Origin of the sequence: Fervidobacterium islandicum (genome assembly GCF_000767275.3) — a bacterium.
Lineage (GTDB): Bacteria > Thermotogota > Thermotogae > Thermotogales > Fervidobacteriaceae > Fervidobacterium > Fervidobacterium islandicum.
In genome coordinates, this window is the sequence record NZ_CP014334.2 from 773,873 (window position 1) to 831,543 (window position 57,671).

Below are 57,671 nucleotides of genomic sequence, written 5' to 3' on the forward strand. Positions count from 1 at the left end.
GGAGAAGAAAAAAAGAGCTTTGGAAAAAGATGGTGTTTTTCTCGATAGAGACCCGAAGCTCGAGATTGGGGAACTGGTGCTGAAAGGTGAAATTCCAGCACGCATCCATGCACACAGAGCACAGGACATCGTCACAGCTATACGAATTGCCAAAGAGTTTGGTTTTAAACTAGTAATAGAACACGGCACAGAGGCTTACAAAGTAGCTGATTACCTTGTTGAAAATAACGTCCCTGTCGTCGTTGGACCACATGATTTTAGAAGCAAAATAGAACTCAAAGACCTGACTTATGAAAATGTGAGAATTCTCAATGAAAAAGGTGTGCTGACGGCAATTATGGTTGACCATCCAGTAATACACTTGGAGTTCGCAAATGTCCACGCAGCTTTAGCGATGAAGTACGGCGCAAAAAGAGAAGACCTTCTGAAGATGTTGACAATAAACCCAGCAAAGATTCTTGGGATTGATGACAGAGTTGGATCACTGGAACCAGGGAAGGATGCGGATATTGTTATATGGGATAATGACCCATTCCTACCACAAGCAAGAGTTGAAAAAGTCTTCATCGAAGGACAGGAAGTTAAATGGTGGGGTCAACTACCCCCGACTGAAGTCGAGGGCTTGTAAAAGCCCTGGTTGACCAGCCTAAGCACCGGACCCGAAGGACAAGGGGACGAAGGTGCTACGTTGGTAGTAGGCTCAAGACCCACTCCGGGATGCTTCTCCAGTCCCGGACCCTGGAAGTGCTGGTTGCAGACAACCTTTGGGGTGTGGGCGAAACGGACCAGCACACGCGCCGGCTACCAACATTGGCGAGGAGAGTGCTAAAGTGAGTCCGCTTTAGCGCGTCACAAGGCCCGTAAGGGCATTTTCATGGAGTGATAAGTATGGTGTTTGTGTTGGACAAAAACAAAAAGCCTCTGATGCCCTGTTCAGAAAAGCGCGCAAGACAGTTAGTCGTGGCAGGGCAGTGGTTCACAAAATGCATCCGTTCACTATACGTCTAAAAGACAGAACAGTACAGCAAAGCGAGTTACAACCTTTAAGATTAAAACTCGACCAAGGAGCGAAGGTTACTGGTCTTTCAGTTTTGCGAGAAGACGGAGATGTAGCAGAAACAGTTTTTCTTTGCGAGATACACCACAAAACAGACATAAAGCAAAAACTTGATGCCAGATGTGCTGTTCGTCGAAGCAGAAGAAACAGAAAGACTAGATATCGAAAGCCTAGGTTTCTAAATCGCAGACGGCCTGAAGGGTGGCTGCCACCATCGTTCAAAGCAAGAGTAAACCAGCTTATAAATGCGGTAAGGAAACTGACAAAGCTGTTGCCAATAAGTGCAATATCCATCGAAGATGCAAAGTTTGATACTCAAAAGTTGCAAAATCCAGAGATTTCTGGTATCGAATACCAACGAGGCACGCTTTTTGGCTACGAGGTAAGGGAATATCTTTTGGAAAAGTGGGGACGAAAGTGTGCGTACTGTGGTAGAAGTGACGTACCACTGGAAATCGACCACATCGTACCAAGGTCAAGAGGTGGCACAGATAGAGTATCAAATCTAACACTTGCTTGCCGTGAGTGTAACCAAAAGAAGGGCAACAAAACAGCTGCTGAGTTTGGATACCCACATGTTGAAGAGCAGGCAAGGCAAACATACAAGCAACCAGCATTCATGAATTCAATACGCTCATATCTGAGCAAATCATTAAGCGGTTTTGGAATACCAGCTGAATACGAAACAGGAGCGCTAACAAAGGCAAATCGCATTCGTCTGGGGTTTCCCAAAGAGCACTATTTCGATGCATGTTGTGTTGGTGAGAGTACACCGAGTGAGATTCGTATAACACAAAGCTATGTGCAAATATGGCGTGCAGTTGGTCGTGGTACAAGGCAGATGTGTAATACAGATAAGTTTGGTTTCCCACGTGGGCATAGACAAAGACGTAAGAAACACTTTGGTTTTCAAACTGGAGATATAGTTAAAGCTATTGTGCCACGAGGAAAGTACGCTGGCATTTGGGTAGGTGCAGTAGCAGTGAGAGGAAGTGGATTTTTCGACATTAAGGATACGAATGGCAAAAGGATTTGTCAGGGAATAAGTTATAAGTACTGCAAGCTGATTCAAATAGCTGATGGTTGGCAATATAGCAAGAGGAAAGCAAACTATTCCAAGTCTCACACGACAGAAGTCGCGTGCCTCTAAGTCGGAGGTGAATAATTCTGATGATCACGCTCGGCACACCAAAGGTATTTATAACCTACGCAATCCCTGAAAAAGGAATCGAAATACTGAAAGAAAAGTTTGAAGTTGATGTATACTATGGTGAAGATTTTTTGGGAAAAGAAGAACTTCTTAAGCGAGCAAAATCCGCGGACGCTGTAATCACACAACTTAGAGATCCAATAGATGCAGAATTCATAAATAATTTAGAGAGAACAAAAATCATAGCGAACTACGCTGTTGGATATAACAACATTGATGTGGAAGCAGCGACTAAGAAAGGTATCTTTGTAACTCACACACCAGGTGTTTTGACGGAAGCAACTGCCGACATAGCGTTCGCACTTATTTTGGCTGTTGCAAGACGTATAGTAGAGGCAGACAAATTCGTGCGAGAAGGTAATTTCGTAGGATGGAAGCCAAAATTGTTCCTCGGGTACGATTTGTACGGTAAGACGTTAGGTATTATTGGCATGGGTAGAATAGGACAAGCGGTGGCCAGGCGAGCCTTGGGATTTGGAATGAGGATCGTGTACTTCAACAGGCACCGACTACCCGAAGAAATAGAAAGACAGTACAATGCTGAATACGTCGATTTGGATTCACTTATCGAAACCTCAGACTTCATCTCAATCCATACACCGCTGACGAAAGAAACGTATCACCTCATAGATGCTAATCGAATTGCTAAAATGAAGTCAAATGCTATTTTGATTAATACAGCCAGAGGACCCGTTGTTGATGAGAAGGCCCTCTACGAGGCTCTTAAAGAAAGAAAAATTGCAGGAGCTGGTTTTGATGTTTATGAAAACGAACCCCAGCTCACACCTGGTTTAGAAAAATTAGATAACGTAGTACTCTTACCACACATAGGTTCTGCAACTTACGAAACAAGAGATCGAATGTCAGAAATGGTAGCACTCAATGTAATTTACGCCTTAGAAGGTAAGATTCCACCAAACCTTGTTCCAGAACAAAAATCAATATTCCAAGGGTAATAAAAAAGACCTCCAGCAGCAAGCCGGAGGTCTTTCTTTCTATATCAAGCTTTCTTAACAGCTTTAGCCATCTCAATCGCAAGCTTTCTTAAGCGGTTGAAATCCTCCTCTTTTGGCGTGAATTGAACTTCAACAGGTTCACCAACCAGTTCCCATTTGTTCTTTTGGATGTACTCAACTAATCCCTTCACTCCTCCACCACTCCAACCGTATGTTCCAAAAACGCCGAAGACTCTGTTGGGAAGTCCCTTGTGAGATAAATTAATTACCAAGTTCTCCATAGGTGGGAAGATCCAGTTATTGTAAGTGCATGTTCCGAGTATTACACCCTTAAATCTCCAGATTTCATTAATGATGAACGATTCGTGTGTTGTTGATGTGTTCATGACTCTAATGTTCTTAACTCCTTCTTCTGCAAGGACTCTCGCAATATAGTCCGCCATCTTTTCGGTGCTCCCATACATAGTTCCGTAGGCTATAACAACACCCTCTTCATATTCATATTTGCTCCACCTATCATATGCACTTATTATATGATTTGGATCTGTTCTCCATACAGGGCCATGGGTGGAACACACGATTTTGATTTCGAGCCCTGAGAGCTTTTGAAGAGCTTTTTGAACCATCGGACCAAATTTACCGACGATATTTGAATAGTACCGCCTTATTTCGTTTTCAAAGTAATCAACATCCACTTCATCATCAAAAATGCCACCATCAAGTGAGCCAAAACCGCCGAAAGCGTCACCAGAGAACAAGATTTTATCCTTCAACTCGTAAGTCATCATTGTCTCTGGCCAGTGAACCATAGGGGTCATATAAAATTTCAAAGTCCTACTGCCAAGATTAATTTCATCGCCTTCTTTTACTTCGTGGAAATTCGCTTCCAAGTGATACATGGCTTTTATAAATTCAAATGTCTTTTTGTTCCCGACGATCTTCACATTCGGGAAAGCGTGAACTATCGATGATATAGCTCCCGAGTGATCAGGCTCCATATGATTTATTATCAAGTAATCAAGAGGTTTTCCATCGAGGATTTGAGCAATCTTCTCAATATACTCCTTCATCTTGCTAACCTTGACAGTATCAATAAGTGCGGTTTTTTCATCGACCACAAGGTATGAGTTGTATGAAACACCTTTTGTCAAAGGCCAAATGTTTTCAAACAAGTGCGTGTCTCTGTCATTTACGCCAACATAGTAAACACCGTCAACAATCTTTGCCACAATCTCCATCATCAGCACCTCCAAAGGAGACGATTTTACAAATTAACGCTCAATCTGATTATATCAAACCTTTCATGTTATATCAAGTCTAATGTTTAACAAAATAAACCAACGAAACAAATAAAGTTTTAAGTATCGTACTCGTTTTTGAACTTGAATCTAACTTTTGCTAATTCTTTTAACTGATTTTTTCAAAAGTTTTTGACGATTGTTAATTAACAACTAACCTTTTAGCTTCACATATATCCCAACAAGGCAGGTGTACGGCTTTATAATCCTTTCATAGTATAGCATATCTTTATACGCATGTTCATTGCCAATTGTGAGCCAGTCTACCCACGCAGCTTCAAAACCATCCATTTCCCACGTCACTACAGAGTCTATTCTTTCGTTCTCACCAATGAGCCCCTTCCAAGTTTTAGGACTTTTAAACATCTTGGCATCATCGCCAAGCCAATCTGATAGGAGTTCTTCTACTTGTGCTGCGTATTCATCCTTCACTCCTGGAATGCCTATCAGGACCTATCCGCCGTCTTTCAAAAGTGGAAGTATTTTTTCTTGAAAAAACCCAACCTCACCACCAAAATAGTGGTAGGAATCGATGCTAATCATGGCGCTAAATATCCTTTCTTCAAAACGCAGATTATTTGCATCTTCACAAATAGGTGTTACCTTATCATCAATGCTCCATTCTGAAAATCGCTTCCAGTTTTCTTGCTCAGTTATCCAAAGATCAACTGCATAAACTTTCGCACCAGTTTCCTTTGCGATGACAAGACTTGATAGTCCTTTCCCACATCCTAAGTCAAGGACCAAATCATCAGTGCCTACTTTCAAAGGGTATTTATTTAATAACTCCTCGAGAATCACTACACAGTTTGGACCCATCATCGTTTCCGAAGAGATGTAATCTCTATAACGATTTGCTTCCAAGTATAATCACTCCGATTTCTCTAATAACACAACAGTTTCCACGTGATACGTCTGAGGGAACATATCAAAAGGCTGGACGGAGATTATTTTGTACTTTTCCTTCAGAATCGCCAAATCTCTTGCCAGAGTTGTAGGATCACACGAGATATAAGCTATTTTTTCTGGGCTGATCCGTATTATCTCTTCACACACTTCTTTTCCAGCCCCGCTCCGCGGTGGGTCAAGGACTATAATGTTGACTTTGTTATCAAACGATTTTAGATATTCTTCGACATCTGCTTCTTCAAATTTCACATTTCTCAAATTGTTTATATTCGCGTTCGCTTTCCCAGCCTTAACTGCTATATGAGAGCTCTCAACAGCTGTGACGTGTTTTGAGAGCATGGCTAAACGCATACTGAATGTTCCAACACCAGCGTAGAGGTCCAACACCCTTTCGCTACCTTTCAAATCAAGCTGTTTTGTAACGTATTCTATCATTTTAGCAGCAACATGATAGTTGTTTTGAAAAAATGCCGTCGGAGGAATTTGGAATTTTTCATAATCCATCTCTACCTCCAAAACACCTGAGCCGTAAAGCGTTTTGTACGGCCCTCTTAGTACAACGCTATCTGAGGAATTCATAACATGAATTATGGAATTTATCTGAGGAACTCTCTTCAACAGTTCTGCCCTGATAAACTTCGCTTCTTCAAATCTTTCTGTTCTAGTGACGAATATTGCCATAGTTTGGTTGTTAGAGTGAGAGTACCTCATAACCAAATGCTTAAGCATGCCTGAACGCGTTTTCGGATTGTAGATTTTAGCTTTGCTTAATTCAATAATCTCTGGGACGACCTCTAAAGCCCTGTTAAACGAGCTGGGTGATATTGGACATTCGTCAATATCGACAACTCTGTTACTATTTCTCATCTTTAATCCAAGGATAACGCCTTCCTTGTTGCTATACGAGAATGCAAACTCCATTTTATTTCTGTAACCGAATTCCAAATCGCTCGGAATTGTTCGGGCGACATCGGTTTCGATTTTTCCTATACGTTTTAATTGCTCTTTAACAATTTGAGTTTTCAATTCCAGTTGTTTCTCGTATTCCACATCCATTATCTGGCATCCGCCACAAACATTGAAATATTTGCACTTCGGTGCCCTGCGAATGTCTGACTTTTCTAGTAGATTTACCAGTCTTCCAAAAGCCAAATCAGATTTTTCTTGGAGAATTTCGATCTGTGCCAAGTCACCTGGATACGTACCTTCTACGAAGACCAACTTACCGCCCGGCAGTTTCCCGATACCGTACCCACCATATGCGTAGCGCTCTATGTAAACCGTGTAAGCTTGTCCCACATCCCTTGTGTGTTTCGAAAAGTCTTTGTCAATCATGATCCCATTCCTCCTATTAAAATCGAGTCTTTTCATCATACCAACTAATTTTAGCACATCTATTATTTTGTATCAAATTTCTGGACTATTCCGAAGTATATCGAGGCTACAAAAGCCACAGGAATGGCAAGGCCCAATGATAAAATGATGTTATTACCGACCACAGAATTATAACCTGTTGCGATGAAATCTCCTAACGACCATGCGAATCCCATAGCAACCGATGAAGCTAACGCCTTTCTGTTCGGTAGGATCTTCTGAGCTTGGACAACGTTTGCAGACATCAAAAGAAAACCAAAAAAGTCGAAAAGTACAAAGGAAATGAAAATCGAAGCAATGCCTTTACTAGATATCAACCAAAATATAGTTAGGCCCATGCCTATGAAAGCTACCAAGTCCTGCTTTTTTGCACCTATTTTTTCCATTAAAACAACGCCCAGGTAGTTGGCAAAAACGCCTGCTATCATACCGGACGTTATTAGCAAACCTGATAGTGAGATTGAATAGTGACGCACGTTCGTGATGTAAATTGGCGTGTAGGTGTGCACAACTGACATCAGAAAGCTGCGAACAGTTACGACAAGCAATATAGGTAGTAACTTCATTACCTCTTTCAAATCGAACTTCTGACTGTGAACCGTTCGGTTTGGAATGTTGATCCTTAGCAAAAACAAAGCCAGCACGACAGCGGGGAGTGCTACTAGCCAAAGTGATTCTATTGGAAAATGTGAGACGTAAAGTGAGATAAAAACAGGGCCGAGTGCGGCTCCAAGCGTTCCTGCGATTGAGAAAACAGCTACAGTTCTTCCCCCAACCTCGCCGGCCATGGAAGCCCCAAGAGGATGAAAGGCAGAGTTCGCAATCCTGACAACAAAGACTGCAGCAATGAACATCCAAAAGTTTGTCGATAAGCCTATTAGCGAAATCCCTAATGCTTCCATAACATACATCGTGAAAAGCAGACTCTTGGTGTACTTCACCCTATCAAAGAAAAATCCAAAGAAGATTTGGAAAAGACTGGCTGTGGCTGATGACAAAGCCAGGAAAGAAGTTAGCATGCGAACTTCTATCGGAAACTTTTGGATTATAAACGGCCCCAAAGGATTGAAGAACGATACGTAGAAATCTAGAAAAAAGTGTGAAAATACAGATAGAACAGACATCATGTTTAATCCCATAAACCTTTCGCACCCCTTTCCACGGTATTGTGTCGCAACGTTTGTTGTTTAAAAGTTTGCCATGCGAACAATTTAATTTTCGTTATCTATTCTAACACATGTGGTATATTCCCACAACATAAGATGTATGGTAAAATAATGTAAACAGTACCGAGGAGGAGTTCGTATGGATGGTTTTCACAAGTTATTGACTGGTGAGTGGGTCGATTCGATTACAAGACTGCCAAACCATGAATTTGCAAAAAGAATAGTTGACCAACTTAAGCAGAGTGAAGATTTGTTCTACCTCTTACATGTAAAGCTCAAATTTCAGGCAAGCAGCGATGATTTAAGAAATTTTGTGCTTTCCAGAGTTTCTTCAGTTATTAAGCACAGTGTAAGAATACCAAAGGATTTCGTTTGCAAGATGGAGGGTAATGACTTTTGCATAGTACTCCATGGAATTGATGACAAAGAAGCAAAAAAGATCGCAAGCAGGATAAAGGACTCTTTACACTACCTTTTGTTAACGTACGGGTCAGAGAAAATCCAAATAGATTGCGATATAGAGATAAGTACGGTTGGAGGTGCTAAGGATGGAGATAGGAACACGTTATGATCCAACAAATATCGAGATGAAGTGGTACAAAAAATGGCTTGAAAAAGGCTATTTCACGCCCAAAGGCACAGGTCCGAAGTATTCGATTGTTATTCCACCGCCAAATATAACTGGTAGGATTCATATGGGGCATGCCCTTAATATCACAATTCAAGATATCCTAAGCCGTTACAAGCGCATGCAAGGTTTCGATGTACTCTGGCTTCCCGGCGAAGATCACGCAGGAATTGCAACGCAAACAGCCGTTGAAAAGTATCTTGCCACGCAGGGAAGGAGTCGTAGAGATTTTACAAGAGAAGAGTTCTTGGAGATAGTATGGGATTGGGCAAATAAATATAGGGAAGAGATAAAGAAGCAGATAATGTCTATAGGGGCGTCTGTCGACTGGACTCGTGAGCGTTTTACTTTGGATGAAGGCTTGTCTAAAGCGGTTAGAAAAGTTTTTGTGGATTTGTACAAGAAAGGGTTAATTTACAAAGGAAAGTACATCGTCAACTGGTGTCATAGATGTGGAACAGTGCTCTCAGATGAAGAAGTTGAGTACCATGAAGAAGAAGGTGCGCTTTACCACATTAAGTATCCTATCAAAGGTGAAGATGATTACTTGATTATAGCAACTACCAGGCCAGAAACAATGCTTGGCGATACAGCAGTTGCAGTCCATCCATCAGATGAAAGGTATAAAAAATACGTTGGAAAGACAGCTATACTACCTTTGGTTGGTAGAGAACTCCCGATAATTGCCGATAACTACGTTGATCCATCTTTTGGAACAGGAGCGCTTAAAGTAACACCAGCACATGATCCCAACGATTATCTTATAGGGCAGAGACACAATCTGCCATTTGTAGATATCTTCGATGAAAACATCGTAATCAATGAAAATGGCGGAAAATTCAAGGGCTTAACCGCCACTGAGGCAAGAAAAGTTATAGTTGAAGAACTCGAAGCACAGGGGTATTTGGTGAAAATTGAAAAAATCAAACATTCTGTAGGACGCTGCTACAGATGTGACACAGTTGTAGAACCAAGGTTGATGGACCAATGGTTCGTGAGTATGAAACCACTGGCCAAGAGGGCAATAGAAGCCGTTGAAAATGACGAGGTCAGATTCATTCCAGAAAGATGGAAGAAAGTTTATCTCAACTGGATGTACGAAATCAGAGATTGGTGTATTAGTAGACAGCTATGGTGGGGGCATAGAATCCCTGTCTGGCAATGCCAAAACTGTGGGCACTACAACGTGTCGGAAGACGAACCGAAGTTGTGTGAGAAATGTGGTAGCACTAATTTGAGACAGGATGAAGATGTCCTTGACACATGGTTTAGCTCTGCACTCTGGCCGTTTAGTACAATGGGCTGGCCAGAAGAAACGGAAGATTTGAAGAGATACTATCCAACTGATGTCTTGGTAACGGGATTTGATATCATCTTCTTCTGGGTTGCCAGGATGATAATGATGGGCTATGAGTTTATGAACGAAAAACCATTCAGCGAAGTATATATCCATCAACTCGTCAGGGATAAATACGGAAGAAAGATGAGTAAGTCTCTCGGAAACGGAATTGATCCACTTGAAGTTATAGATGAATACGGTGCTGATCCTATGAGATTTACACTCGCTATCCTTGCAGCACAAGGCAGAGACCTGAAACTCGATGTAAGGTTCTTTGATACCTACAAGAAATTTGCCAATAAGATATGGAACGCTTCAAGGTTCGTTTTCATGAACCTTGACGACTTCGAGAAAATCGAAATACGAAAAGAACATCTGAAACTATCAGACAAATGGATTCTGTCAAGACTGCAGAAAATAATAAGAAAAGTTACAGAAGCTTTAGACAATTATGATTTCAACATAGCCGCAGGAGAGATTTACAACTTCTTCTGGGATGAATTATGTGATTGGTACATAGAAGCTGTAAAGAACAGACTTAAGAGTGAAGATAAAAGAATTGTTCAGAACGTTCTTGTTTACGTCCTTGACATGAGCTTAAGGTTATTGCATCCGTTTATGCCGTTCTTAACGGAAGAACTGTGGACAAAGCTTCCTACGGCTGAAGAGTCGATAGTTGTAGCTTCATGGCCAAGGGTATCGGAAGAATACGTAGACGAGGCAGCTGAGAAGAGGTTCGAGGAAATAATGTCTATCATCAGAGGAGTTAGAAACGTTAGAGCAGAAGTGAACGTTCCACAATCAACGAAGGTGGAACTATTCATAAAGGGTACACTTAACGAGGAAGAACAAGATTACATCAAATTCCTTGGTAATGTTTCGAATATCCAGTTCACAGAGTCAAGGCCGAAGCTCTGTGCAACGGCTTACGTGTCTTTAGATATAGAGGCTTACGTTTCCCTAGGTGAACTCATTGATGTAAGTGCAGAGGTACAACGGCTTAGAAAGAAAGTTGAAAAATTGAAAACGGATTTGGAGAAATTTGCCAAAAAACTTGAAGATGAAAACTTCCTCAAAAACGCACCTGAAGACATAGTTGAGGAAACAAAAGAAAAGCAAAAAACATTCTTGGAACAAATAAATAGGATTGAGCAAATAATCTCCGATCTGGAGGCTCAGGGATGAGGTGTGAAGCGTTTCTTGAAGTCTTAAAATACCTTTACTTCACAAGACCTTACAACACTATGAAACTCGGACTTTTCAGGATAGAGAATTTGCTCTCCAGAATGGGTAATCCCCATTCTGGAGTTAAATATTTCCATGTGACAGGCTCTAATGGAAAGGGCAGTGTAACAACTTTCCTGGAATACCTCACGTATTATCACGGACACAGCGTAACAGGTTTCTACTCACCACATCTGTCAACTATCTTGGAGAGATTCCACTACAACACAAGATACATTTCTCAAGATGAATTTGTAGAGGCAGCTTTGGAAGTTAAAAAACACGCTGAAGAAATGGATAAGTTAGGTGAGGAATTCACTCCGAGTTTTTTTGAGTACATGACAGCAATGTACTTCTATATAACGAAGAAAAGTAGAGCAGAGTACGGAAGTGTTGAGGTTGGACTAGGAGGAAGGTTCGATTCAACGAATGTTATAATCCCTGAAGTCTCTGTAATCTGCACTGTTTCTTTAGAACACACAAATGTGCTTGGTAACACTGTAGAACAAATTGCTTTTGAAAAGGCAGGGATTATAAAAGAGCAGAAACCCGTTGTCGTTGGAGCTATGCCTGACTCGGCCTTGGAAGTTATAAAACAGGTGGCAAGAGAGAAAAACTCAATGGTATACGAATATGGTAAGGATTTCTACGTCGAGCCAGTTCAATTTTCATTCAATGCAAATGTATACAACTACTACGGTAGCACAACTATCAAAAATATCAAAGTGAAACTGAACGGAAAACATCAACTGTACAACGTCGGTTTAGCTTTGAAAACTTTTGAACTAGTTGAAAAAATCGATGAAGATGGTGTGAAAAGGGCATTTGAAGAGGCATTTATTCCAGGAAGGTTTGAAATGGTCAACGACATTGTACTGGATGGTTCCCATAACCCACAAGCGGCGGAAAAATTTGCCGAAAACCTGGATCTGTATTTTCCAGAAAAGAGGAAAGCTGCGGTTTTCGGTATCGTGGATGACAAGGACAAAGAAGGCGTTTTAAAAGTGATTGGACCAAAGTTCGATACGTTGATAATAACAAGACCTCCGTCAAAAAGGGCTGAGAAAGTAGCTGAGACATACGAAATTGCTAAAAAATACTGCAAAAACGTTTTGTTTGAACGAGATTATATAAAAGCTGTCGAATTGCTTAAGACAACTGAAGCAGAAGTTAAATTTGTGACAGGTTCATTCTATTTGGTTGGATACGTACGTGATTATCTTTTAAATGGAAAAATAGGCGAAGAATTGATGATAGGAGGTGCGTAAGTGTTGGTACAGAAAGAAAAAGATGAAATTAGCTTGATTAAGGACTTACTTGTGTTACTTGAAAAGAAGGAAGCTATAGATCCTGTTGTTCTCAACATGAGTAAGACAAGACTCTTAACGGACTATTTCGTAATCTGCACAGCAAACAGTAATATACACATGAAAAGCTTGAGGGACGAAGTGGTGGACTTTTTCAATGAAAAAGGTAAAGAAATTATATATTACGACCGGGGAGAGGGCTACGATTGGCTGCTTATAGATGCTGGAGATATCGTGGTACATATATTTACTAAGGGCGCAAGAGAATTTTATGATTTAGAACATCTTTGGATCGATGCAGAAAGGGTTGTTTTCTGATGCTTCTCAAAGGTTCAAAGGCCCTTATCGGTTTTGAGTTGAAGAAATGTGACATTAGAATTGAAGATGGTTTAATTAAAGAAGTATCGGAGAATCTAACTCCATTAGAGAACGAAGAAGTTCTAGACTTTGAGGGGAAGATAGTCACACCTGGTTTTGTAAACACACACACTCATGTTGCTATGTCCCTTTTACGAGGATACGCAGAAGACCTTCCGTTTAATGAGTGGCTGTTTGGAAAGATACTACCTGCTGAAGAAAAATTAACCTTAGATGCGGTTTACTTTGGTTCTTTAGTCTCCATGATGGAAATGGCATCGCACGGAGTAGTTGCCTTCTGTGACATGTACTTTCACGAAGATATGGTAGCAAAGGCCGTTGCTGATTTTGGAATGAAAGCTCTCTTGACGAGGGGACTTGTTGATGTTGACGGAGACGATAATGGTAGGCTTGAAGAGAATTTGAAATTGTTCGAAACTTGGAACGGATATGAAAACAGAATTTACATAGGCCTCGGCCCACATGCACCCTACAGTTGTTCTAGAAGTTATCTGGCAAAGATAGTGGAGATTGCAAAGGCTGAAGACATGCCAGTAACTATGCATTTTTTTGAGAATAACTGGGAGTACGGTAAATACACTCCGAAAGAAATTATGGAAATCGGATTTGATAAAATACACTTTATTCCCGTGCATTGCACCCAATTGAGGCCTCAAGATATACCATTGCTCGATGGAACTTACCCATCAATAAATACCGTGAGCAATATGAAGCTTGGAAATGGAATACCACCGGTTACAGAAATGCTAAAGAGGAACATTAAGATCTCAATAGGCACAGACGGTCCTGCAAGCAACAACTCACAAAATTTGTTGTTTGACTTACGTGTTTCTGTACTTGCTCAGAAAAGCTCTTCACCTGAGAATTTCAAAGTCGAAGATGCATTTTTAGCTGTTACAAAAAACGGATACGAAGCTCTTAGAATGAAAGGCGGGGCAATCGAAGTTGGCAGCCCTGCAGATTTTGCGATTTTCGAGGAATCGAACGTGCAATTGCAACCGCTCGATAACTTTTTGAAAAATCTTGTACATGCTTATACAGATAGGGTTTACGCAACGATGGTGAATGGTAGGTTTGTCTACATCGATGGGAAATACCCAAATATAGACGCACGGGAGGTGCTTAAGAAATTTTCGACTTTCTCAATGATGGTTACCGGTATAGAAAACTGAGTGTTGAGCTAAAAAAGAAATATGGCGAAAAAGTTCAAAGATTGCCACTTAATGCAGGATTTACGTGTCCAAATAGGGAAAACGGTAAACCAGGTTGTTTCTTTTGTGATGAAACAGGCAGTGGTTTCAGCACTTTTGCAGGATTGAGTATCAGAGAACAGTTAGAAAAAATGAAAGAAAAATACAGAAAAAAGGGGATTAAGAAATTTATCGCATACTTTCAAAATTATACAAACACGTACGCTCCTGTAGATATTCTGAGGACAACATACGTGGAATCTATCGACGAAGACATTGTCCAACTTGATATTGCTACCAGGCCGGATTGTATAAATGAAAAGATATTAGAAATGGTTGATGAAATTAGAAAAGAATACAAGATCGAAATTTCGTTTGATATTGGACTACAAACTGCAAATTACCATACTTTGGTGAAAATAAACAGAGGACATACGTTAGCTGAGTATATTTACGCTGTGAATCTTCTAAAAAAGTATGATTTTGAGGTCGTATCGCATGTAATTTTGAACCTACCTGGAGATAATATGTTGGATGTTGTAGAAGGTGCTAAGATACTTTCAGCGCTCAAGGTTGATGGTGTAAAGCTTCATTCACTGTATGTTGTCGAAGGTTCTGTATTCGGAGAGATGTTTAAGGCCGGACGGTTGGAGGTAGGCACACTTGAGAGCTATGTAGAAAGAGCTGTGACCTTCCTTGAGAATCTCTCTCCGCGGATAGTTGTTCATAGGTTAGTTGCAGATCCTCCGTTAACTGGTACTCTATTCGGAAATTGGGGAAAAACGAAGACAGAGATTGTTAATCTGATAGAACGTAGACTGGTCGAAAAAGATACGTATCAGGGCAAAAAGGCTAAAATCATTTGAAAAAATAAACAACAAAATAAAAAAGGGCCGTCCATAGAGGACGACCCGTTTTTGTTTTTAGTTATTGATTATTGTTCTTTCCAAACTGAGTAGAAGTCCATACCAGGTCTCATTGGGTTGTCGTACCAACCTTTGACCCATTTCCTTTGGACGCGGACACCTACAGGTTGATAGACTGGTATGCTAATGCAGTTATCGATGGCAAACTTCTGGATCTGAATGTAGAGTTTAGCTCTAACAGCTGGATCTGTTTCAGCTGCTGCTTGTTCGATAAGTTCATCAAGGCTCTTTCCACCGAGTTCTTTTCTTGGTGTGCTAACAAATTCCTGGAATTTCTTTCCTTGTCTTCCGGAGTAATCACCCTTGCTGTGGTAGTATGTGAATATGAAGTTATCTGGGTCTGGGAAGTCAGCAAGCCATCCAAGTATGAATATTGGCAGTTCACCGCGTTTTGTTGCGTCAAGGAACGTTGGCCATTGGAGTGGTTGAACGTCGATCTTAACTTTTCCAGGTGCTGCCATTTCCATGTACATCTTAATCATTTCCGCAACCCTTTGTCTTGCCATGTTACCTTGGTTGTATGCAACGCTGAATTTGATACCCTTCTGCCACGCTTGTCCGTTCCATGCCTTCTTCAGGTTGTTCTGAACTTCTTGCAGGTTGAACTTGTAGAGTGGGAGAGTTGGATCAAACCCAAGTAGCCCTTCTGGTAAAGCTGTTGGTATTCTCTTACCAAATCCTTTAAGAACATCCCTTATGAGAGCATCGTAGTTGATTGCTGCTGCAACAGCTTTTCTTGCATAAACATCGCTGAAGAAGTCAGGTGGTATACCGTTACCATCGAGTTTACCACTGCCGATGTACTTGCTGCTCGGGCTAACTGACCAACCGAATGCAACAACTGTGACAGAGAGTGTTGGAATGTTTTCGATAATTTCAATGTCCTTGTTTCCTCTGAGTTGGTCAAGGTATTCAAGAACAACGGCTATCGAGTCTGCATCGCCTTTTTCAAGCATTGCCTTTCTTGTGGACCATTCATCAATACCCCAAATTATGACTTTCTTAATTTTTGCTGGTGTTCTCCAGTAGCTTTCATTTGCAACAAGTGTTACTTTCTGTTGTTTTCTATCCCATTCTACGAACTTGTAAGGTCCTGTACCCATGGCGTACGCGTAAAGCGGTGATTTCTCTTTTTCCATGTCCTTCCATTTCCACCACGTATCTGCTTTACCATCCCACAGTCCGAGTTTGATACACGTTTCTTTGTCAAGTATTGCTGCCCAGTGAGCACTCTGCGCTATTATGTTGAGAAATGCACCGTATGGTCTTTTGAGTTTAATCACTACGTTATCCCCTTGAACCTCTATCGCTGGATCAACAACTTGCTTGTAGAAATCAATAACCTTTTGCTTGTATTCTGCTTTTGGTTCGCCACTTTTGTCGAATATTTCGTCTACTGACTTACCAACGAACTCTTCAAGTGCTTCATCTCTTGAGTGGACTCCAAATATTGCGTACCACAGCATCCACATTGGACCGCCTTCTGGGTCGTAAAGCAGACCACGTTCGAATGAGTATTCGACATCTTCTGGTGTAAGTGGGTTACCGTTGTGGAATTTGACACCTTTTCTTATCGGGAATACGTATGTCTTGCCACCGTCTTTGATAAGACCGTTCTTAACGGTTGGGACTTCTGTTGCAAGCCTTGGTTCAAACTCGCTGACGCTTCTACCTTTGTAAGCGATAAGGTTTTCGTACACGTTGAAGAGAACTTCACCACTCGCTGTGTCGTACGCCAGGTGCGGATCAAGTGTGTCCGGCTCACCTATAGTCGCTTCCACATAGACAGTTGGATCAAACGCAGCAAGTGCTAAGACCGCAAAAATAAGACCAGCTAAAACTACCAACCACTTTTTCACAAAAATCCCCCCTTCAAAAGGATGTGATGAGAGAATATTAACCCTGAACAGTGGGTTCATGTATATTATACCACACATTTCAGGGAAGTTGCAATTGTTACTTTGTAGTTTTGGGTGATTTAAGCTTAAGACAGTTGAATTTTCACCATTTTCTCGTCAAAACATATTATCTCTTTCAATCCAGAGAACCTCAACAATGGTTCTCCGGATTGATTTTTGTGAAACATTCCTTTTCTCAGAGTGGTTGACTTATAAAATTATATAAGGTATAATATATTAGGTAGTACAAACTTTTACAAAGGAGTGAAATTTATGTTAGAAAAAGGGCAGTTTGCACCAGATTTTGAATTGTTTGATACAAGCTTGCAGAAGGTAAAGCTTTCTGAAATTGAAGGTAAAGTAGTATTAGTATTCTATCCAGGGGCGTTTACCAGCGTATGTGAGAAAGAACTTTGCACATTTCGAGACATGTTGGCGAAATTCAATAACTTAGACGCTACCGTTCTTGGAATTAGTGTTGATAGTCCTTTTGCTAACAAAGCCTTTGCAGAGAAGAACAGACTTAACTTCAGGTTGTTGTCTGATTTCGGAGGCGTTGTTGCAAAGCAATATGGTGGTGTGCATGAGAACTTCGCTGGTATACCAAATTACGTAGTAGCTAAGAGAGCGGTATTTGTTGTTGAAAATGGAAAGGTTGTCTATTCATGGCTTACTGAGGATCCAAGAATCGAACCACCTTATGAAGAAATAGAAGAGGTGCTCTAAAGAGATCCAAGGTTTCTTCTTACAGCAATTAAAAAACTCAAAGGGAGGTGGCAAAGATGAGTGAGAAGGTATACAAAGCTTTGAATGAACAAGTGGGTAAGGAGGTTTTCTCAGCTTATTTGTACTTATCAATGGCAACGTATTTTGATTCAATTGATTTGCCTGGTTTTGCAAAATGGATGAAAGTTCAAGCAAAAGAAGAATTGGGGCATGCGATGAAAATCTATGATTTTCTTTACGAGAGAGGTTCCAGAGTTGAGTTACCGGCTTTAGAAAAGCCCAAAGCTACTTGGAAAAGCCCGCTTGAAGCTTTTGAGGCAGCATACGAACATGAGAAATTCATAACAAAGAGCATTAATACGATATTAGAACTTGCAAGGAAGGAGAACGACTACGCAACGGAACAATTCCTTTCTTGGTTTGTAAAAGAACAGGTTGAAGAAGAAGCGCAGACTGATATAATCGTGAGAAAGCTCAAGAAACTTCAGGATAGTCCAACAGGTTTGTATATGCTTGATAGGGAGCTCGGAAGTAGGGAGTAAGATAAAAGTTCCTGCAAACAATAGAAAAAAAGCCAGGCATCAAGCCTGGCTTTCTGTTTTGGTTTTTCCAAGTCTTTATCTTCGTTGCTTGAAGAATTTTGCTATGTATCCTTGTTTGAACAAATTAGGTCTATGCTCTAACCTTGTCATAAGTTCTTTTGCAGGTAGCAGGTAGGTTTTTCCACCAATCGTTATACTTTCATTAACCTCAAAAGTTCTTGTGAAACCTGTAATTTTGACGTCGTCGCCCTCTTTTAAGCTCTTCCAGAACGGCACAACAGAGGCTGGCAACTTGTACTCTTTGCTGTTTTCATCAACAATCAATATTTCTACAGAGGTTCTGCTCACCAAAATCTTTTTGATCTTAGCCTTAACCTCTGTTAGCTGAACATTTTCTGGAACGATGTTTCTAAAAACCAACTTGTACCCTTTTGCTTCAAGGCTAACAGGAACAAAGGCTGTGATTTTTCACCCTTTTAATACTACTTTCTCTTCAGGTTTTAATAGTGTTCCGAGGTTTCCAGTAAATGGAATTTTAACTTCCGTTGCTTCGTCTGATACTACGGTGTAACCAAATCCGGCAGGTCTGTAAACAACTTCTTTTATAGTTCCTGTAATCTCAAAAGGTGTCTTTTCAAGAATGAAGTTTTCTAGCATTCCCAAGGCCTTGGGTTGTGTGGCAGCGAAAATCATAAGCGCACCAGCGAGTATAACAAGCAAAGATAAGACCCTTCTCATAGACACACCTCCCTTTTACAAAGAGTGTGGTAACTGATTTTGAACCCCGTTCCGCCGTATATTGTATTTGTCAAACCTTAAAAAATCCTTAGAATTTTTTGAATAGGTAAGATGATAAGGCAGGATATACTTAGGCATGTTCGAATTTTCAGGACCCTTTAAACTTCTGCGAGTATAAGTGCGCTAACCTCACAGGTTCAGGGAGTTTGAAACCGTTTAGGAGTGATTTTACTATATGTAGGGAACTATCCAAGTCTGTTTTGTATCCAGGGGATATTATTATCGGTTTTGTGTTCTTCTTTGACAAATAGCAATAACCTAAGACTTCTTCGTCTTGGCCCTTTAGCAATGTAGCTTGACCTACGGTAGATGGTTTTTGACACTTTCCATACAGCACGCTTTTTGCTATACCTATGGTAGGCAAATCCAACAGAATACCCACGTGGCTCGCTATTCCGAGTTTTCGTGGATGCGCAATCCCTTGACCATCAAATAACGCGACATCTGGTCTATTTTTCAGCTTTTCAAAGCATTTAATTATGACCGGTGCTTCCCGAAATGCAAGAAAGCCTGGAATATATGGGAAGGTGACCTTCATGCGTTCGGAAACTACTTCAACAATTTCAAGTTCTTTGTTTATCAGCACAACAATCCCCAACGCTTGGTCATCAATATAGCTAACATCAACACCCGCAATTAAAGATATCTGAGAAAAATCAAGTGGACAGAGGGCGAGTCTCTTTGCCAACTCTTTTTGTATCTGTTCCGCTTCTTCTAATGTTTTCGGTTCCATATAGTCCGAAAGAGTTTTAACATCCACCATGCTAACATCAAAATCCACCTTACATAATTCTCAGAAGTATCAACGAATAGACATTCGATATGACTAAGCTAATGAAAACAGTTATTGCTCCATACTTTACAAAATTACCAAATGTTATCTCCTTTCCTTTGTACTTTTTCAAAAGTGTTAGTCCAACAACATTTGCAGAGGCACCTACTGGGGTCAGATTGCCGCCCAAACAAGCTCCTAAAGATAAAGCGTACCATAATGGAGTTATGTTTGAGAACTGTGGATTTATAGCCGGCAACCCTTTTATAACCGGAATCATTGTCGCGGCAAACGGTATGTTATCGACAAAGCCAGAAATGATGCCAGATGCCCACACAATGACGGAAGATAGTGTTACCATTGATCCGGATGATACTTTAACAAGAAAGTTTGCCATATCATTCATCAAGCCCACTTTCTCCATTGCACCAGTTATTATAAAAAGACCAAGGAAAAAGAATATTACTTCCCATTCCACTTTTTCTAAGAAAGGTGTTATTTCATGTGATTCAAATATCAATAAACCGAAAAATCCAGCGATAAGACCAATGATTGAACTTTCAAGTTTCAGTTGCTTTTGAAACAGGAACAATGAAATAATGAAAAACATAAATATAGCAGCCATTATAAATCGTCTCCTACTTTTTACAACCTTTGATTCATCAAACCTGCTCAAAAATTCCTTTGAAAATTTCTTCGCGAATTCTTTTCTAAAAGCGAGTATTAGTGCTACGTCCGTTAAGAAGAGTATAATTAAGTTTATCGGAACCATGTACTTTGCAAATTCGGCGAAAGGGATCCTTGCGGCGGATGTAATCAATATGTTTGGTGGGTCCCCTATCGGAGTCATAGTGCCACCAATATTGGAAGCAAAGACCTCGCCAAGAACAAACGGGACGGCATCTATACTCAGAATATCACTTATTGCAAACGTGACGGGAATGAATATCAGAACAGTTGTAACGTTATCAATAAAAGCGGAAACAAAACCAACAACGAAAGTCATTGCAAAAAATAGCTTTGGTACGCTCGTCCCAGCAATCTTGACGGTTTTGATGGCTATGTATTCAAATATTCCAGAGGTCTCCATTACGCGTACAAAAATCATCATGCCAATAAGAAAAAGAAGGGTATTAATATCTATGGATTCTTTCAACCCTTCGTAAGGATCAGGAAAGATCCTGATAGCCAGTAATGTTAAACCACCGACCATTGCTGCAATGGTCTTGTTGATCTTTCCTGTGACAACAAAATAAAGAACGAAAGCAAACATCATAGCCACAACAATCTTCACTTTGTTCACCTTCCCAAAACTTCAAATCAAAAACCGGTTATAGAATATACTATCAAAAACACACTTGAAATTATACCGCTAAGTAAAACCGGCTTCAACATACTTTTGGTAAAATCAATAAAAGATAATGTTTCATCCTTTAATTTCTTTAGAAGATTGTTACCAACGATGTTACACATCGATGCTACAGGTGTTAAATTCCCACCAATCCCAACACCCAAAGCAAGTGCCCAGTACAAAGTGGTTGGTGCACCTAGGAGAATAAGTTTCTTTATTATCGCAAGGTATATCATCGTCACCGGTAACGCACTTAAAAAGCCTGTCAAGAAGAGTGAGCTCCAGAAAATAATCAACGCTAATATGAAAGGAACGTTAATCCTTGAAAGTACACCTACAGCAGTGGCAAATAAATTTACGTGTTCCAAAGAAAAGTTTAAAAAGTATAATCCTGTGATTAGACTTAAAGTGTCCCAGTCAACTTCTCCCACAACTGATTGAAAATTCTTCTTTTCAACAAAGAGTAACACCATTGCTCCAAGCATTGTGATAATCCCTAGTTCTAATCGTATTTTTTCATGTAACATCATCAGTACAATTATTCCAGTAAAAACAAGCAGATAATATAACCAGTTATCACTTGTAGATTTATCTCTAATAGTTTGTACATTAAACTCCGTCTCGGGCTCTTGAACCCTTAAAGCCCTCTTTGCAAATAGTAGTTGTATAAACAATGTTAAAATACCAACGGGCATGAGGTGAATTATAAACGAAACGAAACTTTGACGAGAGGCGCTGTAAATGATGATATTCGGAGGGTCACCTATAGCCGTGGTCACACCGCCAAGGTTTGAGAAAAAAAGTGCATTGATCAAAATAGGTTTTGAGTCAACTTGCAAAGCATCGGCGGTGTAAAAGAGTATCGGAATAAATATCAATATTGTTGTGACGTTATCTAAAAAACTTGAGAGCAAAAATATAGCGATATTGATGAGTATAACTGCAAATAAAACCTTCCCCCTGCTTAAGATTAGTATTATCCTCGAAATCTCGACAAAGACACCTTTTTCTTTTAAAATAGCAACGACTGTCATCATGCCTATGAGTATAAAGAGTGTGTTAAAATCAACTATTTTAGATATGTGTGCGAGATCAAAACCTCCAACTAGTAACACAGAAACGAGCCCCAGCATTAACGTTGAAACTGAGGAAACGTTGGGCTCGAAAATTATGTAAGCATAAGCTATAGCATACAGAACAAGAATTAATGATATCAATTATTCTCACCCTGCCTGAGTTTAATAAGTTTTTCGACTAACACTTTTGTTTCTTCGTCGGTAATCTTTTCCAGAGTATCGAATTCTGAAAAGTCTTTCTGTATTTCTTCGTATAGATCAGCTGTTAACTGAATTTCTTCATTCCAACTATCTCTAAGTGTTTTCAACTTACTCACGAGCTCAGCTTCAATACTTTCCAATTCAAACTGAGTAGTTTGTTCCTCTTCAGGCTTTTGCTCAACCATTCTTCCCAGGTCTTCAATCAATTCTTTAGTCTCGCCAAGTATCTCCTCAACAATTTTTTCTCTTTCAGCCCAATCCTTTTCTGCTCCACCAGATGGTTTAAGTTCCAATTCTTCAAAACTTTTAGCTTCCTCCGGCTCTTGACTGGCATGCTGTGTAGAAATCTGTTCAAATATGTCTTTGAAGACGTCTATCTCACTTTTCAACAACTCTTCAAAATCAACAATTCTCGCATCTTCCGGTATGAGCTGAAATTCTTCAGAAACCTCAGGCTTAGGTTGCTCCACAGTTTCGTAACTTTTAGAACCACCTGTGTCAACAACAGGAGAAATCTCGGATGGTTTTGCAGGAAGTTCAACAACCATCCTTCTAGCTTTGTAAATCCTAAGTTCTGCTATTAGCAGGACCGAAAATGTGGTAACAAAGATAATAAGCACTGGGACCCAGTTAATTTTTGATTTTTGTTGAACTTGAGAGACTACTTGAGTAGCTTCTTCAACTGTAGTAGGTCTGTAAGTAGCAATCCATTTTTTCCATTCGTCTTGAGCTTTACGTTGAGCTATAGAATCAAGCAAAGCTCTGACAAAATCGTTGTTATAACCGGCAAGATAACTTCTCGCCTTATCGTAATCACCCATCATATAAGCTGATATTCCCATTTTAAACTTTATCTGTGAATCGTATCCTTCAATTTTAGGATCTGTCGAGAGTGCTAGCTCGTAGTTTCTCAAAGCGGTGGAATAATCACCAGATTTGTAAGAAAGCTCAGCTGCGGAATAATATTCTATTGCCCTCTGTGAAACAGCCAACAGCAGGGTTGCAGTGGCCAAAAGTATTGCAAAAATTAACGTGAATAATGGCAAAATGTACCACTCATTAAGATGCGACTTTTCAAAAGTCATTAACGCACCTCTCAAAAAGTTCAATTTAAACTAAACACTTTTTTGAGCATCAATTAACGCAAGAAATTCAGCATTTGTTTTCGTGTCCTTAAGCTTATTTAAGATCAGTTTCAGACCTTCTTCTTCACTCATGGAATCGAGCATTCGTCGCAGCAACCAAATTTTCTTAAGGTTGTTCTGAGTAATTAACAGTTCCTCTCTTCTTGTTCCAGAGAGCGTGATATTTATCGCTGGGAATATTCTTTTGTTTGCAAGCTGTCTTGAGAGAACCAATTCCATGTTACCTGTACCTTTGAATTCTTCAAATATGACCTCATCCATCTTAGAACCTGTTTCTACGAGAGCCGTTGCGATTATGGTTAAGCTTCCACCTTCACGAGTATTTCGTGCAGCTCCAAAAAACTGCTTTGGTTTATGTAACGCAGCAGGGTCAACACCACCAGTCAACAATTTCCCACTCGGTGGCACCGTTATGTTATACACACGCGCAAGTCTCGTCAAACTATCTAAAAGCACAACAACGTGATTACCATACTCGACAAGACGCTTACACATCTCAAGTGTTAATTCGGCTATTTTAATCTGTTTTTCGGAGGGCATATCAAATGGAGCTGCAATAACTTTTGCATCAACGGATTCTTTGATGTCGGTAACTTCTTCAGGTCTTTCATCGATAAGCAACACTATTCTTATTGTGTCCGGATGATTTTCGGCTATGCCGTTGGCTATCTCTTTTAGTATAGTCGTCTTACCTGCCTTCGGAGGAGCAACTATCATACCACGCTGGCCTTTTCCAATAGGCGCAAATAGGTCTATAAGTCTTGTTGAGAATATATCGGGCTTAGTTTCAAGAACATATCGTTCTCTTGGATAATCAGGTGTCAAGTTTTCAAAATTAACCCTCTCATTTGCAAACTCAGGGGGTTTGTAGTTTATTGCTTCGATTTTAATCATCGCATTGAATCGTTCACCCTCTTTTGGAGGGCGAATGACTCCAGAAACAATGTCACCTGTGTTTAGATTAAATTTCCTGATTTGAGATTGCGAGACGTATATATCCTTTGGACCGGAGAGCATCGTTTCCAAACTTCTCAAGAAACCATAGCCGTCAGGAGCGATTTCAAGCACACCTTCACCAAAAAAATAACCTTCAGCCTTTGCTTTGGCCTCGAGGATTTCGAATATTAAGTCTTGTTTCCTCATGCTAGTATACCTTGGGATATCATATTTTCTTGCCAATTCGTATAGTTCTTTCATTGTCATTTCTTCAAGTTGTTTCATACTAATTCCTTCGCTCAATTAACGGCCACCTCCGGATTAAGAATTACCAGAAATATCTACTATAAAAAAATGTCCTTACTTCGTTCTGTAAAGTCTGTCACCTGCATCACCAAGCCCAGGAAGAATGTAACCGTGGTTATTCAATTCCCTGTCGAGTGAAGCTGTATAAATATCTACATCAGGGTGCGCTTCTTCCAGTGCTTTGACTCCTTCAGGCGAGGCTATTAATGATATGAAAGTGATTCTCTTACCACCAAGTTCTTTCACTTTTCCAATTGCATCAATAGCAGATACACCTGTTGCCAGCATTGGGTCAAGGATGAAGATTTCACTTTTGTCATGCAATTTAGGAGTTTTAAAATAATAATCAACAGCTCTAAGTGTTTCGGGATCTCTGTAAATTCCGATATGACCAACCGATGCATTCGGCAATAATTCGAGAATTCCATCTACCATTCCAAGCCCCGCTCTCAAAATAGGAATTACAACGATGTCTTTATCATTTATGTAATAACCTTTGGTCTTTTCTAAAGGGGTCTCTACTTCTATTTCGTAGACTTCGATGTGTCTGGTTGCTTCGTATGTTATCAGAAGTGTGATCTCCCTTAGTAGCTCCCTGAATTCCTTAGGTCCTGTTTCTTTCTTACGCATGATCGTTAACTTGTGTTTGATTAAAGGATGGTCTACCACGTGTAGCATCATTATCCCTCCACTGCCTGAAGAATCCCGAGTTCTTTAAGTTGTTGTTCAATATCATGCTGCATCAATTTTGGTATAATAAGGTCAAGGTTCCCATCAAGAACAGCCTGAAGATTGTATATCGTTAAGTTAATTCTGTGATCCGTAACCCTGTTTTGCGGGAAGTTGTAAGTTCGTATCTTTTCGCTCCTCTCGCCAGTACCTATTTGGTTCTTGCGCTGGGAAGATATTTTTTCCTCTTGCTCACGACGTGCAAGTTCGTATAACTTCGAGCGCAAAACCATCATTGCTTTTTCTTTGTTCTGATGCTGTGACCTTTCTGACTGGCAGGTAACCACAATTCCAGTAGGCAAATGAGTAATTCTAACTGCAGATTCTGTTTTGTTTACATATTGCCCACCAGCACCTGATGCACGGTATGTGTCGATTCTGAGGTCCTTGGGGTCTATGTATATGTCTACATCTTTGATTTCAGGTAAAACAGCCACAGTTGCCGTTGAGGTGTGTATTCTACCGCCAGATTCCGTGACCGGAATTCTTTGAACTCGGTGTACACCTCTTTCGTACTTCATGTAGGTACCACTGTTTTTACCTTTTATTCTAACAACTACTTCTTTATAACCACCTAAATCAGACTTACTTTCGTCGAGTATTTCTGTTTCCCATCCTTTTGATTCAGCGTATCTTAAGTACATTCTCAACAAATCACCTGCAAAGAGAGCAGCTTCTTCTCCTCCTGTCCCAGCACGTATTTCCAAGAACACATTTCTATCTCTAAATTCATCTTCGGGAAGCAACTGAGCAAGTATATCGTTGGCTACCTTTTCTAATTGACGGTCTATTTTTTCTATCTCGGATTCGCTACCAGGTTCCTCTTTCCAGAGCTCCTTTTCATCTAGCAGATTAAAATACTCGGTTATCTTTTCGTCTATTTCTTTGAAATTCGTGTACTCGGCCGATATCTTAATCATCTCTTTCAGTTCCAAGTTTTCCGTCATCTTTCTCTCAAGTTCTTCCAGCATTTGCTTGACCCATGTCCTGATACTTTCCATTAAACTCCTGTCCATCCTATTTTCTTAGACACCTCCTCAGGATTGCGTGCAAAACCTATAAGTGTCTCTTTCGTTATTGCATTGTCAAAATATGCCTTTAGAAGAGCATCATCAAAAAGCACATTTCCAAGTTTCTGAGCAGTTTGCATGATGCTCTCTATCTGATGAATCTTTCCTTCTCTTATGAGGTTCTTTACCGCAGCATTTGCTACCAATATCTCTGCAACCGGCATCATTCCCACCGTCTTCTTTGGAACGAGCCTTTGGTAAACAACGCCTACTAATGTATTCGCAAGCTGCAATGAAACCTGCTTCTGCTGATGAGCCGGAAAGACGTCAACAATTCTTTCAGGTGCCGTTGCTGCAGAGTTTGTGTGAAGAGTCGCAAGGACCAAATGCCCAGTCTCAGCGGCTGTCAGTGCCAACGAAATTGTTTCTAAATCCCTCATTTCACCAACAAGAATTATATCCGGATCTTGCCTGAGTGCGTATTTAAGACCATCTGCAAATGATTCCGTGTCTCGCCCTACTTCACGCTGATGTATCAGTGAATTCTTATTTTCGAAAACGTACTCTATAGGATCTTCTATCGTAATTATGTGGTATGCATACTTGGAATTAATATAGTCAACCATAGCTGCAAGCGTTGTGGATTTACCGCTTCCGGTAGGACCTGTTATGATGATTAGTCCTGTGTCTCTATCGCAGAAATCTCTAATGGTCGTGGGAAGTCCAAGTTCTTCGAAGGTCCTTATACGCTTTGTGATAATTCTCAAAGCCAGAGCAGGATTACCGCGCTCATAGTAGAGGTTGGCCCTAATTCTTACATCTTCAAAACCGAAAGAGAAATCCACTTCCTTATTATGGCTCATTATATCATGTTCTTCTAAAAGACGCGTTACAATATCTCTCACTTCGCTTGGAGCAAGAGGTTTGTAACCTTGCATCTTTGTTAAGTATCCATCAACACGCATAATTGGAGGGTTATCTGCAGATATATGGACATCTGTGGCTCGAGAATTCTTCGCTTTACTTATAATTTCGTATATATCTACCATTCTCCACTCACGCCCTTTCGTTTAAGTTAATCTGTGAGCAGAATCTTCAATTTTTCCAGGACAGGATCATGGTTATCATCTGCAAGTTCTATTACAACATCTCTGTTTTTGCCGGACTTCTTTTGATAGAGCAGAGCTATTTGATCCTTCTTTTCTTTTAATACCTCATAGCTGAACTGTTTGGATTTATCGAATACGATTCTTACAACGTCATCTAGTTCATAGACCGTAGCAAGAGACAGCCCAACAAAGATTGATAAGTCACCGTTCAATTTCAAATCCTCCAAGATCTCGCCTGTCACAAATTTAACCTGAGGTTGGGATTTCAAACCTTCAGTAGGATTAACCTCCTCAATTTGATTCTTTGCTAAATCTTTTTCTCCGCCATTTTCGAGCTTTTCAGTCGGTGATACGACACTTTCTTTGCCTTCCTCTTCTACCATCATCTTTGTTTCATTTGCAGTTCCTTTATTAATACCATTGCTTGTCGTTTGAACCAGCTGCTGAATTCCTTCTTCTGACTCAACAGAGGATTTCGGAGTTTCTAAGCTTTTGGTTTGAGTTACAGTTTTTGATGAATCCGTTGCCGTTGGTTGTGAGAATGGAACTTCAGCAGATTTGTTTTGCATTACTGCTAAATTAAGCATCAACACCTTTGCCAGTAAGAGTTTCTCCTCGGCAGTTTTTAACTCTTTTTGTATTTTATAGATCTCAGAAGCCAATTTGATACCATGACTGTTTTTCTGCTCCAACAACTTTTCTATAACCTGTGTCAGGAATGTGTCGAAATCCCCTCTTTCTACGTAAACTTCGTCTATAATATCTTCAACACTTTGCAAGTCCCCAGTACGTAGCGATTCAATAAACTCATCAATTGTTTCGTCACCTACCAATCCTAAAGCCTCGTTAACAGTTTCTGGAGTGACTTCTCCACCAGAATATCTTACAACCTGTTCAAGAATTGAGAGCGCATCTCTAAGTCCGCCTGCAGCTTTTCTTACGACCTTTTCCAGTGCCTCATCGGTTACATCGTAACCTTCTTTCTCGCAAATCTCTCTAAGACGGCTTTTAATCTCGTCATTTGAGATGTTTCGGAATTCCAAAACTTGGCAACGAGAGATGATAGTTGGAGGTATTTTTTCAGGGTTTGTCGTGGCTAAAATAAACACAACATGCTGTGGAGGTTCTTCTAATGTTTTAAGAAGTGCATTAAAAGCTTCCTTTGTAAGCATATGAACCTCGTCGATGATGTATACTTTGTATTTCCCCATAACGGGTGTGAAGTTCACACCTTCTCTGATTTTTCTAACCTCGTCGATGCCTCTATTTGAAGCGGCATCAAGCTCTATAACATCCAAATGCGATCCGTTGTCAATAGCTTTGCACGAAACACATTCGTTGCACGGTTCTTTGTATTGGTTGTTTTCACAGTTCAACGATTTTGCGAGAATCCGCGCAGTTGTGGTTTTTCCAGTACCACGAGGACCAGCAAATATGTATGCGTGACTAATCCTGCGTTTGTCAAGAGCATTTTTCAAAAGTCTTTTGATATGTTCCTGCCCGACTATTTCCGAGAACCTCGTTGGTCGATATTTTCTATACAACGCTTCCATATACTCCACCTCTGTCTGTAACCGCTCTCTTATCTAGAATTGGGCCTCTTTTTGGATAATCCTAAGAACACTTTCCAACGCTTCTTTTCCAGGTTCCAGCCATATGGCGCTTGGAAATCTTCTAAGATATATTATCTGCCTTCTCGCGTAATGTCGTGTGTTTCGCTTTATTAGATGCAGTGCCAACTCCAAACTGTACACTCCATCCAAGTAGTCTATAATCTCTTTATATCCTATGGTTTTGAAAGCATCGAGGTTCTTACCGTATCTTTCGATAAGTGTCTTTACTTCTTCAATAAGCCCGTGCTCAATCATCTTTTCGGCACGGCGATTTATTCTGTCGTAAAGCTCCTCTCTCTTTGGATTCAAGACGATAAGTACGAAGTCTTCATAATTTGCTTGTTGGGTTTGCAGCTCAGAAATTCTCTTACCTGTCTTTAGATATACCTCTAACGCTCTAATGGTGCGTTTAATGTCTTGCGGATGAATTCTTGATGCAGCTTCCGGATCAAATTCTTCGAGCATTTTTCTCAAAATTCCTGGTTCCTGTTCGTTGAGTTTGCTTAACTCTTTACGTATGTTTTCATCACGTGAGACGCCTTCAAAAAAACCTTTTACTAATGCATCTATGTAAAGTCCTGTGCCACCAACATATATTGGTATCTTTCCAGAATTTCTTATTTCTTCTTCTTTCTCTTTCGCCATCTTTTGGTACAGAAAAGCGTTGAAATATTCGTTTGGTTCAATAATATCGATCATATGGTGTTTTACTAGAGCAAGCTGATATGGATCCGGTTTGGCTGTTCCAATATCCATATATTTGTATATCTGTCTTGAATCCATGGAGATGACTTCTATAGGTAAATGTTCTGCAAGTTGGATGGCAAAATCGGTCTTTCCTGAAGCCGTTGGTCCGGATATTATTATCCTTTTCACTCTAATCCCCCATCGCATATTGAATGTTCGCTGAAAAATTTTACGGAAGGAATGACATCAAACTATTCGACTTTCAGTTCAATGCTTACGTTGTTGGCCTTCATATCGTTCTTTTCAGTATATATGACAGCATCAGAAGCGGTCATCTTTATACCCTTTTGATCATCGGTTATGACAACTGCTCCGTAAAGATAAAGCTCTCCTTTCTTTTTGTCGTATTCAAACCTATCTGCCACAGCCTTAACAGCACCTTTCGTTATATTTACTCCACCTTTCTTTGTTCCATTATACTTATCGTTCTCAAGATCAAAGTTAAGGGTATCACTGACCACGATTATTTTCTCATTACTTTTTGTATCAAGGATTGTGACGGTCGAATTTGTTAGGTTTCCTGTTCTGTTGTCCAGGTCATAAGTCATTTTCTCCGCTACTGCACTACCTCCATCAAATGTGAACTCAACTTTCGTTGGAATTTCGACAGTTCTCCATTTATCTCCGACTTTTTTTACGTACATCTCAGCTGTCTTAAGACTTACTCTGTCCTCTTCAATATTTACGAAGACTCGACCTTTGTAGTATATAATATCGCTTTTTGGTTCCACATAGTCAGCGGAGACTCGTACAGTTTTGGACTTTTTCTGTGTCGTTGTAGTGGCTGTAGTTTGTGAAGTCAAAACAATTACAACTGCGATAAGCAGTACAAAAATGCCGAGTACTTTCAAAAACCTTTTCATAAATATCCCTCCAGCATGTATTAATTTATCTAAGGCTTCAACAACCTTTTACTTGAGTTTCTGGGCAAGTTCCTTCCCTGCCAGGTAGAAGCGATTACTAATGGACCTAAATTCGTTGTTGGCTGAACATTTAAAAGGAATCACTGCTGCTGCTTTTGCCTTTGATGTTGCAAGCTTAATTAAAGCAGATGTTCTGGCAAAGGTAGCCATAAGAAGGAAGTCGGTAGCTTTACGAGGTTCAAAATTATTATACCAGTCAATGTATATTATACCATCCCCTTCGGGAATTCCAAACACCCAACTTGAAGAAATATACCCATCAACTGGAGCAAAATCAATAGGATATGTGATTGCACGCATCAAAATTCCTCTTGCATTGCCAAAAAGAATATCGTCTTGGCTCTTCTCAAGGTTATAAGCATGAATTTTAATTTTTTGACTCTCATTAATTTCTATATCAGGTATCCACTTTTCAACAAATTCTCTAAGCTTCTGATTCGAAAAATTGGTGTCTATCTTTCTCTGAATCTTGTACAAGAGAAGTAAGTTCTTCCCAATTTTGTCTAATGAAGGTTCAGAAGCACCTTTGAAGAACTTGAAAGCTTCGTTCCACATGTTTGAAAGGCTATTATAAGCACTGTTTTTTCGATAAAACCACAAGATCAACGGTACGCATGAGAAACCGCTGCAGTGTATTTCCAAGTCATCACTTTCTGTCAGCTTCTCTTCATCAAGGGCTGTTAACAATCCCAAAGAACCCAGGTAATGTAAAATATCACCGCCTAATGAAATTTTCAAACTCATCTTTCACTCTCCTTGCGACGTTTAGAGCATTTTCATAAACCTCTGCGTACTTATTAAAATCTTGCCAGTTGACATTGACAGGATAACTAAATACAAAGTCTGCAACGCTAAGTTCATGTTGTATAATATACGATTCTTTAATCGCATCAATAGTAAGCATAAGCTCCATATGCGTTGTATATGATGGGACACTCTCTTTAAAAATACTTGCGACGATTTTATCCACTCCATATTGCTTTAATTCGAACGTTGGGACCGGAGAAAGAACTCCACCATCAAGCATTCGAACACCTGCAATGTACGTAGGTTCGAACACGCCAGGAACTGTACAACTTGCAAGCACCGCGTCAACAACATAGCCTTCATCTATAATAAAACTTTTCCAACTTTCAATATCGAAAGCCACAACCAAGAGTTTGGTTTTCAACTCGGAAAACTTCCTTTTTCCAAAGAGAGCTTTAAAAAACTGGTAATACTCGTCAAGACTGTAGAGAGATTCCTTTATAACCATTTCAAAATTCATTATTGGTTCTGGTTTTGATTTTTGTTTTTTGAGGAATTTTCGAACAGCATCTGAAAAGGCTTTGTAAACCACGTCCGAATCGTTGTGCAATGCATACAATGCACCAACTATAGCACCTGCTGAAGAGCCTGATATAATATCGGGCTTAGTTTTACATTCCTCAAAAACCTTTAATGTCGCTATATGCGAGAAACCTTTTACTCCCCCAGCTTGTAAAGCAAGTCCTATCATAATTACTATCAATTCCCTTCTCTTTCATTTGAGAATCACAAGAATTCCTGCGATGATGGAAACTAACAAGCTAATATAAGCAATTGTGCGGATGGCTGACAGTTGGTTGTTCAGAGTTTCCATTTGTGATGATATGGTTTTGATTTCGTTGATATTGTTCGTGTTGGTCGCTTCAACTTGCGAAATTCTTTGCTCTAGTGCATCCAATTTTTTCGTCGAACTCTGAGATAAAACTAATTCGTTAAGAATATATCTTTGCTCCAAGGAAATTTCAGAAATTTTGTCTTCAAGCTTTTTGTACTTCGCCTCAAGCTGATCAAAACGGTTCGAAAGAACTTCTAAACTGGAAAACGCGTTAATAACTGTTAAAGCATCTAAGGCCTCTAAACGTTGCAAAAAATCTTGACCTTTTTCAATAACTTCTTCGAGAACTCCAAGACGCGACTTTAAGGCTTCGAGCTCCTCAGATAATTGTCTTACTGATTTGTCTAGATTACCTTGCAGCTCTGTAATTTTGTTCATAGTGACATTAGATAAGTTTTTCAAATCATCGGCTGATTTTGATTCAAGTTTTGAAAGTTTTTCCGAAAGGATAGTTGTAGCAGTAGAAAGTTGGTTAATTTTCGTTTCCATATCAGCAGTTTTCTTTGTGAGTTGTTCTATATCTTTGTCGTAGTACTTAGGTTGTGGTAGAGAATTGATTTTCGATTCGAGAGTTCCTATCTTTAATTGCAGCTGCTCTATCTCCTTGCTATAGTCTTTTGGTTGCGTAGCTGTTGAAATTTTGTTTTCAACAAGCGCTAGCCTTTTGGCCAGAGCTGAGATATCGCTCTGAATTGAAAGTAAACCCTGCTGGTCTTTCGATGCATCTATTTGCTTGGATTCTAAAATACTAACTCTATTCTCAACTGCTACAAGTCTTTTTTTCAATTCGTTTACTTCGCTCTGCAACACGGAAATATTTGTTGATGACCCTAGGGAAACGCTGGGTATTTGTTTTTCAAGATTGGAAATTCTTGATTCAATTTTCTCCAAAACATCTGACTTTGCACCCTGCGTGCCTGGTAGATCATACTTGTTTATAAGAGCATACAAATAACGAGCAAGGTCAAGTTTTGTCACCAAAAGTGAAGGTTTAAAATTTCCATTAGAATCTACATCCATAATTCTTTGTTCGACCAAAAAACTTACGGCTTTGTACTCAGCCGCCGATGGAGACAAATCTTTTATCGTGGCAGCAAAGGAATAACTGACGATGAAGATTACCGCGATTACAGAAACAAGAAGCGTAATTTTAGCATTTAGTATTTTGTACATGAAATGAGTCATTGTTCTCACCTCACACAATGATTAGAGAAAAGTCTCAAAATGATGGACGGAATTCATTGAGATGACCTTTCTTGGTTTCGACAATTTTTTCGTCCACTTTTAGGTCATTTCTCACAAATACCAACTTGTGCTTGCCTGCAGTTGTTACGAAGAAATAAATGGGCGTAGTTCCAACGAATTTATCGTCCCAGTATACCTCGTATGCATCTTTTGAGTAGATGTTCACGAGTACCCTATCTTCAGAATCAACAACCGTAGTGCGGTTAACTTGTAATTTCTCTTGGCTGTTACCTTTTCTTTGATCGTACAAAAGCACTGTTGAACCACTTGCCACCTGCAAAATCGTAGGCCCCTTAAACACCTTACCATCTATTACACAAACTATGTCTTTGCTTATTATTACAGGAATACTCTTGGGAGTATCCTTAATAGTCCCGTCACTAAAGCCATACCAAACAACGTTTCCAGTTGCGTCCTTTATTGTGGTAAACCACGTTTTGAAAACCACATTACTTCGTTCATATCCATCGTACTCTACTGTTAATTCGTCCTTGAACGTTCTAATAGAGACCTCCGACTTGGGTTTTAGATTATAAAATAGCACGGAATCTTTTCTCAAATCAACCTTTGTTGCATACTCTTCGTAACCTTCGGAGTATATTCGAACTTCATAAGTGCTTTCTGGTAGCAGCAGCGTGTTTGGAAGCTTAAAAACTTGACCTGCAATGGACGCGTACGCTCCACCGGGAGTTCCATCAATAGATAATTTGTATAGCTGTGTAGAATCAACCTTATAGGTATACTCATCCACGAACGGAACTTCAAACTCCTGGATATTCTTCAAGAAATTGATTGGTAAATAAATCTTGTGCTTGCCAGGTGTAACCTCCAATGATGTTGGGATGCTTATTGTCTCTCCGTTGAAGATGACGTTATCAATCCTTTTATCCGAGATTAGCTTGAGTGTTACCGTTCTTTTTAGTGATATTTCAAGATTTTTTTCTTCATATGGGCTGACTTCTACCTTTAATGTCTTCGTTGCATATTCAGGAGCTTGTACCACAATTTCATGAATTCCGAAGCCTATTTGAAACCTTGCGATGCCCGTACCAGGATCACTATTTATTGCTTTACCATCAACAAATATCTTTGCACCGGCGGGGTTTAATTTTATATTTAGAAAGGATGGTAATGACAATTCAACGGTAATCGTTGCATCCTCTGTGATTGTTTCTTCATACGGGATATAACCAGGCTTGACAACTTTTAAGACACCTGGTAACTCTGCAGTAAAACTCAGTGCGTCCTTTTGCACAATTCCCATGAGTCGATCATTGAAGTAAATCATGCTTCCCTTGGGTGCGTAGACTGTAATTGAAAATAAGGTCTGTGATAAAAACATTAATAATGTAAGAAGAATTGTAAAAATGTATAGTTTTTTAGAACGAATCTCGCCGACCAGAAGAATCTCTCCCATTCCAGAACTTGCCAATTTGCTCTTCAGTGTTGCTTTGGGCTCATAACTTCATAAAGTATATCTAAGGCATTGTGTACTAAAGTGATTTTTTCTTCAGGTATTTGCTTTATAACCTCTTCCACATATCTAACTCTCATTTCTATAACGGATTTTATCACCTGTTCTCCTAGAGGAGTGATAGCCACTGTGAATACTCTTCTGTCTGTTTCATCTCTTCTTCTATCCAAGAAACCATCTCTCACCAATCTCGTTACAAGGCCACTGGTTGTACTTTTTGCAATACCCAAAGACTGGCTTAATTTTGTCATTGTTTGAGGCCCGTTGAAATAAACCCGTTGTAGTAGGTCAAATTGTGCGGCAGTGATGCTGTAGTTCTTCAGAGCTTCACGCCCTTGAACACGTATTCTAAAACAGATAGTCCTCAAAAGTTGCTCAAGATGAGCCGGTAAGTCTCTTCTTGTCTCATTTTCTGTAATGGTGCTATCTGAAAACATCGAACCACCCCATTTTTTATAGTTCTTCGATAAGAACTTTGAATGCAAGGTAGGTCTCGTAAAGGTCAGCTTTTGAAACAAGTTCGAATGGTGCATGCATACTCATTAACCCTGGTCCAATATCAATTGTATCAAATCCTTCCTTTGCAAGGAATTTTGCTACCGTTCCTCCGCCTCCAACATCAACCTTGCCCAGCAGGCTTACTTGCCATGATATCCCGTTCTTATTAAGAATGCCTCTAACCTTACCTACCAACTCAGCGTGAGCTTCGCTTGCCCCACTTTTTCCTCCCCTACCGGTATATTTTACCAAAGCGACACCGTATCCTGCCTTAGCCACGTTCTGTTTGTCATGGACATCCGGGTAAGATGGATCAAAAAGGGCAGTCACGTCAGCTGAAAGAACGGTTGATTTATCTATAATTTCATCGAGCATTCTCTCAGTGTCGCTGAATCCGTCAACTGAGAGTATTTTTCTCAAGAACGCCCTGTAAAATCTTGCTTGGGCCCCTGCATCTCCTTCGCTACCGATTTCTTCCCTATCGAACAATATAACACCGATAGCTCTATTCTTTGGTTGCGCATGTAATAACGCCATAACACCTTCGAATGCACATATTCTATCATCATGACCATACGCTCCGATGAAGCTACCGTCAATTCCTACATCTTTTGGTTTCAAAGCTGGAACAAGCTCCAAATCTGCACTTACGAAATCTTCTTCCTCAATACTGTATTTTTCTTTTAAGAGATTCAGGATATATTTCTTAACAGGCTCTTTTTCTTCACCTTCAAGTGGAATTGAACCAAGTACCACATTCATCCTTTCTGCTTTAAATTGTTCGCTTACTTTTTTGTCTTCTTTGTCCAAATGTGGAAGTAGGTCGGGAAGGACCAACACAGGATCATTTTCATTACAACCTATGCAGACATTTATCTTTTCACCGTTTTCTTTTACAACAACGCCTACAAGTGCCAGAGGTAGACTTAACCATTGATATTTTTTCACGCCACCATAATAGTGCGTTTTTGCTAGAGCGATTCCAGAGTCTTCATACAATGGATTTGGTTTTAAGTCAATCCTTGGAGCATCAACATGTGCAGCAACAAAATTGATACCGTTCAAAATCTTTCCATTAATCGCAACCAATGATTTGCCCCGGTTTACGTAGAACAATTTCTCTTCTTTACCTGTATACTTTTCTAGCGGGATGTAACCATTATCCAAAAGCACTCTTTCAAAATACTCAATGGCTAATCTTTCTGTTTTCGCATACTCGATAAACTCTTTGTACTTAGCGGAAAAATGTTCGACCTCTTCTCTTGTTCGTTTTTTCCAGACCAGCTCGTTCATCCCCATTTCTCAGGCACCTCCACTCATCCTATATGTAAAACGCTTGCTACCAGATTTCAACTTCCGTTTCCAAATCAACGCCATAGTGCTCCTTGACTTTGCCTTTGATAAACTCAATCAACTTTAGAACATCGGAAGCAGTTGCGTTCCCTTTATTAATTATAAATCCTGCGTGCTTTTCAGAAACTTGAGCCCCACCAATTTGATAACCTTTTAATCCTAACGATTCAATAGCCGTACCAACATAGAAGTCCGGTCTTGGTCTTTTAAAAACACTACCTGCGCTTGGATACTCTAATGGTTGCTTTTCGTATCTCTTCTTCATTGTATCAAGCATAAGATTGTGTATTTTCTCTCTGTCCCCCTTGGATAACTTTAGGACAGCCGAAATTATTATAAGCGATCTTTCGTGCTTAAATATACTGTCTCTGTAACCAAATCTTGCTTCCGATGAATTTATAGTAACAACTCTACTTCCGTCAAATGCTTGGATACTCACAACATTCTGTGCCATTTCCCAACCATAACAACCTGCATTCATGTAAATTGCCCCGCCGACACTACCTGGCAACCCAAAGGCGTTTTCCAAACCTGAAAGCGAATGCTCAAGCGCAAATAAACACAAACTCTTGAACGACATTCCAGCAGATACGTTTACAAACTCATCACGAACTTCAACAAAATCTATCCTTTCTGTAGAAATAACGGCAAAATCCTTTTCATCATCGGTTGGGATTATATTCGTACCTTTACCAACAACTCTAAATGGAATTTCGCATTCTTTGAGGAGCTTTATTGCTCCTAAGAATCCTTCTGTCGAGTTTGGAATTACAAATAGTGGAACAATTCCACCGAGTCTAAAACTAACGTGATGAGAAAGGTTTTCATTGAAAAACAGGTCGCAACCTAAATCCCAAAGCTTCTCGATCATCCTCTTTTTAAAACCTCGAATTTGTTTTTCGTCACCTTTACGCATGCAATCCACCCGTCATTCCCTCCGAATACAAAACGATTTTGTCCTTACCGGTATTCTTTGCGTGGTACAAGGCTACGTCGGCCTTTTGAATTAATTCCTCTGGATTGTTAACCTTACAGAGTGGATAAACGGCTACCCCGTAACTCAGCGTGATTTTGAACGGGAATTTAGTTATATCCCTTGTTAACCTTCTCAATCTTTCCACAACTATAAGCGCTTCTTCTCTACCAGTCGAAGGGAACAAGAGTACAAATTCCTCTCCACCGAATCGGGCAACAACATCGGTTGAACGGACGTTATCGCGTAATATTCTTGCAACCTCTTTCAATACTTCGTCACCAGTGAGATGCCCGTACGTATCATTTATATTCTTAAAATTGTCGATGTCACACATAACAACACATAGTTCTCCGTTCTCGGAAACTGCCTTGTTAAAGTGATGCTCAAGCAACTCACTGAAATGGTATCTTGTGTACAGTTTGGTAAGCGGATCGATCAAGCTTCTCAGCCATGTTAACGTTCCTTTCATAACAGCAATGAAGCTGTATTCGAGCAGTTGAAGAATTGGCAAGAGCTCTTTCTTATAGTCTTCTGAAAATCTTGCTTTTGGATTTGACAACCAAAGTTCGTATGATGCACTTTGATCAACATTGTCAACAAGATAAATTTCCAAGGGAATTGTACTAAAGGTTTCCTTTGATGGTTTTTCTCCTTCAGAAACACCTATGGCTGTTTCAAAAGCCTTATCTAAAACGCTATCGTACACTTTAAGTAAAATAGTTCTTGCAGGTATAACTGATAATATCTTTGCTGAGAAGAAATTTAGAAGTCTTTCTGGTTCTGTTTTTGGGTCTATGGCTTTTAAGCTTGAAAGCAAATCATAAGAGAGTGCAATTAATTGCTTTGAAAAAACCCTCTTCTCAGACTCTTCAGATTCAATGTTGTAAATTCTGCTTAACGACTTAGCCGCGTTTTCCATGCCGATGTCTTTATACAATGTTAGTGCTTTTGAGTAATAAGATCTGGATTTGTACTCATTTCCAAGAACCTTATAGTAATGACCATATCCTTCGTAGACCATAGCAAGGGACAATAAAGAACCGTCAAGCACATAATTGGTTTCTAAGTACTCAAGTTCTTCCTTAAAAGCATCTGGAACACTCTTGGCAAGTTCTTCGCCAAGAACTGCTGCCATCTCTTCCCTGAAATACTTTCCGCCAGAATCCCTGTAGCGTTTCCATTTTTCTGGAAATTCACCACTTTCCAAGGAAGATATAACCCTTATAATTTCTTTGGTGTCCTCGCCAAATTGCTCACTTTCTAAAACCTTCGGTATAATTTCTTTTGCCTTGTCAAGATTTCTTGACAGAAAGTACGCCGAGAAAACATCTGCAGACATATCAACACCAAAACGCTTTCCAACAGATTCGAGGTGTTCGAGTGCATTTTCCAATTCAAAGTTATATGAATGATAGAAGGCCTCAATTGTATTAGCAAATATGATTTCATCCCTAAGCCCTAACATTTCAAGTTTTGGCATGAGTTCCGCCATACCAACTAGGAAATCCTTTATTCTGCCAGCGTAAAGGGCATGCGAGAGCATATTTAACCTTGCCAAGTAACTTCGGGCAGGCAGTCCTATTCTTTCTGCGACTTCTACAGCCCTCTGTAGGTACTCCATCGAAATCGTTGTATTCGTAACACCGAGTGCAAGATTATTGTAAATTGATGGAAGTTTGTGGGCAATATTGTAGTCCAGTGCGAGTTTCTCAGCCTTTCTAAGGTATTCAATAACTCTCGAAGAATTGGAGCGCGCTATAAAGGATATGAATATGTAAATATCAACAATCAACCTCACGTGCACGGGATTTGTTTCATCAAGATTTTCAAGTATCTGTTTTACTCTTTCATAGTATTCGTTTCTTTTAGAAGATTGCGCTACTTCGGATGACATTAAGAGAAACTCCCGCCTCAAATTACCAAATGGACCAAGGTCAATTTTTGAGTTCTTCAAAATCTCTATTGCTTGATCGTAATCGTACAAAAGATAATAGTAGCGTGCTTTCAGATAAGTGTATATATTCTTATCCGGAATCTCAATGTCCTCTGCATAAGTTTTGTCTTCTGTTCTTTCGAATAATTCCAATGTTAGCTTGAGAAAAGCGTATGATTTTCGTGAATTAATCAACCTTTTGGCTTTTTGTAAAATGCTGTGTATCACAGAAGGAGAAGCATAATAATTAAGCATTTCGTTGGCATACTTAAGATAAGCCACAGCTGCTGATATTTTATTTCCTGACAATTCTAAATGCCAAGCCTTCTTTTCAAAGTCATTGGTTATTGCAGCTAACCTCTTGTGTAGCTCCAATCTTTCATCCACGGGAATAGCTTCGTGCATAATTTGCCAGTAATGTCTCAGCGTGAAACGTATCTTGCTGTATTCCCTGTAAAGTATGCCATCTTCAAAGAGTTCCTGTAAGCTTATTTCGATACCTAAGAATTCTTCCAAGTGCTTTACTTCATCCAGTGTAAATTTTTGTCCCAGTATCGCAAGGTACTTTGTCGATGCATGTTCGTACTTACGTATTCGATCAACGAACGCAGTTTCGATGTTAAGTTCCACCAACCTTTCTACATCGCACACAAATTGGTCTTGAACTTTTGTTAATATTTCATTTTCATAGAGATATCTTAAATTTTCCACGATCAATCCTGGTAGTCCTCCACTGGCTCCGTACAGCCAATCAACAAGGATATCTTCATTTTCCACCTTTGAGAAAGACTCATTCAAAAGTCTTCTTATCATATCCTTGGTGAACGGTTTGAGTTCAAATCTTACTTCAAAATCCTCCGAATCTTCTACTGAAAATGCCAAAATTTTTATCTTCCCTGAAGTTTCTAATGTTGCAATTCTTCTTAGGAACGCTCTTAATAACTCAGAGGCTTCGTGGTAATCATCAACAAAAATAATAACTTTATCCAGATAGCTCAACGCCTCTACCACATCTACGCTGATTGTGTCGATCGAACAAACATTCTCTAAACAATAAGTTAGACGTGTCAGTAGACTATCAGGTATACGTTCCGACGAGATTTGCAACGTCTGAGCAATCAAATCTGAAGCATTCATAACATGGAGAAAAGGTATCCCACTTTGCCTGAAGTAGTTTTGGAGATTTTCTATTGTGGTTGTTTTACCAACTCTCTGAGGACCTATCACACCTATGAAGTTTTCCTTTTTTCCAGGATTACTAATAAAATCTATTAGTTCCTTTTCCTCATCTCTCACTATCCTTCTTACAGTCAGTATCTTTTTTGAAGGTAGAACGTTGTGGAAGGGAATTTCCTCGGTGAATTCTCTTTTGGATACGTCTTCTACTATCATTGGTTCAACTACTTTTTTAACTTCAGAGTTGTTGATTAATTCGTAAATCAACTTTCCAAAAACATAGATCGTTGATTTGTCTGAACTCTCACCCTTGTAAAATTCTGGAGCTATGAAAATTTTCCACCTTTTGCTCATCTGATGCACACTTTCTAAAGACTGTATCAAAGGAAGAAAGATTCTCACTTCGTCATCCGCTACTATAATATCATCCAAGCCAATGTATGGGATGTAAAGCTTTGGAATATGCAAAACTGTTTTTAAAATAGAGAATAACTGCGGAACAATTATCTGAACGTGTTCTTGAGTAATCTGATTAATTGTTTTGTAAGATGATATATCGTACACGAAAATATCTCTCTCACGCTCCTCAAAGTAAAAATCTTCTGGAACCAAAATTCCACTGATACTTCGCGCCAAATCTGAACGTAAAATGACCTCAGCTCGATTGTGAATCAATTTCTTATCGACAAATTTGGCAATTTTTTTGTATCCGTTTATTTCAACAAGGTAATCACTACTCCAGTACGTATCCCCTAGATATTCCAATATCTCCACAGTACTTTACGCCTCCTGTAGGCATAGAGTTTTAATTTGTTTTTCATTCGATGCAAACTCTGTTCTTTCCCATTTCCTTGGCTTTGTACAATCTCTGATCGGCAAGACCCAAGATTTCGGTAATGGTTGACCTTTCCAGAGAGGAAGAAATACCAAAGCTGAGAGTAACCCTAAAACCAAAGATACTTTCGGAAGCCATTTCCAACCTGCGCCGGATATTTTCGCAAACCTCCAAACACTTGTTCTTTTCCGCTTCCAACACCCCAACAAATTCCTCTCCACCGTATCTAGCTACAATTCCAAAACCTTCCACCTCTTCTTGTAAAATCTTTGCAACATTTCTCAATACTTCGTCTCCTTTCATATGACCGTAATTGTCGTTGATCTTCTTAAAGTCATCTATGTCAGCCATGAACACACTGATTTCTTTCTGCTTGAGTTTAACTTGTGGTTCTTCCAAGTATTCTTTTAAGATCTGGGTAAACCTACATCTATTGTACAGCCCTGTTAGAGAATCTCTCATTGCTCTTTCTCTATATATTATTCCTTTGAGTTGATTTGAAAAGAGTTCATCCAACAACGTCAATTTGTTCCAAAATTCTTCAACTTCTGATTCTTTTTTAATAGAAAAATTACCCGCTAAATAAATTATGTATTCGCTGTATTCGTCTATACTACCAGAAATGCCAACCTCAAGCGGATCAAGTTTAACAATATTTGTCTGTTTGTTTTGTGGTAAGAAGTCAATAGTTGATGAAAGATTAACTCTTTTATCAGTCACTGAAATGAAAACAGATTGTGTTCGGAAGATACTGATGATAATATTTGAGAAAATCCTTAGAAACTCATCCAAATTGACTCTCTGATCCAAAGATCTTAGAATCTCCAACGTTTCAATTATCTCGTAACCTGTAAGTATATTGTCCACCTGTGGTTCTAAATCTTCGTCCAAAAATTCTCTAAAATCATCCTCTATTCCTAACTGTTTTATGAGTTTCATCAATCGCAACTTTGTCATATTATATTTTAATTCATTGCGGATCAACTCGTAATATCTTAATTTTGCCAACAACACATACAGGAGCGAAAGCTTTGTCATCTCTGAAGTGTAAAAACTATCCCATTTATTTAATTCCTCCTCTAACTTACCTTTATCAACTCTGAAAATTTGGTCAGTGAACAAGTAAAGTATCTCTTCCCTTAGAAGTGTGTATGGAGAGCTTACATACTCTGACCAAGCTCTAAAGAATTCTTCATCGTCTCTGGCAATAATCATACGCACAAGGTATTCAAACGCTCGTGTATGGATTGCAGGATCATCCCGATATTTTTCTATCAATTCCCTAGCATTCTCTTTCTTTCCGCAAAGCATTTCGTGAAGAATCATAGCCCTAAGAGAAGAGTGCGGTAAGTCATTTTCCTTTTCTACCAAAAGGGCTTTATTAATGTACTCCCAACCTTTTTCATAATGGCGCAAATATGAATGAAACATACCGTACAGTCTATACAAAAAAGCCGTATTAGAAGGTCAACTATGCAAAATTAAATTTTTGTTTTGAGTGTGAGATAGCATAATCAATATTGAACTTCTCTTTCTTTCTCAACATTGCGTACAACGTTCGCAATAACTTGTGTACTACTGACATTATCGCTTTTTTGTACGGTATACCTTGCTGCCTTTTTCGTTCATAGTATGTTCGGAAATATTCGTTGTGAATCACTACACTCACTGCCATTAGCCATAGTATTCGTCTTAGGTGGGCATTGCCCCTTTTCGATATGTGTCCTTCTACTTTGCTTTTGCCTGATTGGGCAATGCTTGGATCGAGTCCACAATACGCAATGAGTTTTTTGTATGTACTAAATCTTGAGATATCTCCAACTTCTGCCAAGAAATGCATCGCGCTGTTTTCACCAATACCTGGTATTGACGTGAGTATCTCGATATCAAGGTTTATCGCACTACATTCGCAATATTCTTTCATCATCTTGTCGTATTCTTCAAGCTGTTGCTGTAAAAATTGTAGTTCTTTGATATTTTGCACAAGAATCTTTTCTTTCATCGGCCAATATTGAGCAATCGAGTTATTAGCGAGTTCTTTAAGTTTTTGAGCATTAAGTTTTGTACTTCTGCCACGGTCTTTGGAAAAGAACACATCCAGATTACGAGCCTTTTGAATAGCCTTGGCAGAAGGGAAATGAGAAAGAAGATTGAGGATAGTGTCACTGTAGATATTGGTAACTCTTTCGAGTTCAGGGAAAAGAACGTTGAGCAGTTTTTCGATATTGTCTTTAACTTTTGCGATGCGGTGGATAATGTTTTCGCGTGCTCTGACAATATCACGAAGCTCAGAGTTGACAAAAGCAGAAGAAGGAATTTGATGTTGTAGGTAAAACAAAGCAGTAGCGATAATGCGAGCATCGATTTTGTCGGTTTTGGTCTTTCGAAGAGAAGCAAAGTTTTTAACAGTTAGAGGATTAAAAACAGCGCAAGCAAAGTCGTTGGAAGAAAGGAAAGCCAGAAGGTTGAGATGATAACAGCCAGTAGATTCCATAGCGATGATGATGGATTGTTTTGGGAAGGCAGAGAGTTTGTTTGCGAAGGAGGAAAAGCCTTGCTGGGACATATCGAAAGAAGATTCGAAGATGATGGAACTGGGATTAGAGATAGCGCAGACGTTGAACTTATCCTTGGAAACATCGATGCCGACGAATATGGAGAAGTTATTCATACAAGAACCTCCTTTCGAATGATGAGGGCAGGGAGCCTACTGAACCAATCCTCCATGCTGACGAGGGCTGAAAGCCCAACCAACTTATCATGGTTAAAGGCAGGCAACAGACTCCCAAAATGGCTTAAAAGCCAAGGTGACATAAGTTGTCCTGCCCTCAATTTTTTTAAGCTAAATTATTTATACCATATTTTTATGCCGTATTAGGAGGTGACCTATATCCAATTGAAAGGTCTTCCATCGACTTGAGTTCGTTAAGTAATTCTCCAAACCTTCCGAAATACAAAAGTTCACGAGCCAAGTTCATCCTTGGAGATAAATTGTAGTGTACGTAGCCAATCTCTCCGGCGATTCTAATTGCTTCCTTGAAATAAACAATCGAAAGTAAATAACCGTCGTACGATATCCCAAAAGAGTTAAGGATTCTCACAAGAAGATGTTTCAAATCGTATTCTCTGGAAATTTCCAAGGCTTCCCTCAGGTAATTTATTGACTTTTCAGGATTAGTGTGACTTAGAGCGTTTCCTATTTGCCACAACCACTCTGCCTTTAATTCAGCCCACTTTGTGTTCAAGATAGGCAGTTTTTGGATTTCTTCGACACTTATTACCTTGTCTGAGAGTTTATCGTAATAGTTAACGTGTGCCCTCTCTTTGATTAAAGCAAGTTTTAAAAATTTGTACTTTGTTAGATTTTGGTGTTTGAGAATCTTTTCTGCGTATTCAATACAATCATGGTATCTTTCTTCAAGAAAGATATCAAGTACTCTTAAGTAATCGTAAATTATTTTGTCTGGTAAGTTTGCCTTCGTGAAATTTAACCGTACGCCTATGCGGTACTCAAGCTCCAGTTTAATCCTATGGAATGCATAAGAATCAGTTCTGCCATTTTTTTCAAGAACTGAATACGCTCTTTGCAATATATCGGAAAGTACTGAAGGTGAAAAAGTATATCTATCCATAGCATTTCGAACAAATCTCAAATATTCCACAATAGCTGCGATTTCTTTACCTGCCAAAAGATAGTGCCAAGCTGCCTTGAAAGAGGAATGACTATAGGGACTTATCATTTTTCTGTATTCCTGTGCCATTGCTTCGTGCAGCTGTTTTAACTCGTTGCTTGTTTCCCTTTTTTCATCACCTAATAACAGGTCACCTAGCTTAGGATCGATGTTAACAACGTATTCACCATCGTCGGAACGAACTATTTTTTCTTTCATTAAGTTTTTCAAAATACTTTCTCCATCCTTACCCGTAACCCTGCTGAAGAGTAACACATCATCTCTTGAAAATTCTAATCCGAGAGCCCTTATTAGCACCTCTCCGTCTTTAAGCTCCGAAAGCTTCGTCTTTAATTCTTCAAAAGGCAAGACGGGTAATGTAATATTTGCAGTTGGTACACTGACCACCATGTCGGGATTGATTGATTTGAACGCTAAAACAACAGTCTTTATTTCAGAATGCTTTAAGATTTCTAAGAATCGTCGTATCAGGTAGTGAGGCTCCACAGTATCTTTAACCACAACTACCAAAGGACTTAGCGTTCTAAAAATCTTTAAAAGTTCAGTGATTATCGTGTCGAATTTACAGCTTATATACAGACATTTAATAAGTTCTGAAAACTCCACAGTTGAGAACTTCTCACGGTTTTTCCATAAGATTTGTCGTGCAATGTTTGTAAAATCATCGCCGATGTAAAGTAGAGTCCTTCCACGATCTGCAAGGTACCGGTCAATTCTGGCTACGTAGTCTTTGAATAAACGATAATAACTACTTGTATCGACAAGTATCTCCAAATACTTTTTTCCCTCCTGTGCACTCGAATCACATCGTTGCTCAATTTCTGAAACTAAAGCAAATAAAACTTTCTCATCCAGTCTATCTTTCTCCAATTCATCGACTCTAATAGTTCCATCTCGCATTCTTGAAATTATAGTTGCATATTTATTGGCGATATCGAAAATCTCAATAAAATTTGCTAAAATGCGTAATGTTGAGTATTTATCATATTGACCTTTCTTGAGATATTCCTTGTCGATAAATATGTACTTACCTATTTCGCTGTTTTCACGGCTCAACACATCATGATAAAGTGTTTTGTAGAAATCGTATTTAAAAAGCACAGGTGGTTTGAAAAAGAATTCACCAGCAAATGTAAACACATCAAAGACGCTAAAGGCTGGAAAAGGAGGAATGTTACCAAGTAAAACAAACCTGGCAATCCTTAGAATTGCCTCGATAAGCTTTTCACGCTCTTCATCTGTAAGCTCTCGTAGTCTTATTTCTTCATTGATACATTCTGCGATATGTTTCTCTCCTGAATATCTGAAGAGTACCGATATTTCGGCCTCGGAAGGTAAAATCATAGCGGGAAGAATGAACCGTTTAGAAAATGCAAAACTATTTATATGCACAACGAACTCTCGGAAATCCTCGACAATGTTCCGATCAAAAGTCCACTCTAGGAATCTTCCCTCATCTTTTTCGATAACTTGCTCAGTACCTATAAAGCGCTTTAGAAAAGTCTCTCGTCCTGATAATGACGTGAAAAACCCCCCCAGCCAAAATTCTTTCTCAAACTTGGTGCGCGGAAAACAAAAAATGCTGAATAAAGACTTAACGAATTAGTGAACACCTTCTAACGCCTTCAGTTGGGCATCATACATGATCTTAGCTTCCCTAATTACTTCTTCTATTATAACTGGTAATTCTCCTTTTAGTGTACAACCTGCAGCTCGTGGATGTCCTCCACCACCCAGTAAAACTGCTAATTTGCTACAGTCAAACCAATCTTTTGACCTAAAGCTTATGTGCACTTCATTGTGTTCGTATTCAGAAAGGAAGATTGCAAGCTCTACACCCTGTATTGAACGCAGTTCACCAACAAAACCACCGCTATCGTCTTCTGTACAGTTATTTGACTCGTAATCCTTCTTAGAGAGGTAAGAATAAACGATTTGTCCGTTGTTTTCTGTCTGAATGTGTTCAACCATTGTTGAAAGTAACTTGAATTGCTCTATTCTCTTGTTTTCAAAAATCCTTGAAACCAAATACGATTTCCCACCCATAGAAACTAGTTTTGTAGCGTCCGAAAAAACAATTTCGTCAGCATTCGAATACCTGAAAAAGCCCGTGTCAGTAGCTATCCCCATTAAATTAATAGTTGCAAGCCTTCCATCGTACGGCACACCAAGTTCTGTATTGAGCCTGAGAACCATCTGGGCTGTGGAGCCGAATTTCGTATCAACCCAGTTAAGCGTACCAAAGAGTGTATTGGTACCATGGTGGTCAACCACCGCAGAGTTAATCTTCTTGAGAAACTCCTGAAATCGTCCTATTCTATCAGGACTCGATGCATCGAGTACGAGGACAAAGTCTGGTTGAAAGCCGGTTTGGATAATCTCATCGTAACTTTTTATGAGGTTCGTTTCTTCGAACTCGTAGAAATACCATGGGATCCTCCAGTCTATACCAGACATTACTTCTTTTCCCAATCTTCTCAGTCCCAGTGCAGCACTTAGGACAGAACTTATGTCATCACCATCAGGCATAATATGTCCAACAACCAATATTTTCTTAGCTAGACTTAGCTCTCCTACTATCGAGAGAAAATCACGATTCATTCCAGCACCTCCAAAGCCTTTCTAACTACTTCAATAAACTTTTCTTTAACCTTGTTAGCAACTTCAACGACCTCTTCGTGTGATAAAGGCTGTTCAAGTACTCCAGCCGCCATATTTGTTGCACAAGAAAACACCAAGGCTTTTATCCCACTATGTGCACAGACAATCAATTCCGGTACCGTTGACATACCTACCAAGTCCGCTCCTAATTTTCTAAAAGCCTTTATTTCAGCGGGAGTTTCGTACGTAGGACCTGTTACTGCAATATAAACACCTTCCTTCATTTCCGGGAAAACTTCCTTCACTTTCTCCATCCAATCTCTGTCAAAAGCACCTAACATATCTGGAAATCTTGGACCTATATCTTCATCGTTTGGTCCTCTGAGTGGATTTCTAAACATAAGGTTGATAACGTCTTTAACCATGACTATGTCTCCCGGAGTGTAACTTGTGTTTATCGCACCCGCTGCATTTGTGACAAGCATGCGTTCAATTCCAAGAAGCTTCAATGTGTGAATGACAAGTTTTATATCAGTGGGATTCCAACCCTCGTATATATGAAACCTTCCACTTAAAACAACAACCTCTTTTCCAAAAAGCTCCCCAAAGACCAATTTTCCTTCATGACCAGGGGCAGTGGAGTATGGAAAATGCGGAATATCCTTGTAGCTAATATGTTGGGCGTTTTTCACTTCATTTGCTAAGAAACCTAAACCGGACCCAAGTATAAGTGCTATCTTTGGTTTTAAAGAAATTTTTGAAGCTATGTACTCATATGCTTCTCTGACTCGCTTATCCACGAAAATCCCTCCCAAAAAGTACTTTGCATAATTTCATTCTTAGCTTAAAATTGTGCTGTAGAATCACAAGAACGCGATAGTGAAGAAAGTTCGTGTCACTAAGTTCCGCTTCAATGTATTATACCATAGTTTCTTGAAAAATTGGAAAGTTTAAAGGTATGAAAAAAACGGAAGGAGGAAGCTTATGAAGCCAGAACGTATATATCCGCGTATGATAATAAATTTATCTGCGATAAGGCAGAACGCTTCAAGAGTTGTTGAAATCTGTCATTCAAAAGGGATCGAACTAGTCGGAGTAACAAAACTGTCCTTAGGCAATCCACTGATTGCAAAGTCAATGAGAGCTGCTGGAGTTGACAAAATTGGAGAATCTCGTTTGAAGAATATAGAAAATCTATACCACGCCGGTATTCCTGGACCTTTTCAGTTGCTGAGAATCCCTATGCTTTCCGAAATCCCGAAAGCGATCCGTCTGGTTGACGAATTTCTTGTTTCCATGCCTCAAGTCGCGCTTGAAATTGACAGGTGTGCAAAAGAATTAGATAAGAACGTGAATATCATTTATATGATAGATGTTGGAGATTTACGAGAAGGTGTTTGGTTTGAAAACGCTGTCGAAGAAATCCTCTCGACTGTTGGGAATTTGAAACATGCGATTTTAAGGGGAATAGGAACTAACTTAGGTTGTTACGGTGGTGTATTACCAACGAAAGAAAACATGGGGTTACTTGTTGAAATCAAGAAGACACTCGAATCACGTTTGGGGTATGAACTCATTGTAAGTGGTGGAAGCACGGTTACTTTGAAAATGTTGGAAGATAATACCTTGCCAGATGGGATTAACCAGTTTAGAGTTGGAGAAGGCATCATACTTGGGACCGACGCCACCGGAGACAGAGATATCCCTTATCTGAGGCAAGATACAGTGATATTAGAGGCAGAAGTGGTGGAAGTTGATTACAAGCCATCCGTTCCTGTGGGAGAAATCGGGAAGGACGCATTCGGAAGAACGCCACTGTTCGAAGACAGGGGCCTCAGAAAAAGAATCATACTTGCAATAGGAGAACAAGACGTGAAACCAGATGGATTGATACCTTTTGAACAGGGCCTAAAAGTGCTCCACGCATCGAGCGACCATCTCATTGTAGATACAACGGAAAGTGATAAGGAATTTAGGCCGGGAGACATTGTTAGATTCAGAATGAGTTATGGATGTGCACTTAGAGCGTTCACAAGTCCATATGTAGAGAAAGTTTTTATCGAAGATTAACGATATTTTCTTTGAAGATATTTCTGACCTTGTCTTTTTTCTCTACGTAAACTTCGTCGCCTGTAAACGGTTCTAGACCTGTATAATATATCGTAGTGCTTAGTGTTCCCGGTGTAGGTGTGAATATCTGCACCTGCTGCGGAACATATCCAAGATTCTTCTTGATGAACTCTCGAAGATATTTATTCTCTTTTTCACCTTCTCCTGGGTGAGCAACGATGAAATAACCGATAACGTATTTTTTCTGGCCCTTTTTTCTTGCAGCTTCCTCAAATCGTCTTTTAAACTCCAAGAACAATCCAACAGGTGGTTTGCGCATGATTCTCAAGACATCTGGGTGTGCATGTTCTGGTGCCAACTTAAGTTGTCCTGAGGTGAAATCTACCAGTGATGAGATTATGTAATCTGCATTCAAAGAAGCAAGAATCAGGTCGTGTCTTATGCCTGAACCGACGAAGACATGCTTTACACCTGGAATACTTTTGACTTTCTTCAAAAGCTCAATGAATTCATCTGCGGCATCGTTCTTCGATGAGCTACTTAAAGCCATCTTACAAATGTCTGGAGTAAGACAATTCTTAGGACATTGTCCCTTGGTATTTCGAACTGAACAAGATAACGCAAACATGTTCGCTGTCGGACCACCGACATCAACTATGGTTCCTCGAAATTCTGGCATCTTTGTAAGAATCCTTGCTTCTTCAAGAATAGATTCCGTTGAGCGTGAAACAACGTGCGTTGACTGGTGATTTGTTATTGCGCAGAATGCACAATTTCCGAAGCATCCTCTAACAGCAGTAATGGAAAATCTTACAGTCTCGATAGCTTTTACTGGTCCTTTGGCAAGATAATAAGGATGGACTCTTCTTGTATATGGCAGTAAATATAACTCATCCAACTCCCTTTGCGTAAGAGGCCAAGCAGGAGGATACTGGATAACATATCTTGTATCGTGCTTTTGAACGAGGACTACGTTTTTAAAAGGTTCTGTGTTTTCAACCATCAAACGGTATGCTTCCGCGTACTTTCTTTTATCATTCACCACTTCCTCGTATGAAGGAAGTTTGATTATGCGTAGATTAACGTTACCCAAACCATTTTCCTCTGATTCCAAAACGTTCAGAGAACTTTTCCAAATGACTGTTCCACGTATATTGTCGAGATCTTTTCCAGAAGCAGTCCTTTGCGCTATTTCTAAAATGGCCCTTTCGCCCATTCCGTAAACCAATATATCCGCTTTTGAATCAAGCAATATGGATTTTCTAACTCTGTCGCTCCACCAATCATAATGTGCGAATCTTCTAAGGCTTGCTTCTATACCTCCAATAACTATCTTTACGTCTTTGAACGCTTGCTTAATCCAATTAACATATTGGATAACAGCTCTATCTGGACGCTTGTTGTTAATACCACCAGGTGTATAATCGTCGGATTTTCTCTTCTTACGTGACGCTGTGTAATTCGCAACCATAGAATCAACGCTCCCTGAGGTAACTCCAAAAAACAAATTTGGTTTTCCGAGTCTTTTTATATCCTCAGGACCCTCAGGCTGAGCAATTATACCGACTTTGTAGCCTCTGCTTTCTAACAACCTTGCGATTAAAGCAGCACCAAAAGACGGGTGGTCTATGTAAGCATCACCCGTCACTAAGATGACATCTAGGCTTTTAAAACCATGAGCTTTCACTTCTTCTTCCGTTGTCGGAAGGAATAGTCCTGTTTCAGAATTTTTCATATGTTCTCGTATTTCCTTCTCTCCCAATCAGTGACACTTGCTGAATATTCCCACCACTCTCTTTCTTTCAATCTCGAGAACTTTTCCCAAACATGCTCGCCAAGAACTTCTCTGACAAGTTTGCTATTCTCTGCTTCAATAAGAGCTTCCTTTAAGTTCGATGGTAACCTATGAATTCCACGTTTTTGCTTTTCACTCTCCGACATCTGATAGATGTTCTCCTCAACAGCAGCAGGTGGTTCTATCTTATTCTCAATGCCATCTAATCCCGCTGCCAAGATTACGGCAAATGCTAAGTAAGGATTACACGATGGATCTGGTGATCTGTACTCGATTCTTGTAGCTTTTCCTCTCGATTTGGGAATTCTAATTAATGCCGTTCTGTTGCCTTTGCTCCATGCTATGTTAACCGGTGCCTCGTAACCAGGAACGAGCCTTTTGTAGCTGTTGACGGTTGGATTTGTTACTGCGGTTATTTCACGTGCGTGTGCGATAAGTCCACCGATAAAGTATTTCATTATCTGAGAAATTCCATCCGGAGCGGTTTCGTCGTAAAAGGCGTTTCTACCGTCGAGTGTAAATAGACTCATATGAACATGCATTCCACTTCCATTAACGCCAAAGAAAGGTTTTGGCATAAACGTTGCGTGAAGATTATTCTTTATAGCAAGCGTTTTAATCACAAGCTTTACCGTCTGAACATTGTCTGCAGCAATTACTGGCTCAGCATACCGGAAATCAACCTCATGTTGCGACGGTGCAACTTCGTGATGTGTGGTTTCAACATCTAATCCCATTTCTTCAAGGTGAACTGAAACTTCCGTTCTTATATGCTCAGCTATATCCACAGGAAGTAAATCAAAATAACTCCCACTATCTAAAAATTCAAAAACTGGCCGATTGTTTTGCCTTGGAAGTATGAAAAATTCAACCTCCGGACCTGCGTAAGGTACAAATCCCATTTTTCGTGCCTTTTCCTCAACCAATTTCAACCTGTACCGTGGGTCACCTTCGAAGGGATGTTCTGGATCACTATAAACATCGCAAATTATTCGTGCGCTTCTGTGTCCATCAAAAGTCCAGGGAAGCATCGCAACAGTTCTCAAATCCGGCTTAAGGTACATATCCGATTCATGCAACCTTGCAAAACCCTCAACGGATGAACCATCGAACATAATTCCACCGTTCAAAGCTCCTTCGAGCTCATCTGCAGGGATTTCTACATTCTTCATCATCCCGTTAATATCAGTGAACTGCAACCTTACGAACCTAACTTGGTTCTCCTCAACAAACCTAAAAAATTCCTCACGAGACATTTCCCTAATAGTACGCATGTAAAACCCCCCACTTCATGTTTTTGATTTCGAAGTTTTTTCAAATGACTTATTTTGGCGAAAGAATGTGCAAGAATAATCATACATGTATTTTAACACTTTTTTGGCTTATCGTCAATGAAAAGTGTTCATAACAGCGTTTATTTGTCATTTATCTATATAGAAAATCTAAAAATCTTCGGTTTTGTTGACATCAAAGAATTCATCAAGTATAATCTTATTGAAAACAATTCTCAACAAGCAAAAAGTATAGGTTGGATAATCTAAATTTGAGAACAAAAAAATGCGAATCTGTCGAATTTTCAGAGAGGTGAGCTTTGTGAAATTGTCTGAAGTCCCCGTTGGTGCAAGTACTGTTGTAAAACACGTTAGAGATTCCGATATATCTCCTAAACTTAGAGCGATAGGAATTCTACCTGGCGTGAAAGTAACTGTAATTAAGAGCGCACCAATGGGTGATCCAAGGATGTACAAGGTCTTCAATAAAATTATCAGTTTAAGACAGTCAGAAGCAGAACTTGTCGAGGTCGACTTACTCACCGATTCGGTATTTCCTCTTTCACATGCTGTTCCCGGCCAATACGTCGTTAATGAAATTGTAGGTGGATTTGGAATCCACAGGTGGCTTTCAAGAATTGGCATAACAAAAGGAACAACAGTAACGCTTTTGCCAAACAGGAAGGTTGTCACCACCCTTGGCACATTCGATATAGGTTTCGGAAAGCTATCGAAAATATTAGTCAAAGCTGTTCATCAAAATCAACAAGGCCAAGTCGATACTCGAAATGGAAATACATCCGAGTATTCTGGAAATTTAAAGAACTTGGAGGATAATACAAAGGGTGATCACAAATGATTATCACCGTGGGATTGCTTGGGAATCCAAACGTTGGAAAGACCAGTTTATTTAACAAGCTGGTTGGTGCACGTCAGTATGTAGCCAACTGGCCGGGTGTCACTGTGAGCCGAATAGAAGGTGCCACTGTTTTTGGTGACTACACACTCCATTTTGTTGACCTACCCGGGGTATATAGTTTGACGGCAACGTCTGTTGACGAGAAAGTTACACGAGATTACTTGATTTTTTCTCCTCCAAACGTGACAGTGGTTATTATAGACAGCATGAGTCCAGAGCAAGGGATATATCTGTTACTGGAAGCTGTTGAATTGGGTTTAAACGTCATTGCCGTATTTAATGCCATCGATGAAGCGAAGAAGAATGGAATAAAGATAGATAAAAACACATTGGAAACGTATTTGCGAGTTCCTGTGGTGCTCACGTCCGCTCATACGGGCGAAGGTATCGAGGAACTCAAAGAAAAAATAATAAGTGTGTTTAAAAAGCAAACAAGACCTCTAATGCTTGATTATGGAAAGGAGATCGAAGAAAAAATAAGGTCACTTGAGCAGTGTGTGACTGAACAATTCAACAAACGCTTTATGGCGGTAAAAATAATCGAAGGTGATAAATTTGCCCATGACTTTGTCAAAAAGGAATGCGCAAATGAGATTTTGAATAGCATATCGCCCGATATGAAAACCGAGATTCCTTTGGTTAAATACCAATACATTTCAAATGTTGTTCAACTGGCTATAAAGAGAAATGAAGAAGTACTTGGTGTCACGGAAGCGCTTGATCACGTTTTAACACATAAGTTTATAGGTATCCCAATATTCATATCACTTATGTATCTTGCATTTAACTTCACATTTAAAGTCTCCGAACCTCTCGTAGGTCTTCTTGAATACCTTTTCGAGAAACTGGCAAATGCCGTGGGTAGTGATACATTACTGACATCGCTAGTATCTCAAGGAATTATAAATGGAGTTGGAAGTGTCTTAGCATTTGTTCCGAGCATATTCGCACTGTTTTTCGCACTTGGTATTATGGAAGAAAGCGGTTATCTCCCACGTATAGCCTTTCTCGTTGATAGGCTCATGTACTCACTCAGACTTACGGGGAGATCATTTATGACACTTCTGTTAGGATTTGGATGTAATGTCAGCACAGTTATGGCAGCTCGCGGACTAGCGGACGAGAGAGAAAGAATAACCACAATACTGGTTTCTCCATTTATAAGCTGTAGTGCAAGAATCCCTGTTTACTTGCTGATTGTTAGCATCGCATTCCCTAACCATAAAGCTGAGGCATTCTTTGCCATATACGTTCTGAGCTTATTACTTACAGCAGTCTCTTCAAGGTTAGTGAACAAATTCATACTCAAAGGCCAGGCGGTTCCACTTGTTATGGAACTACCAAGGTACAGGTTTCCAAAACTTTCAAACGTTTTAACGTACGTCTGGAATAGAGGAAAGCACTTTTTAGAGAAAGCAGGAACGATCATCTTTGTCGCTAGTGTTGTTATTTGGGCGCTTAGTTATTTTCCAGCCAATGGAGATATAGAGAGAAGTTTTGTTGCTACAGTTGGAAAGTTCCTCCAACCTTTATTCGCTCCTTTGGGGTTCTCCTGGCAAATTGTTGCATCCCTTATCTTTGGAGGTGTTGCTAAGGAGGTTATCGTATCGTCACTTTCGCAGTTTTACCAAAATGTAGCAAATATATCAATTGATGCTGTAATAGGTGCAACGTTGATGGTGTTCGTTCTCGGTTATATGCCGTGTTTTGCAACGCTCGCTGCAATCAAAAGCGAGACAAACAGCTGGAAATACACGTTATTGGCCGTGATTTATAGCTTATCCATTTCGTACATCCTATCTCTGATAGTTTACAGCATTGGAAGGGTGATTTTATGAGAAGCCTGAATAAGATTTTAGGATTAGAGCTTTTCCTCTCACTCCTGACATTCTTAATGTACATAATAAGAGGTGATTTCATCTTTTCGCTCGTGATTTTCTCATTCACCTTGATTTTTTTGACTGCCTTTCGAGAATTTGGGAGTACGTCTTACTCTTTTAGAATAGCTCACCTTTATGTTGGTAGTGTGCTTTTCACCATAGCTGCCAGTTATGTTCTCTTGGGATATTTGATTTCATTTGTGAATCTCTTGTTTGGAGAAAGACCGAATGAATTATCACTCTCCGATATAATCCTTCTGATAACAGGAGCATACTCTTTGTTTAACGTATTCTACTTAAGAAAAGTGGGTTTGAAGCCCGGAAATAAAGCCGTTAGAAATTATTAAAGGGGTAAAGTCAGTAAAAATTGTGGTTGTTGATTTTGGATTGTTCGTGTATAATATAGGAAAAAGTCAAATAAACCTCCCTTTGCATGTTTAAGGGAAGTCCGGTGAAAATCCGGCACGGGGCCGCCACCGTGAGCGGGGACGAAACCTGCAGAAAGCCACTGGCTCAGTTGGAGCTGGGAAGGTGCAGGGAGTAGGATGATCCGTGAGTCGGGAGACCTGGCATGCAGAGGAAGGTTGCCATCCACCACGTAGCCTGGGGATGGCGATAAATTTTTGCAAAGAGGGAGGGTGTCTTAGTATGGTGAAGCTTTTGGATTCAGGTTCTTTCAGGAAAGTTGTACTGGCTGTCGTGCTTCTTGCGTCGGTCCTGTCACTTGCGATCGCTGTTGTTGATGACGCTGGAAGGATCGTAAACATTCCGATGCCACCAAGGAGGGTTGTCTCCGCTGCACCAAGCGCAACAAGATACTTACAAGCACTCGGATTAGAAAATCGCATTATAGGTGTCACCGCTTGGGATAGTTATCAGAAGGCAGAAAACATCGGTAATATGGTCCCTCTCAACATTGAAAAGATCTACTCGTTAAGGCCTGATCTCGTTATAATGTTCGGTGGTTTTCAGTTTCCTGAAGTAGAAAAGTTAGAAAAAGCAAAGTTGACAGCTTACGTTCTCAATGCAAACACATTGACCGATATAATAAAGGCTGTTGGACAGTTGGGAGCGATCTTCAACGTTAAAGAGAAAGCCGATAAGCTTGTAAATCAGCTCCGGCAAAAGATGACCGAGATGGGACAAAAAACTTCGAAAATCCCATTGGAAAAAAGACCCACGGTATTTTTCACAATAACTGTTCCAGATGACAAGGTAAAAGAATTGTGGACCGCAGGAACCGGTTCCTATATGAACGAACTAATCGTTATCGCCGGTGGACGAAATATCGCGGCACCTTACAGCGGAAACAATGGATGGTTATCGGTAAGCTGGGAATGGCTCGTAAAAGAAGATCCGGATATCATAATTATTGGCGCATACGGAGATCCAAAGCAAGTTGAACAGGCTGTAAAAAACCATTCAATAATGAAAAGCTTGAAAGCTGTAAAAACTGGGAAAGTCTTT

51 protein-coding genes and 1 riboswitch (2 of these 52 running past the window's edge) are annotated in these 57,671 nt (G+C 39.7%); of the genes, 17 read left to right on the plus strand and 34 right to left on the minus strand.

Annotated features, from left to right (window positions below):
* The 3 genes from NA23_RS03650 to NA23_RS03660 all read left to right on the plus strand — a co-directional run.
* Positions 1-628, plus strand: partial view of an amidohydrolase gene (locus tag NA23_RS03650; RefSeq protein WP_033191070.1) — the 3' portion only. Its footprint begins 560 nt before the window's first position; only the last 628 of its 1,188 coding nucleotides appear in the window; the start codon falls outside the window, past its left edge; it ends in the stop codon at positions 626-628.
* Between the two features lie 301 nt (positions 629-929).
* Entirely contained in the window at positions 930-2,207 is a 1,278-nt protein-coding gene (iscB, locus tag NA23_RS03655) for an RNA-guided endonuclease IscB (protein ID WP_236938661.1), read from the plus strand.
* A 20-nt stretch (positions 2,208-2,227) separates the two neighbouring features.
* Positions 2,228-3,223, plus strand: coding sequence for a 2-hydroxyacid dehydrogenase (locus NA23_RS03660; RefSeq protein WP_033191069.1), 996 nt, complete (start codon positions 2,228-2,230; stop codon positions 3,221-3,223).
* Between the two features lie 44 nt (positions 3,224-3,267).
* On the opposite strand, the gene NA23_RS03665 is transcribed toward NA23_RS03660, so the two are convergent.
* The 5 genes from NA23_RS03665 to NA23_RS03685 all read right to left on the minus strand — a co-directional run bounded on the left by NA23_RS03665 (position 3,268) and on the right by NA23_RS03685 (position 7,943).
* The gene (locus NA23_RS03665; protein WP_033191068.1) at positions 3,268-4,461 is read right to left on the minus strand and encodes an FprA family A-type flavoprotein; all 1,194 of its coding nucleotides are present in this window, start codon (positions 4,459-4,461) and stop codon (positions 3,268-3,270) included.
* 213 nt (positions 4,462-4,674) lie between these two features.
* A complete protein-coding gene (locus tag NA23_RS03670; protein ID WP_203225737.1) occupies positions 4,675-4,953 on the minus strand; it encodes a hypothetical protein in 279 nt (92 codons plus the stop codon).
* A gap of 21 nt (positions 4,954-4,974) precedes the next feature.
* A complete protein-coding gene (locus NA23_RS03675; RefSeq protein ID WP_203225738.1) occupies positions 4,975-5,385 on the minus strand; it encodes an SAM-dependent methyltransferase in 411 nt (136 codons plus the stop codon).
* A gap of 6 nt (positions 5,386-5,391) precedes the next feature.
* On the minus strand, positions 5,392-6,765 hold the full coding sequence (gene rlmD / locus NA23_RS03680; RefSeq protein WP_052107049.1) for a 23S rRNA (uracil(1939)-C(5))-methyltransferase RlmD: 1,374 nt from the start codon (positions 6,763-6,765) through the stop codon (positions 5,392-5,394).
* 62 nt (positions 6,766-6,827) lie between these two features.
* Positions 6,828-7,943 carry an MFS transporter gene (locus NA23_RS03685; protein WP_052107048.1) on the minus strand — a complete coding sequence of 372 codons (1,116 nt, stop codon included), beginning with the start codon at positions 7,941-7,943 and terminating at the stop codon, positions 6,828-6,830.
* A gap of 166 nt (positions 7,944-8,109) precedes the next feature.
* On the opposite strand from NA23_RS03685, the gene NA23_RS03690 reads away from it, so the two are divergent.
* The 6 genes from NA23_RS03690 to mnmL are packed head-to-tail and all read left to right on the plus strand — an operon-like array spanning position 8,110 to position 14,902.
* Entirely contained in the window at positions 8,110-8,541 is a 432-nt protein-coding gene (locus NA23_RS03690) for a diguanylate cyclase domain-containing protein (RefSeq protein WP_033191067.1), read from the plus strand.
* Positions 8,519-11,122, plus strand: a complete 2,604-nt coding sequence (locus NA23_RS03695; protein WP_033191066.1) for a valine--tRNA ligase — start codon at positions 8,519-8,521, stop codon at positions 11,120-11,122. Before NA23_RS03690 ends, NA23_RS03695 begins: the two co-directional genes overlap by 23 nt.
* Positions 11,119-12,429 (plus strand): bifunctional folylpolyglutamate synthase/dihydrofolate synthase, encoded by a 1,311-nt coding sequence (locus NA23_RS03700; RefSeq protein WP_033191065.1) that lies wholly within the window; start codon positions 11,119-11,121, stop codon positions 12,427-12,429. Before NA23_RS03695 ends, NA23_RS03700 begins: the two co-directional genes overlap by 4 nt.
* Positions 12,430-12,456: 27 nt before the next feature.
* Positions 12,457-12,786, plus strand: a complete 330-nt coding sequence (gene rsfS, locus NA23_RS03705; RefSeq protein ID WP_033192397.1) for a ribosome silencing factor — start codon at positions 12,457-12,459, stop codon at positions 12,784-12,786.
* A gap of 38 nt (positions 12,787-12,824) precedes the next feature.
* A complete protein-coding gene (locus tag NA23_RS03710; RefSeq protein ID WP_249477130.1) occupies positions 12,825-14,018 on the plus strand; it encodes an amidohydrolase in 1,194 nt (397 codons plus the stop codon).
* A gap of 41 nt (positions 14,019-14,059) precedes the next feature.
* On the plus strand, positions 14,060-14,902 hold the full coding sequence (gene mnmL / locus NA23_RS03715; RefSeq protein WP_052107047.1) for a tRNA modification radical SAM protein MnmL/YtqA: 843 nt from the start codon (positions 14,060-14,062) through the stop codon (positions 14,900-14,902).
* A gap of 68 nt (positions 14,903-14,970) precedes the next feature.
* Here mnmL and NA23_RS03720 read toward each other — a convergent pair whose 3' ends face one another.
* A complete protein-coding gene (locus tag NA23_RS03720) occupies positions 14,971-16,821 on the minus strand; it encodes an ABC transporter substrate-binding protein (RefSeq protein ID WP_033191062.1) in 1,851 nt (616 codons plus the stop codon).
* Between the two features lie 312 nt (positions 16,822-17,133).
* Here NA23_RS03720 and NA23_RS03725 point away from each other — a divergent pair, with 312 nt between their 5' ends.
* Together NA23_RS03725 and NA23_RS03730 are read left to right on the plus strand one after the other, a co-directional pair.
* Positions 17,134-17,586 carry a peroxiredoxin gene (locus NA23_RS03725; RefSeq protein ID WP_033191061.1) on the plus strand — a complete coding sequence of 151 codons (453 nt, stop codon included), beginning with the start codon at positions 17,134-17,136 and terminating at the stop codon, positions 17,584-17,586.
* 56 nt (positions 17,587-17,642) lie between these two features.
* Positions 17,643-18,128 carry a ferritin gene (locus NA23_RS03730; RefSeq protein WP_033191060.1) on the plus strand — a complete coding sequence of 162 codons (486 nt, stop codon included), beginning with the start codon at positions 17,643-17,645 and terminating at the stop codon, positions 18,126-18,128.
* Between the two features lie 75 nt (positions 18,129-18,203).
* Here NA23_RS03730 and NA23_RS03735 read toward each other — a convergent pair whose 3' ends face one another.
* The 26 genes from NA23_RS03735 to NA23_RS03860 form a co-directional block, all read right to left on the minus strand.
* Positions 18,204-18,548 carry a hypothetical protein gene (locus NA23_RS03735; RefSeq protein ID WP_033191059.1) on the minus strand — a complete coding sequence of 115 codons (345 nt, stop codon included), beginning with the start codon at positions 18,546-18,548 and terminating at the stop codon, positions 18,204-18,206.
* A gap of 48 nt (positions 18,549-18,596) precedes the next feature.
* Positions 18,597-18,866, minus strand: a complete 270-nt coding sequence (locus NA23_RS03740) for a hypothetical protein (RefSeq protein WP_033191058.1) — start codon at positions 18,864-18,866, stop codon at positions 18,597-18,599.
* 148 nt (positions 18,867-19,014) lie between these two features.
* Positions 19,015-19,659, minus strand: a complete 645-nt coding sequence (locus tag NA23_RS03745) for an endonuclease V (protein ID WP_249477132.1) — start codon at positions 19,657-19,659, stop codon at positions 19,015-19,017.
* 49 nt (positions 19,660-19,708) lie between these two features.
* Positions 19,709-20,992, minus strand: a complete 1,284-nt coding sequence (locus tag NA23_RS03750; RefSeq protein ID WP_052107045.1) for an ArsB/NhaD family transporter — start codon at positions 20,990-20,992, stop codon at positions 19,709-19,711.
* A 26-nt stretch (positions 20,993-21,018) separates the two neighbouring features.
* On the minus strand, positions 21,019-22,266 hold the full coding sequence (locus tag NA23_RS03755; RefSeq protein ID WP_033191056.1) for an ArsB/NhaD family transporter: 1,248 nt from the start codon (positions 22,264-22,266) through the stop codon (positions 21,019-21,021).
* Positions 22,263-23,411: a tetratricopeptide repeat protein gene (locus tag NA23_RS03760; protein WP_033191055.1), complete on the minus strand. Its 1,149-nt coding sequence runs from the start codon at positions 23,409-23,411 to the stop codon at positions 22,263-22,265. The genes NA23_RS03755 and NA23_RS03760 overlap by 4 nt, the downstream gene beginning before the upstream one ends.
* Before the next feature lie 30 nt (positions 23,412-23,441).
* Positions 23,442-24,692 (minus strand): transcription termination factor Rho, encoded by a 1,251-nt coding sequence (gene rho / locus NA23_RS03765; protein WP_176759494.1) that lies wholly within the window; start codon positions 24,690-24,692, stop codon positions 23,442-23,444.
* Between the two features lie 75 nt (positions 24,693-24,767).
* Entirely contained in the window at positions 24,768-25,397 is a 630-nt protein-coding gene (gene upp / locus NA23_RS03770) for a uracil phosphoribosyltransferase (protein WP_176759493.1), read from the minus strand.
* Positions 25,394-26,443, minus strand: a complete 1,050-nt coding sequence (gene prfA / locus NA23_RS03775) for a peptide chain release factor 1 (RefSeq protein ID WP_033191052.1) — start codon at positions 26,441-26,443, stop codon at positions 25,394-25,396. The genes upp and prfA overlap by 4 nt, the downstream gene beginning before the upstream one ends.
* Complete coding sequence (locus NA23_RS03780; protein WP_033191051.1) at positions 26,443-27,501, minus strand: type IV pilus twitching motility protein PilT; 1,059 nt, start codon at positions 27,499-27,501, stop codon at positions 26,443-26,445. Before NA23_RS03780 ends, prfA begins: the two co-directional genes overlap by 1 nt.
* Positions 27,502-27,527: 26 nt before the next feature.
* Positions 27,528-29,114: a DNA polymerase III subunit gamma/tau gene (gene dnaX / locus NA23_RS03785; protein WP_033191050.1), complete on the minus strand. Its 1,587-nt coding sequence runs from the start codon at positions 29,112-29,114 to the stop codon at positions 27,528-27,530.
* Positions 29,115-29,147: 33 nt separating this feature from the next.
* The gene (gene miaA, locus NA23_RS03790; protein WP_033191049.1) at positions 29,148-30,050 is read right to left on the minus strand and encodes a tRNA (adenosine(37)-N6)-dimethylallyltransferase MiaA; all 903 of its coding nucleotides are present in this window, start codon (positions 30,048-30,050) and stop codon (positions 29,148-29,150) included.
* Between the two features lie 62 nt (positions 30,051-30,112).
* The gene (locus NA23_RS03795) at positions 30,113-30,784 is read right to left on the minus strand and encodes an organic solvent tolerance protein OstA (protein ID WP_033191048.1); all 672 of its coding nucleotides are present in this window, start codon (positions 30,782-30,784) and stop codon (positions 30,113-30,115) included.
* Between the two features lie 48 nt (positions 30,785-30,832).
* On the minus strand, positions 30,833-31,588 hold the full coding sequence (locus tag NA23_RS03800; protein ID WP_033191047.1) for a hypothetical protein: 756 nt from the start codon (positions 31,586-31,588) through the stop codon (positions 30,833-30,835).
* Entirely contained in the window at positions 31,560-32,354 is a 795-nt protein-coding gene (locus NA23_RS03805) for a patatin-like phospholipase family protein (RefSeq protein ID WP_236938534.1), read from the minus strand. Before NA23_RS03805 ends, NA23_RS03800 begins: the two co-directional genes overlap by 29 nt.
* A 12-nt stretch (positions 32,355-32,366) precedes the next feature.
* Positions 32,367-33,671 carry an S-layer homology domain-containing protein gene (locus NA23_RS03810; protein WP_033191046.1) on the minus strand — a complete coding sequence of 435 codons (1,305 nt, stop codon included), beginning with the start codon at positions 33,669-33,671 and terminating at the stop codon, positions 32,367-32,369.
* A gap of 34 nt (positions 33,672-33,705) precedes the next feature.
* The gene (locus NA23_RS03815; protein ID WP_145974444.1) at positions 33,706-35,163 is read right to left on the minus strand and encodes a PEGA domain-containing protein; all 1,458 of its coding nucleotides are present in this window, start codon (positions 35,161-35,163) and stop codon (positions 33,706-33,708) included.
* 8 nt (positions 35,164-35,171) lie between these two features.
* On the minus strand, positions 35,172-35,642 hold the full coding sequence (locus NA23_RS03820; RefSeq protein WP_052107042.1) for a MarR family winged helix-turn-helix transcriptional regulator: 471 nt from the start codon (positions 35,640-35,642) through the stop codon (positions 35,172-35,174).
* A gap of 16 nt (positions 35,643-35,658) precedes the next feature.
* Positions 35,659-37,002 carry an aminopeptidase gene (locus NA23_RS03825; protein WP_033191044.1) on the minus strand — a complete coding sequence of 448 codons (1,344 nt, stop codon included), beginning with the start codon at positions 37,000-37,002 and terminating at the stop codon, positions 35,659-35,661.
* A gap of 40 nt (positions 37,003-37,042) precedes the next feature.
* Positions 37,043-37,972 (minus strand): UDP-N-acetylmuramate dehydrogenase, encoded by a 930-nt coding sequence (gene murB / locus NA23_RS03830; RefSeq protein WP_084384032.1) that lies wholly within the window; start codon positions 37,970-37,972, stop codon positions 37,043-37,045.
* On the minus strand, positions 37,965-41,915 hold the full coding sequence (locus tag NA23_RS03835; RefSeq protein ID WP_033191043.1) for a diguanylate cyclase: 3,951 nt from the start codon (positions 41,913-41,915) through the stop codon (positions 37,965-37,967). The genes murB and NA23_RS03835 overlap by 8 nt, the downstream gene beginning before the upstream one ends.
* 43 nt (positions 41,916-41,958) lie before the next feature.
* Positions 41,959-43,407 (minus strand): GGDEF domain-containing protein, encoded by a 1,449-nt coding sequence (locus NA23_RS03840; RefSeq protein ID WP_084384033.1) that lies wholly within the window; start codon positions 43,405-43,407, stop codon positions 41,959-41,961.
* A gap of 40 nt (positions 43,408-43,447) precedes the next feature.
* The gene (locus tag NA23_RS03845; protein WP_128998116.1) at positions 43,448-44,647 is read right to left on the minus strand and encodes an IS110 family RNA-guided transposase; all 1,200 of its coding nucleotides are present in this window, start codon (positions 44,645-44,647) and stop codon (positions 43,448-43,450) included.
* Positions 44,648-44,840: 193 nt separating this feature from the next.
* The gene (locus tag NA23_RS03850) at positions 44,841-47,012 is read right to left on the minus strand and encodes a hypothetical protein (RefSeq protein WP_249477135.1); all 2,172 of its coding nucleotides are present in this window, start codon (positions 47,010-47,012) and stop codon (positions 44,841-44,843) included.
* A 258-nt stretch (positions 47,013-47,270) separates the two neighbouring features.
* Positions 47,271-48,269, minus strand: coding sequence for a DHH family phosphoesterase (locus tag NA23_RS03855; protein WP_033191042.1), 999 nt, complete (start codon positions 48,267-48,269; stop codon positions 47,271-47,273).
* Positions 48,266-49,069, minus strand: coding sequence for a purine-nucleoside phosphorylase (locus NA23_RS03860; RefSeq protein ID WP_033191041.1), 804 nt, complete (start codon positions 49,067-49,069; stop codon positions 48,266-48,268). The genes NA23_RS03855 and NA23_RS03860 overlap by 4 nt, the downstream gene beginning before the upstream one ends.
* A 184-nt stretch (positions 49,070-49,253) precedes the next feature.
* Here NA23_RS03860 and NA23_RS03865 point away from each other — a divergent pair, with 184 nt between their 5' ends.
* The gene (locus NA23_RS03865) at positions 49,254-50,339 is read left to right on the plus strand and encodes an alanine/ornithine racemase family PLP-dependent enzyme (RefSeq protein WP_033191040.1); all 1,086 of its coding nucleotides are present in this window, start codon (positions 49,254-49,256) and stop codon (positions 50,337-50,339) included.
* On the opposite strand, the gene NA23_RS03870 is transcribed toward NA23_RS03865, so the two are convergent.
* Positions 50,326-52,074 carry a YgiQ family radical SAM protein gene (locus NA23_RS03870; protein WP_033191039.1) on the minus strand — a complete coding sequence of 583 codons (1,749 nt, stop codon included), beginning with the start codon at positions 52,072-52,074 and terminating at the stop codon, positions 50,326-50,328. The two genes, NA23_RS03865 and NA23_RS03870, sit on opposite strands and share 14 nt — an antisense overlap.
* Entirely contained in the window at positions 52,071-53,390 is a 1,320-nt protein-coding gene (locus NA23_RS03875) for a glutamine synthetase family protein (protein WP_033192391.1), read from the minus strand. Before NA23_RS03875 ends, NA23_RS03870 begins: the two co-directional genes overlap by 4 nt.
* A 135-nt stretch (positions 53,391-53,525) precedes the next feature.
* Here NA23_RS03875 and NA23_RS03880 point away from each other — a divergent pair, with 135 nt between their 5' ends.
* From NA23_RS03880 to NA23_RS03900, 5 genes are all read left to right on the plus strand, one after another.
* Entirely contained in the window at positions 53,526-53,675 is a 150-nt protein-coding gene (locus NA23_RS03880) for a hypothetical protein (protein ID WP_249477138.1), read from the plus strand.
* Between the two features lie 52 nt (positions 53,676-53,727).
* A complete protein-coding gene (locus tag NA23_RS03885; RefSeq protein WP_084384034.1) occupies positions 53,728-54,264 on the plus strand; it encodes a FeoA family protein in 537 nt (178 codons plus the stop codon).
* Complete coding sequence (gene feoB, locus NA23_RS03890) at positions 54,261-56,162, plus strand: ferrous iron transport protein B (protein ID WP_033191038.1); 1,902 nt, start codon at positions 54,261-54,263, stop codon at positions 56,160-56,162. The genes NA23_RS03885 and feoB overlap by 4 nt, the downstream gene beginning before the upstream one ends.
* Entirely contained in the window at positions 56,159-56,551 is a 393-nt protein-coding gene (locus NA23_RS03895; RefSeq protein ID WP_033191037.1) for a hypothetical protein, read from the plus strand. Before feoB ends, NA23_RS03895 begins: the two co-directional genes overlap by 4 nt.
* Before the next feature lie 70 nt (positions 56,552-56,621).
* A riboswitch (cobalamin riboswitch) is annotated at positions 56,622-56,792 on the plus strand.
* Between the two features lie 60 nt (positions 56,793-56,852).
* Positions 56,853-57,671, plus strand: partial view of an ABC transporter substrate-binding protein gene (locus NA23_RS03900; RefSeq protein ID WP_033191036.1) — the 5' portion only. Its footprint extends 90 nt past the window's final position; 819 of the gene's 909 nt are visible here — the first part of the coding sequence; it begins with the start codon at positions 56,853-56,855; its stop codon lies beyond the right edge, outside the window.

Bases quoted from the DNA above. Each gene is read 5' to 3' on its own strand.
- NA23_RS03660 (WP_033191069.1), top strand. From the start codon at position 2,228: ATGATCACGCTCGGCACACCAAAGGTATTTATAACCTACGCAATCCCT.
- NA23_RS03665 (WP_033191068.1), bottom strand. From the start codon at position 4,461: ATGGAGATTGTGGCAAAGATTGTTGACGGTGTTTACTATGTTGGCGTA.
- rlmD (WP_052107049.1), bottom strand. From the start codon at position 6,765: ATGATTGACAAAGACTTTTCGAAACACACAAGGGATGTGGGACAAGCT.
- NA23_RS03685 (WP_052107048.1), bottom strand. From the start codon at position 7,943: ATGGGATTAAACATGATGTCTGTTCTATCTGTATTTTCACACTTTTTT.
- NA23_RS03690 (WP_033191067.1), top strand. From the start codon at position 8,110: ATGGATGGTTTTCACAAGTTATTGACTGGTGAGTGGGTCGATTCGATT.
- NA23_RS03695 (WP_033191066.1), top strand. From the start codon at position 8,519: ATGGAGATAGGAACACGTTATGATCCAACAAATATCGAGATGAAGTGG.
- NA23_RS03700 (WP_033191065.1), top strand. From the start codon at position 11,119: ATGAGGTGTGAAGCGTTTCTTGAAGTCTTAAAATACCTTTACTTCACA.
- NA23_RS03725 (WP_033191061.1), top strand. From the start codon at position 17,134: ATGTTAGAAAAAGGGCAGTTTGCACCAGATTTTGAATTGTTTGATACA.
- NA23_RS03730 (WP_033191060.1), top strand. From the start codon at position 17,643: ATGAGTGAGAAGGTATACAAAGCTTTGAATGAACAAGTGGGTAAGGAG.
- NA23_RS03740 (WP_033191058.1), bottom strand. From the start codon at position 18,866: ATGAGAAGGGTCTTATCTTTGCTTGTTATACTCGCTGGTGCGCTTATG.
- NA23_RS03745 (WP_249477132.1), bottom strand. From the start codon at position 19,659: ATGGAACCGAAAACATTAGAAGAAGCGGAACAGATACAAAAAGAGTTG.
- NA23_RS03760 (WP_033191055.1), bottom strand. From the start codon at position 23,411: ATGACTTTTGAAAAGTCGCATCTTAATGAGTGGTACATTTTGCCATTA.
- rho (WP_176759494.1), bottom strand. From the start codon at position 24,692: ATGAAACAACTTGAAGAAATGACAATGAAAGAACTATACGAATTGGCA.
- prfA (WP_033191052.1), bottom strand. From the start codon at position 26,443: ATGGAAAGTATCAGGACATGGGTCAAGCAAATGCTGGAAGAACTTGAG.
- NA23_RS03780 (WP_033191051.1), bottom strand. From the start codon at position 27,501: ATGGTAGATATATACGAAATTATAAGTAAAGCGAAGAATTCTCGAGCC.
- dnaX (WP_033191050.1), bottom strand. From the start codon at position 29,114: ATGGAAGCGTTGTATAGAAAATATCGACCAACGAGGTTCTCGGAAATA.
- NA23_RS03795 (WP_033191048.1), bottom strand. From the start codon at position 30,784: ATGAAAAGGTTTTTGAAAGTACTCGGCATTTTTGTACTGCTTATCGCA.
- NA23_RS03800 (WP_033191047.1), bottom strand. From the start codon at position 31,588: ATGAGTTTGAAAATTTCATTAGGCGGTGATATTTTACATTACCTGGGT.
- NA23_RS03810 (WP_033191046.1), bottom strand. From the start codon at position 33,671: ATGACTCATTTCATGTACAAAATACTAAATGCTAAAATTACGCTTCTT.
- NA23_RS03820 (WP_052107042.1), bottom strand. From the start codon at position 35,642: ATGTTTTCAGATAGCACCATTACAGAAAATGAGACAAGAAGAGACTTA.
- NA23_RS03825 (WP_033191044.1), bottom strand. From the start codon at position 37,002: ATGGGGATGAACGAGCTGGTCTGGAAAAAACGAACAAGAGAAGAGGTC.
- murB (WP_084384032.1), bottom strand. From the start codon at position 37,972: ATGCGTAAAGGTGACGAAAAACAAATTCGAGGTTTTAAAAAGAGGATG.
- NA23_RS03840 (WP_084384033.1), bottom strand. From the start codon at position 43,407: ATGTTTCATTCATATTTGCGCCATTATGAAAAAGGTTGGGAGTACATT.
- NA23_RS03845 (WP_128998116.1), bottom strand. From the start codon at position 44,647: ATGAATAACTTCTCCATATTCGTCGGCATCGATGTTTCCAAGGATAAG.
- NA23_RS03850 (WP_249477135.1), bottom strand. From the start codon at position 47,012: ATGATTTTACCTTCCGAGGCCGAAATATCGGTACTCTTCAGATATTCA.
- NA23_RS03855 (WP_033191042.1), bottom strand. From the start codon at position 48,269: ATGAATCGTGATTTTCTCTCGATAGTAGGAGAGCTAAGTCTAGCTAAG.
- NA23_RS03865 (WP_033191040.1), top strand. From the start codon at position 49,254: ATGAAGCCAGAACGTATATATCCGCGTATGATAATAAATTTATCTGCG.
- NA23_RS03870 (WP_033191039.1), bottom strand. From the start codon at position 52,074: ATGAAAAATTCTGAAACAGGACTATTCCTTCCGACAACGGAAGAAGAA.
- NA23_RS03875 (WP_033192391.1), bottom strand. From the start codon at position 53,390: ATGTCTCGTGAGGAATTTTTTAGGTTTGTTGAGGAGAACCAAGTTAGG.
- NA23_RS03880 (WP_249477138.1), top strand. From the start codon at position 53,526: ATGAAAAGTGTTCATAACAGCGTTTATTTGTCATTTATCTATATAGAA.
- feoB (WP_033191038.1), top strand. From the start codon at position 54,261: ATGATTATCACCGTGGGATTGCTTGGGAATCCAAACGTTGGAAAGACC.
- NA23_RS03895 (WP_033191037.1), top strand. From the start codon at position 56,159: ATGAGAAGCCTGAATAAGATTTTAGGATTAGAGCTTTTCCTCTCACTC.